General features: G+C 71.0%; 57 protein-coding genes, 2 pseudogenes and 1 riboswitch (3 of these 60 cut by a window edge). Of the genes and pseudogenes, 38 read left to right on the top strand and 21 right to left on the bottom strand.

The window, feature by feature from the left end; genetic code table 11:
• Positions 1-3, top strand: partial view of a carbamoyl-phosphate synthase large subunit gene (carB, locus tag AB1046_RS04090; RefSeq protein ID WP_369372593.1) — the end only. Its footprint begins 3441 nt before the window's first position; only the last 3 of its 3444 coding nucleotides appear in the window; the start codon falls outside the window, past its left edge; the stop codon is at positions 1-3.
• Positions 1-965, top strand: partial view of an orotidine-5'-phosphate decarboxylase gene (gene pyrF / locus AB1046_RS04095; RefSeq protein WP_369372595.1) — the 3' portion only. The gene continues 1 nt to the left of window position 1, outside the view; the window shows 965 of its 966 coding nt (coding positions 2-966); the start codon is cut by the window's left edge — 2 of its three bases fall inside, at positions 1-2; it ends in the stop codon at positions 963-965. Before carB ends, pyrF begins: the two co-directional genes overlap by 4 nt.
• 5 nt (positions 966-970) lie before the next feature.
• Here pyrF and AB1046_RS04100 read toward each other — a convergent pair whose 3' ends face one another.
• Entirely contained in the window at positions 971-2335 is a 1365-nt protein-coding gene (locus tag AB1046_RS04100) for an SGNH/GDSL hydrolase family protein (protein ID WP_369372597.1), read from the bottom strand.
• Positions 2336-2743: 408 nt separating this feature from the next.
• On the opposite strand from AB1046_RS04100, the gene mihF reads away from it, so the two are divergent.
• From mihF to AB1046_RS04135, 7 genes are all read left to right on the top strand, one after another.
• On the top strand, positions 2744-3055 hold the full coding sequence (gene mihF, locus AB1046_RS04105) for an integration host factor, actinobacterial type (RefSeq protein WP_116675126.1): 312 nt from the start codon (positions 2744-2746) through the stop codon (positions 3053-3055).
• Positions 3048-3656 (top strand): guanylate kinase, encoded by a 609-nt coding sequence (gene gmk, locus AB1046_RS04110; protein ID WP_369372599.1) that lies wholly within the window; start codon positions 3048-3050, stop codon positions 3654-3656. The genes mihF and gmk overlap by 8 nt, the downstream gene beginning before the upstream one ends.
• Before the next feature lie 111 nt (positions 3657-3767).
• Positions 3768-4103 (top strand): DNA-directed RNA polymerase subunit omega, encoded by a 336-nt coding sequence (rpoZ, locus tag AB1046_RS04115; RefSeq protein WP_369372601.1) that lies wholly within the window; start codon positions 3768-3770, stop codon positions 4101-4103.
• Positions 4104-4168: 65 nt separating this feature from the next.
• Positions 4169-5491 carry a bifunctional phosphopantothenoylcysteine decarboxylase/phosphopantothenate synthase gene (locus AB1046_RS04120; RefSeq protein WP_369372603.1) on the top strand — a complete coding sequence of 441 codons (1323 nt, stop codon included), beginning with the start codon at positions 4169-4171 and terminating at the stop codon, positions 5489-5491.
• Between the two features lie 87 nt (positions 5492-5578).
• Positions 5579-6769: a methionine adenosyltransferase gene (gene metK / locus AB1046_RS04125; protein ID WP_369372605.1), complete on the top strand. Its 1191-nt coding sequence runs from the start codon at positions 5579-5581 to the stop codon at positions 6767-6769.
• A gap of 51 nt (positions 6770-6820) precedes the next feature.
• On the top strand, positions 6821-9328 hold the full coding sequence (locus AB1046_RS04130; protein WP_369372607.1) for a primosomal protein N': 2508 nt from the start codon (positions 6821-6823) through the stop codon (positions 9326-9328).
• Positions 9325-10008, top strand: coding sequence for an HAD family hydrolase (locus AB1046_RS04135; RefSeq protein WP_369372609.1), 684 nt, complete (start codon positions 9325-9327; stop codon positions 10006-10008). Before AB1046_RS04130 ends, AB1046_RS04135 begins: the two co-directional genes overlap by 4 nt.
• A 54-nt stretch (positions 10009-10062) precedes the next feature.
• Here AB1046_RS04135 and AB1046_RS04140 read toward each other — a convergent pair whose 3' ends face one another.
• A complete protein-coding gene (locus AB1046_RS04140; protein WP_369372611.1) occupies positions 10063-10611 on the bottom strand; it encodes a hypothetical protein in 549 nt (182 codons plus the stop codon).
• A gap of 409 nt (positions 10612-11020) precedes the next feature.
• Here AB1046_RS04140 and fmt point away from each other — a divergent pair, with 409 nt between their 5' ends.
• Together fmt and AB1046_RS04150 are read left to right on the top strand one after the other, a co-directional pair.
• Positions 11021-12043: a methionyl-tRNA formyltransferase gene (fmt, locus tag AB1046_RS04145; RefSeq protein WP_369372613.1), complete on the top strand. Its 1023-nt coding sequence runs from the start codon at positions 11021-11023 to the stop codon at positions 12041-12043.
• Positions 12040-13761, top strand: a complete 1722-nt coding sequence (locus AB1046_RS04150; RefSeq protein ID WP_369372615.1) for an RsmB/NOP family class I SAM-dependent RNA methyltransferase — start codon at positions 12040-12042, stop codon at positions 13759-13761. The genes fmt and AB1046_RS04150 overlap by 4 nt, the downstream gene beginning before the upstream one ends.
• Before the next feature lie 13 nt (positions 13762-13774).
• On the opposite strand, the gene AB1046_RS04155 is transcribed toward AB1046_RS04150, so the two are convergent.
• Positions 13775-14203 carry a DUF1761 domain-containing protein gene (locus AB1046_RS04155; protein WP_369372617.1) on the bottom strand — a complete coding sequence of 143 codons (429 nt, stop codon included), beginning with the start codon at positions 14201-14203 and terminating at the stop codon, positions 13775-13777.
• 80 nt (positions 14204-14283) lie between these two features.
• On the opposite strand from AB1046_RS04155, the gene rpe reads away from it, so the two are divergent.
• From rpe to AB1046_RS04215, 12 genes are all read left to right on the top strand, one after another.
• Positions 14284-14946, top strand: coding sequence for a ribulose-phosphate 3-epimerase (gene rpe / locus AB1046_RS04160; RefSeq protein ID WP_369372619.1), 663 nt, complete (start codon positions 14284-14286; stop codon positions 14944-14946).
• Between the two features lie 166 nt (positions 14947-15112).
• Positions 15113-16558 (top strand): sensor histidine kinase, encoded by a 1446-nt coding sequence (locus AB1046_RS04165; protein WP_369372621.1) that lies wholly within the window; start codon positions 15113-15115, stop codon positions 16556-16558.
• Positions 16555-17265: a response regulator gene (locus AB1046_RS04170; protein WP_369372623.1), complete on the top strand. Its 711-nt coding sequence runs from the start codon at positions 16555-16557 to the stop codon at positions 17263-17265. The genes AB1046_RS04165 and AB1046_RS04170 overlap by 4 nt, the downstream gene beginning before the upstream one ends.
• A gap of 92 nt (positions 17266-17357) precedes the next feature.
• Positions 17358-17975, top strand: coding sequence for a DUF2306 domain-containing protein (locus AB1046_RS04175; protein ID WP_369372625.1), 618 nt, complete (start codon positions 17358-17360; stop codon positions 17973-17975).
• Between the two features lie 140 nt (positions 17976-18115).
• A riboswitch (FMN riboswitch) is annotated at positions 18116-18247 on the top strand.
• 210 nt (positions 18248-18457) lie between these two features.
• On the top strand, positions 18458-19570 hold the full coding sequence (gene ribD, locus AB1046_RS04180; RefSeq protein ID WP_369375564.1) for a bifunctional diaminohydroxyphosphoribosylaminopyrimidine deaminase/5-amino-6-(5-phosphoribosylamino)uracil reductase RibD: 1113 nt from the start codon (positions 18458-18460) through the stop codon (positions 19568-19570).
• Positions 19570-20289: a riboflavin synthase gene (locus AB1046_RS04185; RefSeq protein ID WP_369372627.1), complete on the top strand. Its 720-nt coding sequence runs from the start codon at positions 19570-19572 to the stop codon at positions 20287-20289. The genes ribD and AB1046_RS04185 overlap by 1 nt, the downstream gene beginning before the upstream one ends.
• 94 nt (positions 20290-20383) lie before the next feature.
• Positions 20384-21709 (top strand): GTP cyclohydrolase II RibA, encoded by a 1326-nt coding sequence (gene ribA, locus AB1046_RS04190; RefSeq protein ID WP_369372629.1) that lies wholly within the window; start codon positions 20384-20386, stop codon positions 21707-21709.
• Entirely contained in the window at positions 21706-22197 is a 492-nt protein-coding gene (gene ribH, locus AB1046_RS04195) for a 6,7-dimethyl-8-ribityllumazine synthase (protein WP_369372631.1), read from the top strand. The genes ribA and ribH overlap by 4 nt, the downstream gene beginning before the upstream one ends.
• Positions 22198-22322: 125 nt before the next feature.
• Complete coding sequence (locus AB1046_RS04200) at positions 22323-22976, top strand: hypothetical protein (RefSeq protein WP_369372633.1); 654 nt, start codon at positions 22323-22325, stop codon at positions 22974-22976.
• Between the two features lie 122 nt (positions 22977-23098).
• Positions 23099-23362 carry a phosphoribosyl-ATP diphosphatase gene (locus tag AB1046_RS04205; RefSeq protein WP_369372635.1) on the top strand — a complete coding sequence of 88 codons (264 nt, stop codon included), beginning with the start codon at positions 23099-23101 and terminating at the stop codon, positions 23360-23362.
• Positions 23363-23419: 57 nt separating this feature from the next.
• Positions 23420-24289, top strand: coding sequence for an ATP phosphoribosyltransferase (gene hisG / locus AB1046_RS04210; RefSeq protein WP_369372637.1), 870 nt, complete (start codon positions 23420-23422; stop codon positions 24287-24289).
• Positions 24290-24295: 6 nt separating this feature from the next.
• Entirely contained in the window at positions 24296-24868 is a 573-nt protein-coding gene (locus AB1046_RS04215; protein ID WP_369372639.1) for a PH domain-containing protein, read from the top strand.
• Between the two features lie 64 nt (positions 24869-24932).
• On the opposite strand, the gene AB1046_RS04220 is transcribed toward AB1046_RS04215, so the two are convergent.
• Complete coding sequence (locus tag AB1046_RS04220; protein WP_369372641.1) at positions 24933-26975, bottom strand: DEAD/DEAH box helicase; 2043 nt, start codon at positions 26973-26975, stop codon at positions 24933-24935.
• Between the two features lie 436 nt (positions 26976-27411).
• Between AB1046_RS04220 and AB1046_RS04225 the strand changes: the two genes are divergently transcribed.
• The 9 genes from AB1046_RS04225 (at position 27412) to AB1046_RS04265 (ending at position 33829) form a co-directional block, all read left to right on the top strand.
• Complete coding sequence (locus AB1046_RS04225) at positions 27412-27984, top strand: CDP-alcohol phosphatidyltransferase family protein (protein ID WP_369372643.1); 573 nt, start codon at positions 27412-27414, stop codon at positions 27982-27984.
• On the top strand, positions 27981-28946 hold the full coding sequence (locus AB1046_RS04230; RefSeq protein WP_369372645.1) for a DUF881 domain-containing protein: 966 nt from the start codon (positions 27981-27983) through the stop codon (positions 28944-28946). The genes AB1046_RS04225 and AB1046_RS04230 overlap by 4 nt, the downstream gene beginning before the upstream one ends.
• Complete coding sequence (locus AB1046_RS04235; protein ID WP_369372647.1) at positions 28943-29275, top strand: small basic family protein; 333 nt, start codon at positions 28943-28945, stop codon at positions 29273-29275. Before AB1046_RS04230 ends, AB1046_RS04235 begins: the two co-directional genes overlap by 4 nt.
• 2 nt (positions 29276-29277) lie before the next feature.
• On the top strand, positions 29278-30153 hold the full coding sequence (locus tag AB1046_RS04240; RefSeq protein ID WP_369372649.1) for a DUF881 domain-containing protein: 876 nt from the start codon (positions 29278-29280) through the stop codon (positions 30151-30153).
• A 188-nt stretch (positions 30154-30341) separates the two neighbouring features.
• On the top strand, positions 30342-30815 hold the full coding sequence (locus AB1046_RS04245; protein ID WP_369372651.1) for an FHA domain-containing protein: 474 nt from the start codon (positions 30342-30344) through the stop codon (positions 30813-30815).
• Positions 30812-31645, top strand: coding sequence for a MerR family transcriptional regulator (locus tag AB1046_RS04250; RefSeq protein ID WP_369372653.1), 834 nt, complete (start codon positions 30812-30814; stop codon positions 31643-31645). The genes AB1046_RS04245 and AB1046_RS04250 overlap by 4 nt, the downstream gene beginning before the upstream one ends.
• Before the next feature lie 201 nt (positions 31646-31846).
• Positions 31847-32353 (top strand): bifunctional nuclease family protein, encoded by a 507-nt coding sequence (locus AB1046_RS04255; protein WP_369375566.1) that lies wholly within the window; start codon positions 31847-31849, stop codon positions 32351-32353.
• A 112-nt stretch (positions 32354-32465) separates the two neighbouring features.
• Positions 32466-33053, top strand: coding sequence for a MerR family transcriptional regulator (locus AB1046_RS04260; protein ID WP_369372655.1), 588 nt, complete (start codon positions 32466-32468; stop codon positions 33051-33053).
• Positions 33054-33154: 101 nt separating this feature from the next.
• Positions 33155-33829: an MBL fold metallo-hydrolase gene (locus AB1046_RS04265; RefSeq protein WP_369372657.1), complete on the top strand. Its 675-nt coding sequence runs from the start codon at positions 33155-33157 to the stop codon at positions 33827-33829.
• Positions 33830-33881: 52 nt separating this feature from the next.
• Here AB1046_RS04265 and AB1046_RS04270 read toward each other — a convergent pair whose 3' ends face one another.
• The 6 genes from AB1046_RS04270 to AB1046_RS04295 all read right to left on the bottom strand — a co-directional run bounded on the left by AB1046_RS04270 (position 33882) and on the right by AB1046_RS04295 (position 40438).
• Positions 33882-34286 carry a hypothetical protein gene (locus AB1046_RS04270; RefSeq protein WP_369372659.1) on the bottom strand — a complete coding sequence of 135 codons (405 nt, stop codon included), beginning with the start codon at positions 34284-34286 and terminating at the stop codon, positions 33882-33884.
• Positions 34287-34559: 273 nt separating this feature from the next.
• Positions 34560-34907 carry a hypothetical protein gene (locus AB1046_RS04275; protein WP_369372661.1) on the bottom strand — a complete coding sequence of 116 codons (348 nt, stop codon included), beginning with the start codon at positions 34905-34907 and terminating at the stop codon, positions 34560-34562.
• Between the two features lie 12 nt (positions 34908-34919).
• A complete protein-coding gene (locus tag AB1046_RS04280; RefSeq protein ID WP_369372663.1) occupies positions 34920-35345 on the bottom strand; it encodes a hypothetical protein in 426 nt (141 codons plus the stop codon).
• Between the two features lie 5 nt (positions 35346-35350).
• On the bottom strand, positions 35351-37915 hold the full coding sequence (locus AB1046_RS04285; protein WP_369372665.1) for a hypothetical protein: 2565 nt from the start codon (positions 37913-37915) through the stop codon (positions 35351-35353).
• A 123-nt stretch (positions 37916-38038) separates the two neighbouring features.
• A complete protein-coding gene (locus AB1046_RS04290; protein ID WP_369372680.1) occupies positions 38039-39331 on the bottom strand; it encodes a phosphatidylserine/phosphatidylglycerophosphate/cardiolipin synthase family protein in 1293 nt (430 codons plus the stop codon).
• Positions 39332-39394: 63 nt separating this feature from the next.
• Positions 39395-40438, bottom strand: coding sequence for a tyrosine-type recombinase/integrase (locus AB1046_RS04295; RefSeq protein WP_369372683.1), 1044 nt, complete (start codon positions 40436-40438; stop codon positions 39395-39397).
• A 225-nt stretch (positions 40439-40663) separates the two neighbouring features.
• Between AB1046_RS04295 and AB1046_RS04300 the strand changes: the two genes are divergently transcribed.
• Positions 40664-41818: an alcohol dehydrogenase catalytic domain-containing protein gene (locus tag AB1046_RS04300; RefSeq protein ID WP_369372685.1), complete on the top strand. Its 1155-nt coding sequence runs from the start codon at positions 40664-40666 to the stop codon at positions 41816-41818.
• A 99-nt stretch (positions 41819-41917) separates the two neighbouring features.
• Here the strand turns inward: AB1046_RS04300 and AB1046_RS04305 are convergent, their stop codons facing one another.
• The 5 genes from AB1046_RS04305 to AB1046_RS04325 all read right to left on the bottom strand — a co-directional run bounded on the left by AB1046_RS04305 (position 41918) and on the right by AB1046_RS04325 (position 46678).
• The gene (locus AB1046_RS04305; RefSeq protein WP_369372687.1) at positions 41918-42571 is read right to left on the bottom strand and encodes a TOPRIM nucleotidyl transferase/hydrolase domain-containing protein; all 654 of its coding nucleotides are present in this window, start codon (positions 42569-42571) and stop codon (positions 41918-41920) included.
• A 615-nt stretch (positions 42572-43186) separates the two neighbouring features.
• The gene (locus AB1046_RS04310; RefSeq protein WP_369372689.1) at positions 43187-43588 is read right to left on the bottom strand and encodes a nuclear transport factor 2 family protein; all 402 of its coding nucleotides are present in this window, start codon (positions 43586-43588) and stop codon (positions 43187-43189) included.
• A gap of 43 nt (positions 43589-43631) precedes the next feature.
• Positions 43632-44027, bottom strand: a complete 396-nt coding sequence (locus AB1046_RS04315) for an MmcQ/YjbR family DNA-binding protein (RefSeq protein ID WP_369372691.1) — start codon at positions 44025-44027, stop codon at positions 43632-43634.
• Between the two features lie 201 nt (positions 44028-44228).
• The gene (locus AB1046_RS04320; protein WP_369372693.1) at positions 44229-45311 is read right to left on the bottom strand and encodes a fatty acid desaturase; all 1083 of its coding nucleotides are present in this window, start codon (positions 45309-45311) and stop codon (positions 44229-44231) included.
• A gap of 62 nt (positions 45312-45373) precedes the next feature.
• Positions 45374-46678, bottom strand: a complete 1305-nt coding sequence (locus AB1046_RS04325) for a histidine kinase (protein WP_369372695.1) — start codon at positions 46676-46678, stop codon at positions 45374-45376.
• Positions 46679-46780: 102 nt separating this feature from the next.
• Here AB1046_RS04325 and AB1046_RS04330 point away from each other — a divergent pair, with 102 nt between their 5' ends.
• On the top strand, positions 46781-47470 hold the full coding sequence (locus tag AB1046_RS04330; RefSeq protein ID WP_369372697.1) for a response regulator: 690 nt from the start codon (positions 46781-46783) through the stop codon (positions 47468-47470).
• Between the two features lie 28 nt (positions 47471-47498).
• Here the strand turns inward: AB1046_RS04330 and AB1046_RS04335 are convergent, their stop codons facing one another.
• Positions 47499-49907: an ATP-binding cassette domain-containing protein gene (locus AB1046_RS04335; RefSeq protein WP_369372699.1), complete on the bottom strand. Its 2409-nt coding sequence runs from the start codon at positions 49905-49907 to the stop codon at positions 47499-47501.
• A 194-nt stretch (positions 49908-50101) separates the two neighbouring features.
• On the opposite strand from AB1046_RS04335, the pseudogene AB1046_RS04340 reads away from it, so the two are divergent.
• Together AB1046_RS04340 and AB1046_RS04345 are read left to right on the top strand one after the other, a co-directional pair.
• Positions 50102-50614, top strand: a pseudogene (locus tag AB1046_RS04340) (PhzF family phenazine biosynthesis protein); the annotation flags it as partial.
• A gap of 125 nt (positions 50615-50739) precedes the next feature.
• Positions 50740-50880, top strand: a pseudogene (locus AB1046_RS04345) (PhzF family phenazine biosynthesis protein); the annotation flags it as partial.
• 172 nt (positions 50881-51052) lie between these two features.
• Here the strand turns inward: AB1046_RS04345 and AB1046_RS04350 are convergent.
• Entirely contained in the window at positions 51053-51472 is a 420-nt protein-coding gene (locus tag AB1046_RS04350; protein WP_369372701.1) for a VOC family protein, read from the bottom strand.
• A gap of 62 nt (positions 51473-51534) precedes the next feature.
• A complete protein-coding gene (locus AB1046_RS04355) occupies positions 51535-51981 on the bottom strand; it encodes a helix-turn-helix transcriptional regulator (RefSeq protein WP_369372703.1) in 447 nt (148 codons plus the stop codon).
• A 323-nt stretch (positions 51982-52304) separates the two neighbouring features.
• Here AB1046_RS04355 and AB1046_RS04360 point away from each other — a divergent pair, with 323 nt between their 5' ends.
• Positions 52305-52940 carry an AAA family ATPase gene (locus AB1046_RS04360; RefSeq protein ID WP_369372705.1) on the top strand — a complete coding sequence of 212 codons (636 nt, stop codon included), beginning with the start codon at positions 52305-52307 and terminating at the stop codon, positions 52938-52940.
• Positions 52941-52952: 12 nt separating this feature from the next.
• Here AB1046_RS04360 and AB1046_RS04365 read toward each other — a convergent pair whose 3' ends face one another.
• Together AB1046_RS04365 and AB1046_RS04370 are read right to left on the bottom strand one after the other, a co-directional pair.
• The gene (locus AB1046_RS04365; protein ID WP_369372707.1) at positions 52953-53537 is read right to left on the bottom strand and encodes a carboxymuconolactone decarboxylase family protein; all 585 of its coding nucleotides are present in this window, start codon (positions 53535-53537) and stop codon (positions 52953-52955) included.
• Between the two features lie 103 nt (positions 53538-53640).
• On the bottom strand, positions 53641-54663 hold the full coding sequence (locus AB1046_RS04370) for an LLM class flavin-dependent oxidoreductase (RefSeq protein WP_369372709.1): 1023 nt from the start codon (positions 54661-54663) through the stop codon (positions 53641-53643).
• Positions 54664-54813: 150 nt separating this feature from the next.
• Between AB1046_RS04370 and AB1046_RS04375 the strand changes: the two genes are divergently transcribed.
• Positions 54814-55008, top strand: coding sequence for a hypothetical protein (locus AB1046_RS04375; protein WP_369372711.1), 195 nt, complete (start codon positions 54814-54816; stop codon positions 55006-55008).
• 107 nt (positions 55009-55115) lie between these two features.
• On the opposite strand, the gene AB1046_RS04380 is transcribed toward AB1046_RS04375, so the two are convergent.
• Positions 55116-55807, bottom strand: the 3' portion of a protein-coding gene (locus AB1046_RS04380) for an NAD-dependent malic enzyme (RefSeq protein ID WP_369372713.1). The gene runs 685 nt beyond the window's last position; the window shows 692 of its 1377 coding nt (coding positions 686-1377); its start codon lies off the right edge, out of view — the gene reads right to left on this strand; it ends in the stop codon at positions 55116-55118.

The following is a 55807-nucleotide window of genomic DNA, read 5'->3' on the forward strand; positions in this document are numbered from 1 at the left end:
TGAGCGACGTCGTGCTCTCCGGCCGGGTGCCGTTCGGCGCGCGGCTCGCCGCGGCGATGGACACGCACGGCCCGCTCTGCGTGGGCATCGATCCGCACGCGTCGCTCCTGCGGGCCTGGGGACTGAACGACGACGTCGACGGCCTGCGCGAGTTCTCGCTGCGGGTGGTGGACGCGCTCGGGGGCAAGGTCGCGGCGTTCAAGCCGCAGTCGGCGTTCTTCGAGCGGCACGGGTCGCGGGGTCTCGCTGTGCTGGAGGAGGTCATCGCGGCGGCGCGGGCTGCCGGATCGGGCGGCTCTGGATCGGGCACTGCGGGCTCGGGCACGCTGACGATCGTGGACGCCAAGCGCGGCGACATCGGGTCCACGATGGGCGCCTACGCCGAGGCGTTCCTCGCGGACGGCTCGCCCCTGGCCGGGGACGCCCTGACGGTGTCGCCGTACCTCGGGTTCGGCTCGCTGGAGCCTGCCGTCGAGCTCGCCGCGGCGACCGGCCGCGGACTGTTCGTGCTGTGCCTGACCTCCAACAAGGAGGGCTTCGAGGTGCAGCACGCGCGCACCGCGGGCGCCGAGGGTGCTGGCGGCACCGCAGGAGCCGCAGGAGCTACCGGAGCTACCGGAGCTACCGGAGTCACGGTCGCCGCCCTCATGGCGGCGCGCGCCGCGGTGCTCAATGCTGGCGCGGAGCCCATGGGCTCCGTGGGGCTGGTCGTGGGCGCGACCATCGGCGACGCCGTCGGCGCGACGGGGACCGACCTCGTGGCCGTGAACGGCCCCCTGCTGGCCCCCGGCGTGGGCGCTCAGGGCGCGGGGGAGCGAGAGCTCGCCACGACGTTCGGGGCCGCTCGGCGCAACGTGCTCGCGTCGTCGTCCAGGGCCGTGCTCGCCGCCGGACCGGACCCGGACGCGCTGGTGCGCGCAGCGGCCGCGGCCGCGCTGGAGGCGCGGGCGGCGCTGCGCGGCTGACCCGGTCAACCGTTGGCGGACACCAGCTCGCTCTCCGACTCGGTGACCGCGCTCCCGGCTTCGTACGGGTCCGCGCCGAGCCAGGACAGGTCGACGGCCCCGGCCATCGCTGCCAGCCCGGCCTCGCCCGGATGGAGGTGGTCGCCGGTGTCGTAGGCCGGCAGCATGCGCTGGGGATCCTCGGGGTCGCGGATCGTCTCGTCGAAGTCGACCACCTCGTCGATCTCGCTGCTGGTGCGGATCCAGTCGTTGACCGCCTGCCGGGTGGCCTCCTGCTCGGGGCTGTAGCTGCGCCAGCCCTTGAACGGCGTGATGGTGCCGCCGATCACCGTCAGGCCCGCGGCCCGGGAGTCGCGTGCGATCTGCGTCAGGCCCGCGATGATCTGGTTGGCGTCGAGCTGGTGCGGGTCCTGCTGGATGTCGTTGATGCCCAGCAGGATGATCACGCTGGTGGCGCCGGCCCGCTGCAGGACGTCACGGTCGAGCCGTTCGGTGGCGCGCACGCCGGAGCCGTCGAGCAGCACGCGGTTCCCGCTGATGCCGGCGTTCATGACGCCGATCCGGCTGAGGCTGCCACCCTCCGCACGCAGCCGCGCGGCGAGCACGTCCGGGTAGCGGAGGTTCATGTCCTGACGCGACCCCACACCGTCGGTGATCGAGTCGCCGAGCGTGACCACCGCGCCGGGGCTCTTCCGGCTGGGTTGGACGTCCACCTCGGTCACGTAGTGCAGGGCGGTGGTGGTCGAGGTCAGGGCGCTCCCGTCCACGCTGGCGGCGTGGTCCGCACCGTCCGTTGCGTAGTACGACGTCGCGAGGCCCACGGCGTGGTAGGTGACCGGCCCGGAGGGCTCTGGCGTGAAGGTCGTGACGAAGAGGTCGGCGGCGGCTGCGAGGCGCAGCGGGATCGGATCGCTGTAGATCTCCGCACCGGCCGGGATGGTGACCGCTCTGCGGCCGTCGAAGGTGACGTGGCGCAGGGTGCCCTGCGCGACGGCGGCCGACCCGGGCGCCCGCTGGACGCCGACAGTGGTGTGCTCCACCAGGACCGGCGCGGTGCCGAACGCGTTGGACAGCTTCACCCGGACCCGATCGCCCCCGACGCTGGTGTGCACGAGGTTGCGGATCGTGTAGCCGGCGTACCCGTCGGTGCTGGTGCCGCCGTTGGCGGCCGCCGCCCAGGTACCGACCCAGGCTGAGCGTCCGGCGGGCTGCTGGGCCGACGCTTCCTCGGCCGCGGGCGGGGGTGCGGCCGAGGCGGCGGGCGGGTCGGCCAGCCCGCCGACGGCGAGCGCGGCAGAGACGGTGAGCACTGCGGTGAACGTTGCGGTGAGCGAGGCGAGACGGTTCGTGAGTCTGAAGCTTCGGGGCACCCTGCACTCCTCTGGCCGTGACATCGTTGTCAGTCGTTGGACGTTACGGTGAGGTCAGATCCGGCGTCAATGGTCTGGTCGTGCTGGTGAGCGGGACAGGAGCGGTGTCCCGTGAAGACGCGAAGACGGCTCGTGAGGATGAAACTTGCGCGGAGGACAAAGCGCCCTCGATCCATAGGGATCGAGGGCGCTTTCATGTGGAATGTGCTAAATGCGTTAAACCGCATGTGCATGAGTTTTCACGAAGTGGCGTTCTGCGATTGCCGACCACTGAGGCGGTGGCTACTTTCGATGCAGCAGTTCACACCAGACCGGTCGCGGACCTGGTCACGGACTTGGGCATCGGGCCCGAGCGAGGGCCGGCCGTCCGAGCCAGGAGGCCGGTCGAGACACGAGTAGGTGACTTGCGTGGCACTACCTCCCCTCACACCCGAGCAGCGTGCGGCAGCACTCGAGAAGGCCGCAGAGGCGCGACGCGCTCGGGCGGTGATCAAGAACAAGCTCAAGTACTCGCAGGGCTCCCTCAAGGAGGTCATCGAGCAGGGCCAGAAGGACGACGTGGTGGGCAAACTCAAGGTCGTCTCGTTGCTCGAGTCGCTGCCGGGGGTCGGTAAGGTTAAGGCCAGGGCGATCATGGAAGAGATCGGGATCGCCGAGACCCGTCGCGTCCGAGGCCTCGGACCGCATCAGTCCGCGGCGCTCATCGAGAGGTTTGGCTGAGATCAGTACGTCACAACTCGCACGGCTGACCGTGCTCGCAGGTCCCACTGCGGTGGGCAAGGGCACGGTCTCCGCCGATGTGCGAGACCGTTATCCGCAAGTCTGGCTCTCCGTGTCGGCGACCACCCGGTCGCCACGCCCGGGCGAGGTGGACGGAGTGCACTACCTGTTTGTGTCACCCGAGGAGTTCGACCGGATGGTTGCCGCCGGCGAGATGCTCGAGTGGGCAGTGGTGCACGGTCGCAACCGGTACGGGACGCCGCGGCGTCCCGTCGAGCAAAAGCTCGAAGCCGGGGTTCCCGTCCTCCTGGAGATAGACCTCCAGGGTGCACGCCAGGTGCGTGCGGCGGTAACGACCTCGGGCCTGGAGGCCCGGTTCGTCTTCCTCGCCCCGCCGAGCTTCGACGAGCTGGTCCGCCGGCTCGTCGGACGCGGTACCGAGGACTCCGAGGAGCGTGAGCGCCGGCTCACTACGGCGCGGGTAGAGCTCGCGGCCGAGGCTGAGTTCGACGTCACCATCGTGAACGACAACGTGCACCGCGCCACGGACGAGCTCGTCTCCGTGATGGGTGTGGCCTCGCACACACCCGTCGCCCGCTAGCACGGGCGTTTCGCCCGACGCCTCCTCTCGCCCGACGCAGCAGAGCGATCGAGCAGGTAGACTCTTCCTTCGGACTTTCCCCCGTCACCTTAAGACTTCTGGAGCTTCATCATGGCCGGAACCGTCGCCGCCCCCGAGGGCATCACCGACCCGCCGATCGACGAGCTGCTGGAGCGTATCGACTCGAAGTACGGCCTCGTGCTGTACGCGTCCATGCGTGCCCGGCAGATCAACGCCTACTACTCGCAGCTCAACGAGGGCCTGCTGGAGAACGTGGGTCCGCTCGTCGAGACCCGCAACCAGGAGAAGCCCCTCTCCATCGCGATGCGCGAGATCACGCAGGGCCTGCTGACGATCGAAGAGGTCGACCCGGCCGAGGTCCAGGCGCAGGCCGACGCCGCTGCTGCTGCCAAGGCCGAGCGGCCGCTGCCCGAGTTCCCGGCCTGACCGGCGCTCGTCAGACGACTGCTGATCAGACGACTGCACAGACGATTCGGTAGAGGTCACCACCGATGAGGATCCTCCTCGGCGTCTCCGGTGGGATCGCCGCGTACAAGGCGGTGCTCCTGCTGCGCCTGCTGCGCGAGCAGGGGCACGCCGTGCGCGTGATCCCCACCCGGGCCGCCCTGGAGTTCGTCGGTGCGCCCACCTTCGAGGCGCTCTCGGGTGAGCCGGTCAGCACCGAGGTGTTCGACGACGTCCCGGGTGTCCAGCACGTAGCGCTCGGCAAGGGCGCCGACCTCGTGATCGTCGCCCCGGCCACCGCCGACTTCATGGCGCGCGCCGTCGCCGGCCTCGCTGACGACCTGCTGACCACCACGCTCCTGGCCGCCCGCTGTCCGGTGGTGTTCGCCCCGGCGATGCACACCGAGATGTGGGACCACCCCGCGACGCGGGCCAACGTGGCCACCCTCCGCGAGCGTGGTGTGCACGTGATCGAGCCCGCCTCGGGTCGCCTGACCGGCGTCGACACCGGCCCTGGCCGGTTGCCCGAACCCGAGGACATCGCGCGTGAGGCGCTGGCTCTCGTCGAGCCCGGAGCGACCCGCGCGGCACCCCGCGCCGAGGCCCAGGCGCTGCGCCAGGAGCTGCCCGGTGAACCGGCCACAGACTTGGCTCAAGACCTGCCCCAGGACCTCGCCGGCCGCCGTGTCGTGGTCTCCGCGGGCGGTACCCGGGAGCCCATCGACCCGGTGCGGTTCATCGGCAACCGGTCCAGCGGCCGGCAGGGTGTCGCCCTGGCGCAGGCGGCCGCCGAGCGGGGCGCGGAGGTGACCCTGGTGGCGGCAAACCTGGCCCAGGACGTGACCGACCAGGTCGAGGCCGGGCGGGTCGCTGCCGGCTTGCGCGCGTGCGCCGTCGTCCGGGTCGAGTCGACTGCCGAGCTGCGCGAGGCGGTGCGGTCCGCCGGTGCGGACGCGGACGTCGTGGTGATGGCCGCGGCGGTGGCGGACTTCCGTCCCGTCTCCGCGCCCGACGCCAAGATCAAGAAGGTCCCAGGCCAGGGGCCCGCGCCGATCGTGCTCGCGGAGAACCCGGACATCCTCGCGGAGCTCGCCCATGAGCGGCTGCGCCCGGGCCAGGTGGTGGTCGGTTTCGCCGCCGAGACCGGAGACGCCGACGGCAGCGTCCTGGACCACGGCCGCACGAAGGCGCGGCGCAAGGGCGCCGACCTGATCGCGGTGAACGCCGTCGGAGGCGGGCGCGGTTTCGGTACCGACAGCAACGAGGTCACGCTCCTGGACGGGGCCGGCGACGTCGTCGGGCAGGCGACCGGCTCCAAGCGCGAGGTGGCGGACGCCGTCTGGGACGCCGTCGTCAAGCTGCTGCCGTGAGTCCGTCTGTGAGTACGACGCCGTCGTGATCGCTGTCTCACCTTTCAGGATCGACTGTTCGCTGTGCGAGACCGTAGGCTGGGAACCATGAGCGAGCTGCGTCTGTTCACGTCCGAGTCCGTGACCGAGGGTCATCCGGACAAGGTCTGTGATCAGATCAGCGACGCGATCCTCGACGCGCTGCTGGAACAGGACCCGACGTCGCGCGTGGCGGTGGAGACCATGGTCACCACCGGCCTCGTCCACGTTGCCGGCGAGGTCAGCACCGAGGCGTACGTCGAGATCCCGCAGATCGTGCGGGAGGTGGTGCGGGGGATCGGCTACACGTCCTCGGCCATCGGGTTCGACGCCGACTCGTGCGGTGTGTCCGTCTCGATCGGCCAGCAGTCGCCCGACATCGCGCAGGGCGTCGACAAGGCCCTGGAGATGCGCGACGACACGAGCGACCTCGACCCCCTGGACCACCAGGGCGCGGGCGACCAGGGGCTGATGTTCGGCTACGCGACGGACGAGACGCCCTCGCTCATGCCGGTGGCCGGCTGGCTGGCGCACCGCCTGGCGGAGCGGCTCGCGGCGGTGCGCAAGTCGGGCGAGCTGCTGGGCCTGCGCCCCGACGGCAAGACCCAGGTCACTGTCGGGTACGACGGCGACCGTCCCGTCGCCGTCGACACGGTGGTGCTCTCCACGCAGCACGACGCCGACGTCGAGCAGCACAAGCTGCACGTCGCGGTCGCCGAGACCGTGATCGCACCCGTGCTGGAGACCGCTGGCCTGGAGTGGTCCGGCGCGAAGCAGTACGTGAACCCGACGGGCAAGTTCGTCATCGGCGGACCGCAGGGTGACGCCGGCCTGACGGGCCGCAAGATCATCGTCGACACCTATGGCGGTATGGCCCGGCACGGCGGCGGGGCGTTCTCGGGCAAGGACCCGTCCAAGGTGGACCGGTCCGCGGCGTACGCGATGCGCTGGGTGGCCAAGAACGTGGTCGCAGCGGGGCTCGCGCGGCGCTGCGAGGCGCAGGTGGCCTACGCCATCGGCAAGGCGCACCCCGTGGGCCTCTACGTCGAGACGTTCGGCACCGAGACCGTGCCCGTGGAGCGGATCACCGCGGCCATCCGCGACGTGTTCGACCTGCGCCCGGCCGCCATCGTGCGTGACCTAGACCTGCTGCGACCCATCTACCGGGCCACGTCGACGTACGGGCACTTCGGCCGGGACCTGCCCAACTTCACGTGGGAGCGCACGGACCGCGTCGAGGACCTGCTGAGCCTGTTCTGAGTTTCTTCGCACGTGCCTCGGGATGTCGGTGGCGCGTGATGGGATAGGGACGTGAACGGGGACACGGAGCAGGACACGCTGCCGGACGGCGCGCTGCTCGGGCTGGACGAGGTGGGCGGCGCGCCCGTGCGTGGCCGCGGCAAGGCCCAGTCCGGGTCCCAGTCTCAGAAGGCTGGTCGGGACCCGCTCGACAAGGCCGAGACCAACGGCATTCCGATCGCCGAGACGCTGCCTGTGGCGCACGTGGTGCTCGACCTGCAGCCCGCGCACCTCGACCACCCGTACGACTACCTGGTGCCGGTCAGCATGGCCGACGACGCCCAGCCGGGCGTACGCATCAAGGCCCGGTTCGGGCGGCAGGAGGTCGCCGGTTACGTCGTCGCACGCCAGGAGACCTCGGACCACGACGGGCGGCTGGTGCCGCTGCGACGTGTGGTGTCCGGCGAGCAGGTGCTGACGCCGCAGGTCCTGGCTCTGTGCCGGGCTGTGGCCGACCGGTACGCCGGGACCCTCGCCGACGTCCTGCGCCTGGCGCTGCCGCCGCGGCACGCGCGCGTGGAGAAGGAAACAGAGAAGGGAGCGGGGCAGGAAGCGGGGCAGGAAGCGGGAAAGGAACCTGAGGAGGAGCCTTCAGCCGGGGCAGTGGTTGAGCCGCCGACGGAGCCGTCGGTCGCGTCCGTGGTGCCCGATTCGGTCGGGGCCCTGGGCCGAGCGCCGCACCTCGACGCTCCGGCTGCCGCTTCTGCCCCTCCTGCCGCTCCGGCCAATCAGCCGTCCGCGTGGGCGCCGTATCGCGGGGGCGAGGCGTACCTGCGGCGGATCCTGGCGGGCGAGGCGCCGCGGGCCGTGTGGTCGGCGCTGCCGGGCGTGGGCGTCGACTCCGGTAGTGCGCGGGCTGGTACTGCGCGGGCTGGTACTGCGCCGGCTGGCACCGTGCAGGCTGGCACCGCACGGGAAGGTGCCGCGTCAACTGGTGCCGGCACCCCGCACTGGGCCGCAGCCGTCGCGCAGGCCGTGCGGGCCTGCACGGCGGGCGGGCGGGGGGCGCTCGTCGTCCTGCCCGACGCCAGGGACGTCGCGCGGGTGACCGCCGCGCTGGAGGAGGCAGGGCTCGGGGCAGGGACTGGCGCCGGCGACGTCGTTCGGTTGCTCGCCGACGACGGTCCGGCGCCTCGGTACCGTGCCTTCCTGCGGGCGCTGCGCGGCGCCGCGCGCGTGGTGGTCGGGACGCGGGCCGCGATGTTCGCCCCGGTCGCGGACCTGGGGCTGGTGGTTCTGTGGGGTGACGGCGAGGAGACGCTGGCCGAGCCGCACGCGCCGTACCCGCACGCCCGGGACGTGCTCGCGCTGCGTGCGGAGCAGGAGGGCGCGGCGTTCCTGCTGGGCTCGCCGGGTCGCACCGTGCAGGCGCAGGCGCTGTTGGCTTCGGGCTGGGCGCGCGAGCTGGCTGCGCCCAGGGACGTTGTGCGTGCGCGCGCGCCGCGGGTCCGGGCGCTGACGTCCGTGGAGCTCGCGCGCGACGGCGCGGCGGCCGCGGCCCGGCTGCCGTCCGCCGCCTGGCGGGCCGCTCGGGAAGCCCTGGAGCGCGGGCCGGTGCTGGTCCAGGTGCCGCGGTCCGGCTACCTGCCCGTGGTGGCGTGCTCACGCTGCCGTGTGGCGGCCCGCTGCGGCCACTGCCACGGCCCGCTGGGGCTGCCGCACGCGGACGGCGCCCCGCAGTGCACGTGGTGCGGGCGGCTCGCGGGTGGGTGGCGGTGCGCGGAGTGCGGCTGGACCGGTCTGCGGTCGGTCCGCGTCGGCTCGGCCCGCACGGCGGAGGAGCTGGGCCGCGCGTTCACGGGTGTGCCGGTGCGGCTGTCGTCGGCGTCCGCCCCGGGTGGGGTGCTCGACTCTGTGCCAGGCACGCCCGCGCTCGTCGTCGCGACCCCCGGTGCGGAGCCGGTCGCCGAGTCTGGGTATGCGATCGCGCTCCTGCTCGACGCCGCCGTGATGACCGGCGGCACCGGCCTGGCCTCCGGCACGGAGGCGCTGCACCGTTGGCTGGCCGCCGCCTCGTTGGTCCGGCCCGGGCCGGAGGGCCAGGTGCTGCTTGTCGGCGACGGCGCCCCTGGGCCTACTCAGGCGCTGGTCCGCTGGGATCCGGCCGGGTTCGCGGGGCGCGAGCTCGACGAGCGGGCCGAGCTGCACCTGCCGCCCGCCGTACGGGTTGCCGCGGTGACGGGGGACCGGACGGCGGTCGAGGCCGTCGTCGGCCGGGTCGGGCTGGGTGACGACCCGGGAACGGGCTCGGGTGTGCTGGGGCCGGTCGAGGTCGACCCGGACGCCTCGGGGCCCGGATCCCGGGGTGCTGGGGCTCGGGCGGCTGCCGGGGCTGGCAGCAGGGGCGGTGGCGCCGGCGTAGTACTGGCGCTGGACCTGCCCGTGCGGACCGTGCTGCGGGTACCGCTCACCCAGGGCGACGAGCTCGCCCGTAGGCTCAAGGCGAGCCTTGCCGTGCGCTCCGCACGCCGCGAGGGCGGGACCGTCCGAGTGCAGCTCGACCCGAAGGAGATGCTTTGAGTGCCAGCCCTGTGACCAGGCCCGCGACCGCGTCCGAAGAGGCAGCGTCTGAAGAGACCGCCGTGACCAACCCGGGGATCGACACCGTCGTGTACGACTTCGGCAACGTGCTGATCGGCTGGGATCCGTTCGGCCCGTACCCGGACCGGCCGCGGGCCGACGTCGAGGCGTTCTACGAGGCCGTGGACTTCGACACGATCAACCACGCCGCCGACGCCGGGACCCCGTACTCCGTGCTGCTCGAACGTGTGGCCCGGACGCACCCGGACCTCGTCGACGACCTGCGCCACTACGTGGAGCACTTCGAGATGTCGCTGACGGGGCCGGTGGAGGGGTCGGCGGAGCTCGTGGCCGAGCTGAAGGGCCTCGGGCTGCGGCTGTACGGGCTGACGAACTGGCAGGCCGAGACGTTCTACGCCGCCGAGCCCGTGGCGCCCGCGATCGGGCTGATGGACGACATCATCGTGTCCGGCCGTGAAGGCATGGCCAAGCCGGACCGGCGCATGTTCGAGCTGGTCGTGGAGCGGTTCGGGGTCGACCCGGCCCGCGCGGTGTTCGTGGACGACAAGGCCGTCAACGTGGACGCGGCGCGCCACGTCGGCTTCCACGGCGTGGTGTTCACGAGCACCGCTGCGCTGCGCAAGGAGCTGCGCGGACTCGGGATACCGGTCACCGAGTAGAAGGCTCGGGTGCCTGGTGCACGTTGCGTGGTCGACGTTGCTTGATGGGCGCGGTCAGTCGGCGGGGATGTCGATCGTCCGTTCCTCCGTGGCCGCTGCCCGCAGCTCGTCGAGCGTGCTCGCGTCGATCTCCGGGTGGGCGTTGCCGAGGTTGTCCGCGACGATCGCTTCGACGACGGGCCAGGTGACCGCGCCGTCGTCGTGCACATCGCCCAGGAACGCACTGTCGAACACGATGACCCACTCGGGCGGCGGCCAGGGCTCGGGACCCACGTGGTTCAGGAACAGCGCGACGTCGTCCAGCGCGAGCAGCTCCTCGGCCACCCGGTCCGGGTCCGCCGACCAGTCGATACTGATGTGCACCAGGATCGTCGCGCCCTCGAGCATCGTCAGGTCGCCCTGCGAGTCGACGACCTCATCGACCTCGAACGTCAGGTCGATCATCTCCAGGCTCGGATCGTCCGGCTCGCCGGCCTCCCAGTCGATGAACCGCCCGACGGCGGCGAGCTCGGAGGCATGCATGCCACCGGTGTATGTCACCGACGGCAGGGCATCCGTGATCGTCTCCGGGTACCAGGCGTAGTCGGTAGTGGGCGCGGGCATCGCGAGCACCTCGGCAAAGCCACCGCCACCGCCACCGCCACCGCTACTGCTACTGCTACTGCTACTGCTACTGCTACCGCTACTGCTACCGCTACTGCTACTGCTACCGCTACTGCTACTGCTACTGCTACCGCCACTGCCACCTGGGTCGGCCGTACCTGGGCCGGCGCACGCCGTCAGCAGGACGGTGGAGAACACCGCGGAGAACAGGCCGACGATCGGCGGGGAGAACATGGTCCGGCGCATCTCGGTCCTCCGACCGGTAGAGAACTGCTACATCGTCGCTGCCACGCCTTCTGACACGGCCTCGATTGGATCTTCCCCCTTGCCTCCACTCTGTGCCGAGCGCCACTGCGCTTGCACACCACCCGACAACACGTCCTGGAGCCGCCGAACCTAGACTGACCAGGTGCGTCTTCTCTTCGCAGGAACCCCCGAACCCGCCGTCGCCTCCCTGGAGGCCCTGATCGCCTCGCGCCACGAGGTCGTCGCCGTCCTCACACGCGCAGACGCGCCGTCGGGCCGCGGCCGCAAGCTCACACCCAGCCCCGTGCGCGCCCGCGCAGAGGAAGCCGGGATACCGGTCATCACCGACGTCCCACGCGGCGACGAGTTCATCACCAGACTGCGCGAGCTCGAGATCGACGCCGCCCCCGTAGTCGCATACGGCCACATCCTGCGACCCGCCGTCCTCGCCGTACCCCGCCACGGCTGGATCAACCTGCACTTCTCCGTACTGCCCGCCTGGCGCGGCGCCGCACCCGTGCAACGCGCCGTCATCGCCGGCGACCAGGTCACCGGCGCCACCACCTTCCTCCTCGACGAAGGCATGGACACCGGCCCCGTGCTCGGCACCGCCACCGAGACCATCCGCCCCACCGACACCACCGGCGACCTCCTCGGCCGCCTCGCAATCTCCGGCGCCGAGCTCCTCGTCGCCACCCTCGACGCCCTCGAGGACGGCACCATCCAGCCCCAGCCCCAGCCCACCGACGGCATCTCGCTGGCCCCCAAGCTCACCACCGACGACGCCCGCGTGACCTGGACCGACCCGGCGCTCGCGGTCGACCGGCAGGTGCGGGGCTGCACGCCCGCGCCGGGGGCGTGGACCACGCTGCCGGGGTTCGACGCCGACAGCAGCGCCCGCCTCGGCCTCGGCCCGGTCTCGCCGCGGCCAGAGATCACCGACCTGACGGCAGGCGAGGTGCGTGCGCTCAAGCACGAGGTCCTGGTCGGGACGGCGACGCACGCCGTCGCGCTCGGGGAGGTGCGGCCCGTCGGCAAGAAGGCGATGCCCGCACCGGACTGGGCCCGCGGCGCCGGCCGCGCGCTTGTCGAGGCCGGCCTCGTGCTCGGGGCGAGCCCGGCGTCACCGCCCGCGACGGCGGCCCCGCCCGCGTCCTCGACGAGCACGGCGCAGGTGTCGGCATGAGCGGGTACGACGGCGACCGTGGTTCGGCAGGCGGTGACGGTTCGGTAGGCGGTGGCTCGGCGGGCGGCGGCGCGCGTGATGGTGGCGCGCGTGACGACAGCCGGGGCTTCGACCCCCGGCGCAACGACTCCGGCCGCCAGCGCTCGGCGTCCCGGTCTAGGGGCGACCGGTCCCGCACCTCGCAGGCTCCCTCGGAGCGGCGCAAACGCACCGACCCGGCGCGGATGGCTGCCTTCGACGTGCTGCGCGAGGTCGACGAGGCGGACGCATACGCGAACCTGGTGCTGCCCCCGCTCCTGCGTGAGCGGCACATCCGCGGTCGCGACGCCGGCTTTGCGACCGAGCTCGCCTACGGCACCCTGCGCCTGCGCGGCCGGTACGACGCGATCCTGGCGACGTGCGTGGACCGGCCCCTGCCCGGGCTGGACGCGGCGCTGCTGGACGTCCTGCGCCTCGGCGCCCACCAGCTCCTCGGGATGCGCGTGCCCGTGCACGCGGCGGTCTCCGAGACGGTCGGCCTCGCGCGCAACCGGGTCGGCGCCGGCCCTGCGCAGATGGTGAACGCTGTGCTGCGCCGCGTGTCGGAGCGGCCGCTGGAGGAGTGGCTGGCCGTGCTCGAGAAGGAGGCGCCGGACGCCCTGACGGGCCTCGCCGCCACGGAGTCGCACCCGCTGTGGATCGCCCGCGCGATGCGCGAGGCGCTGGCCGGCAACGGGCGGAGCGTGGACGAGATCGGCGAGCTGCTGGCCGCGGACAACGTCGCGCCACGCGTCACCCTGGTCGCGCGGCCGGGCTTGGTCGATGCGTCCGACGACGACGCCTGGGGCGACGTCGACCTCGTTGCCGGCCGGTGGGCGCCTACCGCACTGCGGCTGGAGGGTACGGACCCGGGGGCGATCCCCGCGGTGCGGGACGGCCTGGCGGGAGTGCAGGACGAGGGCTCGCAGCTCGTCACGCTTGCTCTGGCGGGCGCGCCGCTCGTGGGCGGGCTGGTCGGGGATGGTTCGGCCGCTGCGGACGAGACAGAACGTGCGGACGGTGCAGCGGATGCAGGCGGTGCCGCGGGTGCTGGCGGTGGGGCGGGTGCTGGCGGTGGGGCGGGCAGGGACGTGCGCTGGCTCGACCTGTGTGCGGGCCCCGGCGGCAAGGCAGCGCTGCTGGGAGCGCTGGCCGCCCAGCGTGGCGCGCGGCTGGTCGCCAACGAGGTGGCGCCGCACCGTGCCCGCCTCGTGGCCAACGCCCTGGCCGCACTGCCCGACTGCGCGGTCGAGGAGGTGCGCACCGGCGACGGCCGGGACATCGGCACCGAGGAGCCGGGGGCGTACGACCGGGTCCTCGTCGACGCGCCGTGCACCGGGCTGGGGGCACTCCGACGTCGGCCCGAGAGCCGGTGGCGGCGGACGCCGTCGGACCTCGCTGCCCTCACCTCGCTGCAGCGAGAGCTGCTCGCCTCGGCACTGGACGCCGTCCGGCCCGGGGGAGTGGTGGCCTACGTGACCTGCTCGCCGCACCTTGCCGAGACACAGCTAGTGGTCACCGACGTACTGAAGAAGCGCACGGACGTCGAGCGGCTCGACACGCCGGCCGTGGTGCGCTCGGTGGTGCGGGCCGGTGCAGGGGACGAGATCCCGCTGGCGGACCGTGACGACGTGCAGCTCTGGCCGCACGTCCACGGCACGGACGCGATGCACCTGACCCTGCTGCGCCGGACGGTCTGAGCCGGGGGCTTGGTCAGACGCCCGCCGGCGGCCACACCCCGATGATCACGGCCATGACCAGGATCGTGACCAGCTCGTGCGCCAGGTTCAGGGTGGTGAGCGCGGGCGGGCGGCCCTCGAAGGCGTCGTGCGTGATCATGCGCGCCGCCGTGAATCCGATCCAGAGCAGGACGGCCGTGACGACGGCAGCCGTGAAGAAGGCGCCCTGGTAGAACTCCCACGCGATGTAGACGGAGCCCGCCAGCACCCAGGACGTCAGGAAGCTGACGATGACCGTCGTGACGATGGGCCAGATCCCGGCCGCCTCGGCGGCCTTCGGGTCGACCTTCGCCAGGCGCATCCAGCGGGTGCCGAACACCTTGGGCGTGTACCAGATCGAGCCCACCACCAGCGTGGACAGGGTGGCCACGACCACTGCCCAGTAGTTCACCTCGGGGATCATCTTTGCTCCCGGTCCGTTGGGCGTGCGCGGTTCGGCGGTGCGAAGGAGTTTCAGCGGGAATCGCGCCCTAGGCTGGCATCATGGCAGCACTCATCGCCCCCAGCATCCTTTCGGCGGACTTCGCGAACCTCGAGCGGGACCTCGGCCGGATCGCCGACGCGGACTACGCGCACGTCGACGTCATGGACAACCACTTCGTGCCGAACCTGACGCTGGGGCTGCCGGTGTTCGAGCGCCTCGCCAAGGTGTCTCCGATTCCGCTGGACGCGCACCTGATGATCGAGAACCCCGACCTCTGGGCGCCCGCGTTCGCCGAGGCGGGGGCGGCGTCGGTCACGTTCCATGCGGAGGCCGCGCAAGCGCCCGTCCGCCTGGCTCGGGAGCTGCGGAAGCTCGGTTCGCGGGCGGGCATCGCGCTGCGGCCGGCCACCCCCGTGGAGCCCTACCTGGACCTGCTGACGGAGATCGACATGATCCTCGTGATGACCGTCGAGCCGGGGTTCGGCGGGCAGTCGTTCATCGAGGGCACGCTGCCCAAGATCCGGCGCGCCCGGGAGGCCGTGAGCGAGTCCGGCCTCGACGTCTGGATCCAGGTCGACGGGGGAGTGTCTCGCGAGACGATCGAGCGCGCGGCCGAAGCCGGGGCGAACGTCTTCGTCGCGGGCTCCGCGGTGTTCGGGGCCGAGGACATCCCGGCCGAGATCGCGGCGCTCCGCGAGCTGGCGGCCAAGCACATCCACTGACGGGGTGGGCCGACGCCGGCCTGGTGCTTGCACGGTGAATGTTGGCGGATAGCTGCTCGGTGTCAGGCGACGCTTTCCACAACGATTAATAGTGTGCCAAGCGCGGTTCGACAAACTCGTACCTTTGGCCGATACGGTCGCCAGACCAGCCCCATAGTCTGGGGCCGTGCCCTCAGACCGACCCGTTCCAAGCCGCCGGACGCCGCTCGCCCGAGCGCGCCACGCCTGGTCCGCGGCCTGGGACGAGCCGCCGCCCGCCGATCCGCCGGTGCGCGTATGGCGGGACTCGGCACTGGTTGGGGTGCTGGTCCCGGCCCTGGTGATCGAGGGTCTGCTGCGGCCTGAGCTGCCGTGGCGCTGGCTGCAGGTGGCCGCGGCACTGGTCCTGGTGCCGACGCTGCTCTGGCGTCGGACGCACCCGTTGTTTCCCGTGGTGGCCACGACGGTGGTGTCGACTGCCCTGATGCTGGTCATGGGCAACGACGGCGACCTGATCACGGCGGTTTACGGCGCCGTCCTGGTCTACGCGCTGTTCAGGTGGGGGAGTGGGCGGCAGGCCCTGATCGGGGCTGGGCTGCTCGTCGGGGGGCTTGGCTTGACGTGGGCACTGGGACACGCCACGAGTGCTGACACGATCGGTGGGGCGTCGGTCGTCGCGATGCTCGCCGCGACGGGGCTGGCGGTCCGCTTCCGGTCTACGGCCCGGGAGCGTGCGCTCACGCAGGCGCGGGCCCAGGAGCGGGAGCGCATCGCCAGAGACATGCACGACGTCGTGGGACACCACGTCTCGGGCATCGCCGTGCGGGCCCAGGCCGGCCTCGCCCAGGCCGAGGCGCTACGGCGCGGTCTTGGCGGCGAGCACGGCCGAGACGACGGCGGCACTGGGGACGACGGCGACGGCGGGGACCGCTTGGCGAGCCTCGACGACGACCCGTTGGTGGCGGCGCTCCGGGTCATCGAGGCCGAGGCAAGGAACACCCTCGTCGAGATGCGTGCCCTGGTCCGCACGCTGCGCGAGGACGAGCAGGGCCCGGACGGTGCGGCGCGAGTGCGCGTCTTTATCTCGCCCGCCAGCGCTGCTGCCAGAAACATAGCCAGCGGCGGCACCAGCGCCGATGACGGCATTGGCAATGGCACCGGCGAGCTCGGCCCGCGGGCCGCCGACGTCGTCCGGCTGGCCGCCGGGCCGCCCTCTCCCGTGATCGTCACGGTCCGAGGTGAGGTCGGGAGCGTCCGGGACGACGTCGGTGCGGCGGCCTACCGCATCGCGCAGGAGTCGGTCACCAACGCGCGCCGTCATGCACGCGGGCTGACGCGGATCGATGTCGGCCTCACGGTCGCCGGGGGAGCCCTCCGGCTGCGCGTCTGCGACGACGGGGAGCCGCTGACCGAGCCGTTCGTGCCGGGCAACGGGATCGCCGGGATGCGGGCCCGCGCCCAAGAGCTGGACGGTGACCTCACCGTCGGTCCAGAGCTGCCGGAGCAGCTAGGGCAGTCAGGGCGGCGGGGCCTTGCGGAGCAGCCCGTGCAGCCGGACCTGGTAGAGCGACCGGACGTCGCGGGCGGCTGGGTCGTCGAAGCAGCCCTCCCACTGGCGGGCAGGCGCCCATGACCGGTCCGACACCCAGTCCAAGGCAGGAAGACCCGGCGGCCCGCGCCCTGACGGTGCTGGTCGCCGACGACCAGGAGATCGTGCGCACCGGGCTCAGCATGATCCTCGGGGTCCAGGACGGGATCGAGGTTGTCGGCGAGGTGGCCGACGGCGCCGCCGCCGTCGAGCTCGCCCAGCGGCTGCGTCCCGACGTCTGCCTGTTCGACATCCGGATGCCCGTCATCGACGGTATCGAGGCGACCCGGATGCTGGCCGGCCCAGGGGTCGCCGACCCGCTCGCCGTCGTCGTCATCACGACGTTCGACCTGGACGAGTACGTCTATGCGGCGCTGCGCGCGGGCGCACGGGGGTTCCTGCTGAAGGACGCCGGGCCGGCACTCCTGGCCCAGGCTGTGCGCGCCGCCGCGAACGGCGATGCCCTCATCGCGCCGAGTGTGACGACACGTCTGCTCAGGGCCTTCGCTGACGTCGGACCGGCGGCGCCGCCCACACAGCCGCTCGACCCGTTGACGGCGCGCGAGGAAGAGGTGCTCCGGGCCGTCGCGCGCGGTCGGACCAACACCGAGATCGCGCACGAGCTGTTCGTCACCCTGAGCACGGTCAAGTCGCACGTCGCGAACCTGATGACGAAGGTCGGCGCGCGCAACCGCGTCGAGGTCGCGCTCTGGGCCTACGACACCGGGCGCGTGCGGACCGGGCCCTCCTGACCTGGCTCGGTCGCACAGCTCGTACTTTCGGCCGGACGATTCCCGTCCACGGGCCCATGACCAGCCCGCATGCCGCCGGGCACGCTCGACCCATGACAACTTCCCAGCTGATGACCAAGCCCGCCGGCCGCCGCGAGTGGCTCGTACCGGCGGGGCTCCTCCTCCTGGCGGCCGTCCCGGCCCTTGCCGGCTCCGTGCGGCTCACCGAGCTGGCCTCCGATCCCGTGGTCACCGCGGACAACGCGCGCTTCGTGACCCAGCCGCTGCCCGTTGTCGTGCACATCATCTGCGTGACGACGTACAGCATGCTCGGCGCGTTCCAGTTCGTACCGAGCCTGCGCCGACGGCGCTGGCACCGGCTGGCCGGACGTGTCCTCGCGCCGGCGGGCCTCGGTGTCGCACTGTCGGGCCTCTGGATGACGGCGTTCTACGACCTGCCGGCCCACGACAACATGGTCGTCAACGGGGCGCGCTACGTAGTCGGCACCGCCATGGCCGCGTCGATAGCCCTGGGTGTGCGGGCGGCGCTGCGCCGCGACTTCGTGAACCACCCGGCCTGGATGATGCGGGCCTACGCGCTGGCCATGGGCGCCGGGACACAGGCGCTGCTGCTCGGACCGTACACGGTGATCGTCGGCAGTATGGGCACCGTGGCCTACACGACCGGGATGGTGCGTGGGTCATCAACGTGGCCTTCGCCGAGTGGCTGATCCGACGGCGCAGGACGGGTCGCGGGACGGGTCGCGGGACGGGAGGAACGGCTCGGCGCACGGGGTGAGGCAGGGTGTGACGCAGGCCATGTCGGCGTCCCGCATGCCATATGGCATGCTGACGAGCAGCAGTACGCACACACGTGCTCCGGGGTCGGTGTAATTCCGAGCCGGCGGTTATAGTCCGCGACCCGTACGTCCGCAAGGACGGCCGGTTGACCTGGTGGAACTCCAGGACCGACGGTGAAAGTCCGGATGGGAGGAGCCACGTGCGGCGCCGTGCGTCCCCTGGACGTGCGGTGCCGTGACGTCGTATGCGCGGGCAGGGCCGGTGACGGTCACGTCCGTGCACCCGTCGTCCACCCCCGGAGCGCCGAAGCTCGGGGGAGGACCGCATGACCCAGGCATCGCACGACCGCGCTGCGGCGTACGCGGGACCACGCACCGGCACGCCCGCCGGACCGCGCGCGCTTGAGAGCGCCATGCGCCGCGCGCTGAGCCTCGCCGCGCATGGTCCCGCGTACGGGCCCAACCCCCGCGTCGGGTGCGTGCTCCTGGATTCCGACGGACGCACGGTCGCCGAGGGCTTCCATCGCGGTGCGGGCACGCCGCACGCGGAGGCGGCGGCCCTGGCCGACGCTCGTTCGCGCGACATCGACCTGCGAGGCACGACGGCGGTGGTGACGCTCGAACCGTGCGCCCACCACGGCCGTACTGGGCCGTGTGCCGACGCCCTGATCGAGGCTGGCATCGCCGTCGTGCACGTGGCCGTGCCCGACCCGAACCCGCTGGCGACGGGCGGCGCGGACCGGCTCCAGGCCGCCGGGATCGAGGTGACCACCGGCCTGCTCGCCGACGAGGGCGAAGACCTGCTGCGGCCGTGGCTGCACGCGATCCGCACCGGCCGCCCGTATGTGACCCTGAAGCTCGCGACCAGCCTCGACGGCCGGGTGGCGGCAGCCGACGGCACGAGCCGCTGGATCACCGGTCCTCAGGCCAGGGCCCACGCCCACACGATCCGCGCCCAGGTTGACGCCATCGCCGTCGGCTCGGGGACCGCCCTGATCGACGACCCGTCCCTGACCGCGCGCACGGCGGACGGCGGCCTCTTCGAGCACCAGCCGCTCCGGGTGGTGCTCGGCCGCCGCACGGTGCCCGACGACGCCCGCCTGCGCGGGCCCGGCGGACCCCTGTTGCACCTGCCGGAGCGTGACCTCGACGTCGTGCTGCGGGAGCTCGGCGAGCGAGAAGTGCGACACGTGCTCGTGGAGGGCGGCCCGACCCTGGCGACCGCACTGCTGGCCGCCGACGCCGTCGACGAGCTCCACGCGTACATCGCGCCGGTGCTGCTCGGCGCGGGCGCCACCGCCGTCGGCGACCTGGGCGTCACGACCATCGGCGAGGCGGCTCGGTTCGCCACCCAGGACGTGACCCGGCTGGGCGACGACGTGCTCCTGATCGCACGCCGCGCCGGGCTTGCCCGCGCGAGCACGGACCAGCCTGATGCGGGCCGGACCGGCGTCGACCGGCCCGTACCGCAGCAGCCCAGTAGCAGTTCGACCAGCACCAACCAGTCACACCAGAAGGAGATCTGATGTTCACCGGAATCGTTGAGGAGCTCGGCTCCGTCGTCGCGCTCGACCGGCCTGGCGGCACCGGCACCGGCCTTGAGGCGGGGACCGCGCCCGACGCGGTACTGACGGTCGCGGGCCCGCTCGCGACGTCGGACGCCCGCCCCGGCGACTCGATTGCCGTCGACGGCGTCTGCCTCACAGTCACGGCGGTGCTGCCCGGGGACGGGGACGGCGGCGCTGCGTTCGTGGCCGAGGTGATGCCCGAGACCCTGCGCCGCACCTCGCTCGGTGCCCTCGTGCCGGGCGCGGCGGTCAACCTGGAGCGCGCCCTTCCGGCGAACGGCCGGCTCGGCGGGCACGTGGTCCAGGGGCACGTCGACGGCGTCGCGACGCTGGTGGGCCGCACGCCTGGACCGCGCTGGGACGATCTCGAGTTCTCCGCGCCCGCCGCCCTGACCCGGTACGTCGCGGAGAAGGGCTCCATCGCGCTGGCGGGGGTCTCGCTCACCGTGACCTGGGTGTCGGACGACGGCTTTGGCGTGTCGCTCATCCCGACCACGCTCGCCGCGACGACGCTGGGCCGGCTGGTCCCGGGCGACGTCGTCAACGTCGAGGTGGACGTGCTCGCGAAGTACGTGGAGCGGCTCCTGGCGACGACCGGGACGAGCGGCAGGGACGCCGAGGGCGCTACGGCTGCGGCGGCTGCGGCGAGCGATCTGACGACGGGAGTTGCCCGATGAGTGCGGTGCGCATCGATAGCTCGGTAGACCCGGGGGCGATCAACACGGATCTGGTGGAGCGCGCGTTCGCCGAGCTCGCCGCCGGCCCGTCCTGGTGGCCGACGACGCCGGCCGGGAGAACGAGGTCGACGTTGTCCTGGCCGCGAGCACTGCTACGGCCGAGTGGGTGGCGTGGACGGTGCGGCACTCGTCGGGGTACCTGTGCGCGCCGATGCCCGCACACCGCGCGGACGCGCTGGAGCTGCCGCTGATGGTGGAGCGCAGCGAGGACTCGCGGAAGACGGCGTACACGGTGTCGGTGGATGCGGTCGGCGTGACGACGGGGATCTCGGCGGCCGAACGGGCACTGACGCTGCGGGTGCTGGGTGACCCGGCATCGGGCGCGCGGGACCTGATCCGGCCGGGGCACGTGCTGCCGTTGCGGGCCCGGCCCGGTGGGGTGCTGGAGCGTGCGGGGCACACCGAGGCGGCGGTGGATCTGGTCCGGCTCGCGGGCGGCGCGGGCCGGGGGACCGGTAGTGAGCTGGGCGAGGTGGGGGCGATCGCCGAGCTCGTCCGGGACGACGGTGCGGTGATGCGGCTGCCCGAGGCGCAGGCCCTGGCTGAGGAGGCGGGCCTCGTGGTGCTGACGGTTGCGGACCTGGTGGCCTGGCGGCAGGTGCACGACCCGGTGCTGTCGCATGGCGAGCCCGGCGTCGTTGCCGAGTCTCGAGCTCGGGTGCATCGGGTGGGGGAGGCGTCGCTCCCGACGAGGTACGGGGACTTCCGCGTGGTTGCGTATCGGGACCTGCGTTCGGGTGCGGAGCACCTGGCACTGACGCCGGTGCAGACCGGGCCGGTGCTGGCCGGTTCAGCGCGGGGTTCGCTGGTGCGGGTGCACTCGGAGTGCCTGACGGGCGACGGGCTGGGCTCGCTGCGGTGTGACTGCGGTCCGCAGCTGGAGGCGTCGTTGCGGGCAGTGGCTGCTGAGGGTGGCGCGGTGGTGTACCTGCGGGGCCACGAGGGCCGGGGGATCGGGCTGGCCGCCAAGGTCCAGGCATACGCCCTGCAGGACGCCGGCCTTGACACCGTGGAGGCGAACGTGGAGCTCGGGCTGCCGGTGGACGCGCGGGAGTACGGCGCGGCGTCGGCGATCCTGGCGGATCTTGGCCTCGACGGCGTGACCCTGCTGACGAACAACCCGGAGAAGGTGGCCGGCCTGCGGGAGGCGGGCACAGACGTCGTCGGGCAGCGGGGGCTCGCGGTGGGGCGTGGGGTGCACAACCACCGCTATCTGGAGACGAAGCGGCTGGTGCTGGGGCACCGGCTCGACCTGCTCGACATCGGCGAGCTGGACCAGGAGACAGGCCAAGAGATGAACCAAGACATGAACCAGGACATGAACCAGCAGCTGAACCAAGACGAAGGAGCGTGCGCATGAGCGGCGCCGGAGCACCGAGCGTGCTGGTGGACGGTACGGGCCTGCGGGTCGTCGTGATCGCGGCGAGCTGGCACGAGCAGGTGATGGACGGGCTGCTGGCCGGTGCGCGCCGGGCGCTGCGGGCGTCGGGTGCCCAGTGGACGGAGGTGCGGGTGCCGGGTTCGTTCGAGCTGCCGGTGGCCGCGGCTCGTGCGGCCGGGATCGGCGGGGGTGTGGCGGCGGACGCCGTCGTCGCGCTCGGGGTGGTGATCCGCGGCGGCACGCCGCACTTCGAGTACGTGTGCTCGGCGGCGACGCAGGGGCTGACGGACGTGAGCGTGCGGACCGGGGTCCCGGTCGGTTTCGGGGTGCTGACGTGCGACGACGAGGCGCAGGCGCTGGACCGGGCCGGGTTGGACGGGTCCAGCGAGGACAAGGGCGCGGAGGCGGTCGAGGCCGCGATCGCGACCGCGTTGACGCTGCGCGAGCTCGTGCCGACCGCCGTCTGACCGCTCTCCTGACCGACACCAACCAAGGATTAATAGTGTGCCAAGCGTCGAGAATCCACCCAAGCTCCGGCGATAGACCTACCAGCCAGCCGCAAGGGAAGGCCATCTCGGCACACTGACCGGGTATGAGAAGCTCACGCGCCCAGCGGGCGGTAGTCGCCGTAGTGCTGACCACGGCATTGTCGGGAGGGCTGGCGGGCTGCGCCAGCGAGGGTTCATCGGGGGGAGCGCCGACGAACCTGTCTGCCACAGCGCCGTCTGCCACTACGCCGGTGACGCCGGAGGCGGAGCAGGGGTCGCACTCGTGCGTCGACTGGGTCCGCTTCGATTCTCCGAGGGACGCGGCCGCCGATGCCGGCGCCGTCCTCCGTGGGACGGTCGTGGAGCGTGCCGGAACGGCGGACATGTTCGGCTTCGACGCGAACGTCTGGACGTTCGAGGTCGAGGAGGTGCTGGAGCGGCCGGAGCCCGGGCCGGGCGGCGCGGTGGCGCCCCCCGAGCTAGTGGTCGCCGCGCCGGGGGAGCGGATCTCTGTGATCTCGACACCCGAGACGTGCGTGCCGGGCAACGAGGAGTACGCCGGAGGCGACCCGCTGGATCCGGCGACGGGACTTGGCGGGGAGTCCGGGACGTTGATCGTCCTCGTACAGGCCGGGGATGGCACGGGCAGCGAGGAGCACCCGGACGGTGCCGACATCCTTCACCTGATCACACCCTGGCAGGGCGTGGTCACGCCGACGGCCGACGGCGGTCTGCCCGCGGAGTGGCCGAACCAGTGACGTCGTCGACCGCCTGAGACAGACACCCAGCGAACTGGCCCTGCGGGCTGGCCCGGCGAGACGATGGCCACAACGTGGGACGGCAGGGGGTAGCCCCGCCGTCCCACGACTAGGCTGGCGCCGTGAAGACCTTCGAGACCCTGTTCGCCGAGCTGACCGAGAAGGCCGCGACCCGCCCAGCGGGTTCGGGCACCGTGGCCCAGCTGGATGCCGGCGTTCATGCGATCGGCAAGAAGGTCGTTGAGGAGGCCGCCGAGGTCTGGATGGCTGCCGAGTACCAGTCGGACAGCGAGACCGCGGAGGAGATCTCGCAGCTCCTGTACCACCTGCAGGTTCTGATGGTCGCCAAGGGACTGACCCTCGAGGACGTGTACACGCATCTGTGACCCGGGAAAGACCCGGGTTCCCCGATCCGTCGTACGCCCAAGAGAGGAACCAACCACATGCTGCGCATCGCCGTCCCCAACAAGGGTGCCCTGTCGGGTCCCGCCTCCGAGATGTTGCGCGAGGCGGGCTACCGCCAGCGCCGTGACACCCGCGAGCTTGTGCTCGCCGACCCCGAGAACGACGTCGAGTTCTTCTTCCTGCGGCCGCGCGACGTCGCGGTCTACGTGGGTACCGGCACGGTCGACGTCGGCATCACCGGCCGCGACCTGATGCTCGACTCGGGCGCGGACGCCGTCGAGCACCTCGGCCTCGGGTTCGCCCGCTCCACGTTCCGGTTCGCGGCGCCCGCGGTGCCGACAGAGCCCGGCCAGGCGCCGATCAGCGAGGTGAGCGACATCGCCGGGCGCCGCGTGGCGTCGTCGTACACCACGCTGGTGGCGCAGCACCTGGCGAAGCAGGGCGTCGAGCCCGCCGCGATCGTGCACCTCGACGGTGCGGTGGAGTCGAGCGTGCGGCTCGGTGTCGCGGACGTGATCGCCGACGTCGTGGAGACCGGCACTACCCTGCGGGCCGCGGGCCTGGAGGTGTTCGGCGACCCGATCCTGCGTTCGGAGGCCGTGCTGATCCGGCAGTCGGACGTCGAGCCGCCCGCCGGCCTGGAGATCCTGACCCGGCGGCTGGAGGGTGTGATCACCGCCCGCGAGTACGTGCTCATGGACTACGTGGTCCCCGCGGCGCGGCTCGAGGAGGCGGTGGCGATCACGCCGGGCAAGGAGTCGCCGACGGTATCGGCGCAGCACCACAGCGATGCCTGCGCGGTGCGCGTCATGGTCCCGCGCAGCGAGACGAACCGGATCATGGACGCGCTGTACGACGTCGGGGCGCGCGCCATCATCGTGACCTCCATCCACGCGTCGCGGCTGTAGGCCCGCATGGGCGGGAGCGCTGGTGCGGGGGCCGGTAGCAGCCGCACCGGCCGCGGCCGGGCCGACGACCGGTTCCGCACCTTCCGCGGCCGCTACGGCACGCCGATGGCGTACGGGCTGGCGCTGCTGTGGGGTGGCGGGTGCACGTTCGTGGCACTGTCCGCGAGCAATCCCGCAGCGGACGCCGCGAACCGGATAGGGATCATCGTGCTCGGGCTGCTCGGCGCCACCGTGGCCTGGCGGTTCGGCGCCGTGCGTGCGATCCCAGACCCGTACGGCCTCACCGTGGTGAACTACGCGACCAAGCGGCACCTGGTGTGGGCCGAGATCGTGGCCGTCCGGTTCGGGCTGAGCGACCCCTGGGTGCACCTCGATCTGGCGAACGGCGACGTGCTCGCCGTCATGGGCATCCAGCGCGCCGACGGCGAGCACGGCATGGCCGAGGCCCGTCGCCTCGTGGCCCTGGTCGCCGAGCTGGGCGAGGCCGAGGAACCGGGCCGGCCGGGCCCCCCGGACCGGCCCGACCCGCCCGACCCGCCCGACCGGCCCGACCGGCCCGACCGGCCCGAACAGCAGTAGCGACGCGCGACAAAAGCCCCCTTGGTTGCGAGCAACCAAGGGGGCTTCGGTCAGCTAGGCAGCGTCAGCGGGCGCTGCGGGCTTCCCAGTGGGCCGGGGCGCGGCCACGGGGGCCACGGTCGCTCTCCGGGCGGCGGTGGTCGCCACCGGAGCGCGGGGCCCGGTCACGGTCTCCGCCGGCACGCGGCGCCGGGCCGCGGTCGAGCGTGATGCGCAGCGGCTTGCCGGCCACGCGCGCCCGGGCCAGCCGGTCGAGCGCGTCGTTGTCGAGCGGCGCGATGATGTCGACGAGCGAGAAGCTGCCGAAGATGTCGATCTTGCCGACGTCGGAGCCGGTGATGCCGCCCTCGCCCGTCAGCGCACCGACGATCCCGCCCGGCTGCACACCGTGCGTGTGCCCGACGGCGATGCGGTACCGCGTGCCCCGGGCCGGACGGCGGATGCCGCGCTCGCCCTCGCTACGGCTGCCCTCGAACCGGCCGCGCGGCGAACGGTCGCCCGTGCGGTCGTGGCGGTCGTCGTCGCGAGTGTTGCGACGGGCGGCCGCTGCCTTGGCCTCGGCCTGCTCGCGCTCGTACTCTTCCTGCTCCGCACGGGCACGGGGGCCGTCGTCGCCGACCGCGAGCGCCGCCATGGCGGCGGCGATCTCGATGGGGTCGACGCCGGTCTCGTCGGCGTAGGTGCGGATCAGGTCGGTGTACATCTCGAGGCGGCCGGCTTCGCGGCGGGCTGCGACCTTGCCGAGGGCGCGCTTGACCTGGTGGGCGGAGACGTCCTTGGGGGAGGGGATGCCGACCTCTTCGAGCGTGGCGCGGATGGTGCGCTCGATGCTGCGGAGCTTGCCGCGCTCGTGGGGGGTGACGAAGGTGAGTGCTTCGCCGGTGCGGCCTGCGCGGCCGGTGCGGCCGATGCGGTGCACGTAGGCTTCGGGCTCGCCGGGGACGTCGAAGTTGACGACGAGGCCGATGCGGTCGACGTCGAGGCCGCGGGCGGCGACGTCGGTGGCGACCAGGACGTCGAGGGCGCCGGAGCGGAGTCGCTCGACGATCTTCTCGCGTTCCTTCTGGGCGACGTCGCCGGAGATGGTGGCGGCGGAGATGCCCTTTTCGATGAGGGCGGAGCCCACGTCTTCGGCTGCGCCGCGGGTGCGGGTGAAGACGATCGCGGCGTCGGCGTCGGAGGTCGACAGGACGCGGGCGAGGGAGCCGATCTTGTGGCGGAACGGCACGACGGCGTAGGTCTGGTGGACCGCGGTGACGGTGGAGGCTTGCCGGGTGACGGCGATCTGCACCGGGTCGGTCATGTGGTGGTCCGCGACCTTGCGGATCGCGGGGGGCATGGTGGCGGAGAAGAGGGCGACCTGGCGCTTGGTGGGTGCCTGGCCGAAGATCTCTTCGACGTCTTCTGCGAAGCCCATGCGGAGCATCTCGTCGGCCTCGTCGAGGACGAGGAAGCGGATGTCGTCGAGCTTGAGCGCGCCGCGGTCGAGGTGGTCCTTGATGCGGCCGGGGGTGCCGACGACGACGTGGACGCCTTCGCGCAGGGCGCGCTGCTGGGGGATGTAGGGGGCGCCGCCGTAGACGGGGAGCACGCGGACGTCGTCGAGCTCGGTCGCGAAGGACTCGATGGCGTCGGCGACCTGCATGGCGAGCTCGCGGGTGGGGGCCAGGACGAGGGCCTGGACCTTGCGGAGCTTGGGGTCGATGGCGGCGAGCAGTGGTAGGCCGAACGCGGCGGTCTTGCCGGTGCCGGTCTGGGCGACGCCGGTGATGTCGCGGCCGGCGAGCAGCTCGGGGATGGCGCGGGCCTGGATGGCGGAGGGCGTGACGAAGCCGAGCTTGTCGACGGCTGCCATCAGCTGCGCGGGGAGGCCGAGGCTTGCGAAGGTCGGGCCGGTGGGCTCGGTGACCTCGGGTTCGGTGACCTCGGGCTCAGTGGCGGGCTCGGGAGTCGCGGGCTCAACCGCGGCGTCGGAGGCGGTTGCCTCCGGGGCGGTGGCCTCGGGGATGGTGACGGCCTCGGGGGCCGTCTGGTCGCCGGTGTCGGCGACAACCTGCTCGGTGTCCTGCTCAGCAGGCGCGATCAGGTCATGGGTGTCGATAGACATGCAGTGCTGCACCGTTCGTCGTCGCGGGCGGAGTCAGGGCCGAGGTGAGGGCCCTTACGTCGCTCGCTCCCGAAACACCTTCCCCGCAGCCAGGGCTGCGGGCCTGTCTCGCACATTGCGTGCACACACGGGAAGACGACGAACTCCAAGGGGATGTGGCACCACCCTATCGGTTGCCGGGGTGTTCGGCACAGAGGCGGGGAGCGTGACGTGCAGCACGCGGGTGATGTTGTCCGTGGTGAGAGGCGTGCGACGGCCCTCGGCGTGGGGGCTGACGACGGTGGGTCTCGCCGGTTTGGTGAGTGGTAGGGCGAGTGGTGTGCTGGGTGGCGGAGGCGCGACGCACCGACTGCCGCACGGCGTGCCGTGCGTATACGCAACGGCCGCCCCGTAGTATGGCGGCCGAGACGAACCGGCGTGAGCAAGGGCGGTGTGCGTGTCCACTGGGGCGGAGATGAGCTCCCGGGTGCTGACCGTGCCCAACATCATCAGCCTGGTGCGACTGGCGCTGGTGCCGGTCTTCGCCGTGCTGATCGTCGTTGGCGAGGACGGCTGGGCGCTCCTGGTGCTCGCCGTCTCCGGCGTCTCGGACTGGCTGGACGGTGTGCTGGCCCGTCGCCTGAACCAGGTCACGCGCCTGGGGCAGATGTTGGACCCGTTCGCGGACCGCCTGTTCATCTTTGTCACGTTGATCGGTCTGGCGTGGCGCGAGGTGGTGCCGCTCTGGCTTGTGATCGCGATCATTGCGCGGGACGTGCTGCTGGCGCTGACGGTCCCGGTGCTGGCCCGTCTGGGGTACGGCACGCTGAACGTGACGCTGGTCGGCAAGGTCGCGACGTTCGCCCTGCTCTACGCCTTCCCCCTGCTGCTGCTCGCGGAGGTGCCCGGCTGGGTCGGCGCCGGCGCGCACGTCGTGGGCTGGGCCTTCACCTGGTGGGGTGTCGGCCTGTACTGGCTGGCCGGGCTGCAGTACGTGGTGCAGGTGCGGCGGCTGGCGGCCGGGGAATGACCCCGCCCGACGTAGCGCCGGACGCGCCACCCGAGGTCGGCCCGGCCGCCAGGCGCCGGCGCCTGGACGAGTCGATGACGCTCCTGCGCGAGGTGATCGAGCGCCCGCTGGACCCGGGGTACGCGCAGATGGCTCAGCGGCGGGCTGCGGCGGGGGAGGAGCGGTCCCGGCGCGGCGTGCCGAGCCTGGTGATGCTCCTGCTGGTGGCGGTGCTGCTCGGCGCGGCGACGACCGTGGCGGTCCGTGACCTGCGAGCGCCGCAGCCAGTGGTGGCGCGGGGGCGCACGGTGCTCATCGAGCAGATCCAGGAGCGTAGTGCCGAGGTTGAGGCGTTGTCGCAGCGCTCGACGTCGCTCAGCGCTGAGGTGGACGGTCTGCAGGGCGACGGGTTGCTGCCGCAGGCTCTGCTGGAGGTCAACGAGCTGGACCGGTTGGTCAGCGGTGCGGTGCCGGTGCGGGGCCCTGGCATGGTGGTGCGGCTGACCGACGGTGAGGGTGGTGGCCTGGTGGAGCCGGGTGACGCGCCGGCGGAGTCGCGGGTGCGGGACGCGGACGTGCAGTTCGTCGTCAACGAGCTGTGGGCGGCGGGTGCGGAGGCGGTGGCGGTGAACGACGAGCGGTTGACGTCGTTGTCGGCGATCCGGAACGCGGGTGACGCGATCCTGGTGGACCTGCAGCCGTTGAACGGTCCGACGTACACGATCGAGGCCGTGGGGGACCCGGACGACATGCAGGTCGAGTTCGCGCGGTCGGCGGGTCTGGGGTTCCTGCAGCTGCTGAGCGCGGAGTACGGCATCACGAACGAGGTGACCACGGGCGAGGGGATGTACCTGCCGGGTGCGGGTTCCCCGACGCTGCGTTCGGCGGACGCCCAGCCGTCCGCGGCCCCGGACGTGACCACAGACAACACAGACACAGACACGAACACAACTGAGGACTCTTCCGAGGAGGACAACGGATGATCGCGATCGTCGGGCTCGTGATCGGGGTGGTCGCCGGGCTGCTGCTGCAGCCGACCGTCCCGTTGATGCTGCAGCCGTACCTGCCGATCGCGGTGGTGGCCGCGCTGGACGCCCTGTTCGGGGGGTTGCGCGCGATGCTCGACGGGCTGTTCGACGACAAGGTGTTCCTGGTGTCGTTCCTGTCGAACGTCCTGGTGGCCGCGTTCATCGTGTTCCTCGGTGACCAGCTCGGTGTGGGCGGGCAGCTCTCGACGGCGGTCGTGGTGGTGCTCGGCATCCGGATCTTCTCGAACGCGGCGTCGATCCGTCGGCACATCTTCAAGGCGTGAGCATGCGGCACGAGGACAGCAACGCTGACAGCGGAGCCGACAGCACGGACAGCGCCGACAGCAACACCAGCAACGATGACGCCGCGCAGGGCAGCCCCGAGGACCACACCGAGACCACCCTCGAGGACGACCTCGAGGAAGCGGCCCCGCCGGTGCCACCGGCGTCGGGCTGGAGGCGGGTGCTGCAGCTGTTGCGCCCGCGCGGCACCCGTTCGGAGCTGCTGACGGGCCTGCTGTGCCTGGCCCTGGGGTTCGCCCTGGCGGTACAGGTGGGGCAGTCGACGGGGGACCAGCTCAGCTCCCTGCGTCAGGACGAGCTGGTGCGGCTCCTGGACGAGGTGACGCAGCGCGCGGACCAGCTCGATGCGGAGGTCTCCGACCTGGAGGAGATCCGGGACGACCTGCAGTCCGAGGACGGGCAGGACCAGGCGGCGCGGGATCTTGCGCTGCAGCGTGCCGAGCAGGAGGGCATCCTCTCGGGCAGGCTGCCGGCCTACGGCCCGGGTGTGCAGATCCACGTGGCCGACGGCAGCCGGCCGCTCGAGGCGCAGGTGCTGTTCAACCTGCTGGAGGAGCTACGCAACGCCGGCGCAGAGGCGATCCAGGTCAACGGGGTGCGGCTGGTCACGACGAGCTACTTCGTGGATTCCGGCGGCGGCGTGGTGCTCGACGGCGCCGCGATCGCCTCCCCGTACGAGTGGACGGCGATCGGCGACCCCGAGACGATCGACCGGGCGCTGGAGATCCCCGGCGGTGCGCTGCCCCGGATCCGGGAGGAAGGCGGCGAGGCGACCACCACTATGGCCGATCAGGTCAGCGTCGATTCCGTTCGTATTCCGGGCGAACCGGAGCACGCGGAGCCCGCCGACGAAGAGTGACTCCCGCCACGTCGGCAAAACTGGCATGCGGAACCGCCGTGGCGTGGGTAGTTTTATCCGGGTTGGTTCCCCGCTATGGTTCCCGCTTCCATCCCGATCGGGGTAGGTTGAGAGGAACCCGGACGGCGTCTCATCCGTTGTCCGAACGTAATGATCTCGCACGTCACCACAGCACCCGAGGAGACCTGATGACGGACCCCAGCGCCCATCCGGTCGGGCCCGATACCACGGCCAACCTGGGTCGCATCGCGTTCCCGACCCCCGACGAGCAGGCGCCCCGCACGGCGCTCAGCCCCGAGGAAGCCGCCGCCGTGGCCGCCCTCCCGCGCCACTCCGCGCTGCTCATCGTGCAACGCGGGCCGGGATTCGGCGCACGGTTCCTCCTGGACACCGGCCGTTCGGTCGCCGGACGCAGCGAGCAGGCGGACATCTTCCTCGACGACGTCACGGTGTCGCGCAAGCACGCCGAGTTCGTGCGCGAGGGTGACTCGTTCGTCGTCCGCGACATCGGGTCCCTGAACGGCACCTACGTCAACCGCGGCCGCATCGACGGCGCCACGCTGGTCACGGGCGACGAGGTGCAGATCGGCAAGTTCCGCCTGACGTTCCACGCCAGCCCGCAGTCGCCGGCGCAGTGGGTCGCGGGGACGCCCGCCCCGTGACCGCCGGCGCCGCACGCGACCATCGTGGGGTCGACCGCGGCACCGCACCGCGCCATGACCGGGCACACGACTCAGCACCCGGGCTCGCCCCGGACGAGCAGGCCCGGGCACACGACCAGGGCGAGGACGACGAAGACTTTGACGTGCCCTGGCCCCGGGGCATCTCGCGCCAGGCCGCGATGCGCATCAGCGACGTCCTGCGCGCCCTGGGCCAGGAGTTTCCTTCCGTCTCGCACTCCAAGCTGCGCTTCCTGGAGGAACAGGGCCTGATCGACCCGGTACGCACCCCGTCGGGCTACCGGCAGTACAGCCAGGCCGACGTCGAACGCCTCCGGTTCGTCCTCACCGAGCAGCGCGACAGCTACATGCCGCTGAAGGTGATCAAGGAACGACTCGCCGCGATGGACTCCGACCCGGACTCGGCCGAGCACCCCGCACCGCGCCTGGCCGGCACCGGGACACCCGCCCGACGCCGCTGGACCGCTGCAGCCGTGGCCGACGCCGCCGGAGTCACCGAGGAGCTCGTCGAGAGCCTGGCGCAGTCTGGCCTCCTGCCGTCGACCGGCGGGACATACGGCCAGAGCGCCGTCGAGATCGCCCGCATGGTCGGCGCCCTGGCCGAGTTCGGCATCGAACCGCGCCACCTGCGGTCCTTCCGCACCGCCGCCGACCGGCAGGTCGCGCTCGTCGACCAGGTAGTGGCACCGCTGCGCAGCCAGCAGGCCAGCGCCGCCCGCGGCCGCGCCGCGAGCATGGCCGGCGACATGGGCGAGCTCTTCACGCGCCTGCACGCCGCCTGGGTACGGCAGGGCATCGAAGACCTCGGCTGAGCCGACCCACCGAGCCCGGGCACAGGCCCGGGCATATGTCCGGGCCCATGTCCGGCACCGCACACGCTCGGCCGACCGGCAACTGGAAACCAGCAATTTTGCCACCAGGCGGCCGGTTCATGACCAGGAAATTAACTCGAGCGCGCGACGAGGGGCCGCTGGAAGCCGTACGGTAAAACCGTGAGGCCGGACGACGTGCCAATGGTCCCCGTGGAGGTCCTCGGGGTTCGACAGCAGCAGCGCGATCAGGAGATCGTCGTGCTGCTGCTGGACAGTGCCGCCGACCTGGCCATACCGATCGTCATCGGCGCGCGCGAGGCCAGCGCCATCGCCATGGCACAGGCCGGCCTGGCCACACCGCGACCCATGACACACGACCTGCTGCGCGACGTGCTGGGCGCCGTCGGCGTCGCGCTCGAACGAGTGGAGATCGTCGCCCTCGAAGGCGGCATCTACTTCGCCGAGCTCGTCCTGAGCAACGGGGTGCACCTCGACTCCCGGGCCTCGGACGCGATAGCCCTGGCCGTACGCACCGGCAGCCCCGTGCTGTGCTCCGCCGAGATCGTGGCACTGGCCGGAGTGGAGATCGTCGACGTCGACCAGCAGGCCGAGGTCGAGCGCTTCCGGGACTTCCTGGACCACGTCACACCCGAGGACTTCCTCGGACCACCGGGCGGGGGTGGTCAGGGCGGCGGCCGAACCGGGTGAAATAACCGGGTGAAAGCGGACCATCTCGCGACACGCCGGGCTCTTTACGGCGCGCATCTTTGAAATCGCCATCGACGCGCCATAACGTGGCCACGACACCCCAGGAGGCACAGTGAACACCAGCGGTGAGAGAGCCACACGCGCTACGGTCCCGCACGGCGCGCAGGGTCTCCTCTTCGGTGAGGACCTGACGGAGCAGGACGCCACGACCGGCTATCGCGGTACAACGGCGTGCCACATCGCCGGCATCACCTACCGTCAGCTCGACTACTGGGCGCGCACCGGCCTCGTCGAGCCCAGCATCAAGCCCGCCACCGGGTCCGGTACGCACCGGCTCTACAGCTTCCGGGACATCCTGGTGCTCAAGGTGGTCAAGCGACTCCTGGACACCGGGGTATCCCTGCAGCAGATCCGCACCGCCGTCACCGCGCTGCGCGAACGCGGCGTGGACGACCTGGCGCAGATCACCCTCATGTCCGACGGCGCGAGCGTGTACGAGTGCACCTCGCCCGACGAGGTCGTCGACCTGGTCGCCGGCGGCCAGGGCGTGTTCGGCATCGCCGTCGGACGGGTATGGCGCGAGATCGAGGGCACCCTCGCGCAGATGCCCACCGAGACACTCGACCAGGGCGAGGCCGACCTGCCCGTCGTCGAGGGCGACGAGCTCGCGCAACGCCGGGCCGCCAGGTCCGCCGTCTGACCACCCTTACCCAACCGTCCTACTCAGCCGTCTGGAACGGGCTGCTCAGCAGCCCGACCAGGCGGTCTGCTGTTTCCAGCAGGCAGGCGTAACCTGCCAGCATGCAGCTCACCTTCCACGGTCACGCGTGCGTCTCCCTCGGCCTGCCCGACGGCGGAGCGATCGTCATCGACCCCGGCACCCTCAGCGACGCCGCAGGCGCACTCACCGGAGCCGTGGCCGTGCTGATCACGCACGACCACCCCGACCACGTGAACGTACCCGCCGTCGTGGAACACCTGACCTCGGCCCCGGACGTCCAGGTATGGGCCTCCGGCCCTGCCGCGGAAGCCCTGCGGGCGGGCGGCGCCCCGGCTGACCAGGTGCACGAGGCGACGCCCGGCCAGGTGCTGGAGATCAGCGGCGCGCGCGTCACCGTGGGCGGCGGCGACCACGCGGTGATCCACCCCGAGATCCCGCGCGCCGTGAACGTCACCTACCTCGTCGAGATCGGCGGGGAGAGCGTGTTCCACCCGGGCGACTCCTACGAGCCGCCCGCGGCCCTGCCCGACGGCGGCCTCGACGTGCTCCTGGTGCCAGTCTCCGGGCCGTGGATGAAGACGGCCTACGCGATCGACTTCGCACGCGCGGTCCCGGCCGGCGTCGTCGTGCCGATCCACGACGGGCTGCTCTCCGAGTTCGGACACGGCCTGACCGGGCGACTGCTGGACACGGCGCGCCTCGGCGGGGACTACACGTACTCACGGCTCACCGCGGGGGAGTCGCTGGCGGTCTGAGCCGGCCGGCGTGCCGCTCATAGGGCGAATCGAGCGGAGCTGAACGCTCAGATCACGCGAGGGGTGCTTCGGCGTTACGCACATTCCGGAGAAACTCGACCCGCAGGCCGTCCGCGAGCGGTGTCTTGAATTCGGGTTCGGTGAAGTTGTCCAATGCTGACTCGACCGGAACGAAATCGACACCACGCGAGAGCCACGGGCCGTTCGGGCGTTGGGTCATGACGATGGCGATATCCCAGGACCGTTCGGCCCACACCGACCACAGGCCCGTGCTTCCAACTATTGCCACGACGTTGGCGGTAAACGTCAGCGCGCCCGTCGGATCGTCCTGCGGCTCGTAGGAAACCGCGTCCCAGTACGCTTCGCCGATCCTGTTTCCGGGGACGCGGAACGATCCATACGTGCCGTAGTTGTCGCGATAGTAGGCAGGGGTTGGGTCGAGCGTGACACTGACCACGCTCTCGTCTCCGTGTTCATCGACAAGAGCTTCTAGGACGGGGCCGAAGGGGCCCTCGATCGCGTGACTGTACTGACAGAAGTCGAGACTTACGGGCCTGGTGTGTACGGGCAACTCAGGCAGTCGGCGTTGAATGTCCAAACAAGCGCTGACCACGTCGAGAAGTTGCCCATGTTGGTGACCGCCTCGTGGATACACTATGACATTTCTCGCCATGGATACCTACTTCGGTGCGCGCATCTGTCCCTGGAGGGCCTACTGCGGACCTGCTATTTACATTCGCAGGAGCGTGTCCCTCACGCTGACGTTCTGGCCGATTTCCACCACGAGTTCTCCGCCAAGTCCGTCTGTGCGAAGCCAGACATGAAACTCGACGCTCTCTCCTATATCGCGGACCGACACCTTTGAGAGCGCTTCACGAGTGGTTTCCAGGCGCACAATCTTATCCGACTGCCAACGAACCTGTACGGAAGCGGCCCGCTCGTCCCAAGTCACAGTTGCTTCGTCGCCGTCGCCTGCCCAGGCGGTCACAGAACAGACGCCGGGCTCATCACCTGGAACAACTTCGACGGGAAATCCTGCAAGGTCGTCCCGTCGAGGAACTTCAACCGAATTGCGCACGACGGGTCTCCGTCACGGGGAAACGCCATCTCGGCCTCGAAGAATCGTGTCAGCATCGTGACCTCGCGCAGTGAGATCCGTTGCCACCCGGTCAATGAAGTCGCGGATACAGCTCTGAACGTCCAGTTGGTCAACTTCGGCGCTCACCACTTCCGGTGTAGATGCCGAGGAGAAGCGCCAGCCCGAATTCTCGCGGGTAATCGCAACTAGGCCTGGTTCGTCGGACGAGAGGGATTCGAACACGAAGTCAGCGTGGAAGTCAGCTTCCAGCCAGGCGATGAGGGCGCGCGCTAGTTCCACGACCGGAAATTTCGGCTCGTTGTAGACCGTCCGATCTTGGTCACGAATCTCGAAGTCAGCGTCGATCGCTATCAGATAATCTGCCAGCGTCCTTCCCCGAAGGTCGCTGTCGTCGAAGTTCGCGTATACGAGTTGCACTCTGTTCACCTCGGATTGAAGGGGAAAGCATTGATGACGCGGCCATCGTCTGTGACGATGGCTCGGATGCCGGTCTCGCCCTTGGTCCCGACGACGCGCCCCATGTCGATCTCAACCTTAAATGTGCCCGGCAGATTATTTGCTCTGAATACTGCGCCATCGGACCTCAATCCGGCAGCAACCCATCGTTGAATCTTGCTGATATCCGTCGAGTCAAATTTTGCCCACCGTCCCACGCTCGTCGACAGGTGCTTGTCCTTGACGAAGATGGTCCCCAGATCATCTGCTGCTGCAAAGGCTGCTTCCGATGAGACACGAAGGACGCTGCCGGATCCCACCTCGGTAGTCACAAGATGTATACCGCTCGTACTAGCGTCGGTCGCGTTGATTTGCGGGCTTGCGAGTCTCTGCCGTCGGGCTGCCCACCACGCCGAAGGATTCGCTATCAGGTCGTCGGCGGTGTTGCGGAGGATGCGACCCGTGGCGGCGCCCGCGAAGTTGCCCGGGGCGAAGGTCAGGGCGACGCCGAGGGTGTCGGCGGCGAGCTGGCCGGGTGTGGCTGTGGCGAAGTAGTCGCGGGTGGCCTGGTTGGGATCGCGGACGAAGGTGGCGATGCCGGCAGACTTGTCCAGTCCCCAGGTCAGGACGCCGGAGATGCCCAGGGCCAGGCCGAGGGATCCGCCCGAGAGGACGACCAGGGCGGCGATGCCCGCGCCGATGGCGAGCTGGGTCAGTAGGGGTTGGTCGTGCCACCAGTTCGCCAGGGCGTCGAGGACGCCCGCCAGCCACTGATCGGCCCCAGAGCTGGGGCCGCTACTGGGCATCGTGGGGAACTCGAAGTCCGGGTCCAGGGACGGGAAGTCCTCGGGGTCGAACGTCGGCAGGTCGCTCGGCAGGCCGGTCGGGAAGCCGCTCGGCAGGCTCGTCGGTAGATCTGTGGGCAGGTCGAGCGGCGGGAGCGTCGGAAGCGAGGGAAAGCCCGAGGGGAGCCCGGTCGGCAGATCCGTCGGGGCGCCGGAAGGCAGGTCGGGGATGGGGCCCAGCTCGAACATGTCGTTCGTGGAGGTGCCGATCTCGCGGGCCGTGGCGGGTGCGACGGCGAACACGAGCCAGCCCAGCGTGGCCAGGACCGCCACAGCGGCCAGTCGCCGGGCCCAGGGGTGGACGCGCGCCGAGGCGTTGTCATAGGCCAGCTCGCGCAACGCCCGCTGCCCGGAGATCAGCGCTGCGCCACGGGCCGCGGCAACCCGGCGGGGCTCGGGCACGCCGCCAGGTTCTGACCGACGTCGGGCATACCCAGCGATCGTTTGGGCGAGGTCACGCGGGACCACCCACACCAGGCTCGTGACCGCGCCCAGGACGGCCCGCACGACGGCGGGCGCTCCGGGCGCAGGCCGGGTGACCCAGGCGGGTGCGGCCTGTTCGGTGAGGTTGGCTGCGGGCCGGACGGCCAGGCGTGCGGCGTCGACCAGCAAGCACGCGACGACCAGGACCAGGAAGGCGGCGCTCCGGCCGTGCCCGTTGCCGAGCAAGGACCACGGGACCCGTAGCCACCACGGGATCGTCGTGGAGTCGGGGTCGAGATAGGCGGGGGTGTCGCCGTCGCCGGGCAGGGCGCTGAACAGCTCCAGGCCCGCGTTGTACATCGCGTGGTCGGCGACCGCCGACCACAGCACCACCACCGACAGGGCCGCCAGGGCGAGCCCGGTCGGCCGGCGGCGGGCCTGCCAGGCGGCGACCGCAAGCCCGACCACGGCGGTGACCAGCGCCGTCATGATGGCGTGCCCGCCGAACTGCGCGGCGGTGGTCGGCGCCAGCAGCATGTCGTCAGTGCTCATCGGTGCGGGAAGGGGGTACAGGCCGAAGTGAACGTACTCGGGCGGCAGGCTGCCGTCGGGAACCATCCCGAACATGGAGCCCAACCCTGCGTTACCGGTGGACAGGGCTGTCCGCCGTACCGCCTCCTCGACGGCGAGGAACGCGGTACCGGAGGCCACGCCGAGCAGGAGCCAGTCGATCGCCGCGAACCTGGCGACCCGCCGTGGCGCGAGCAGGGCCAGGACCACGACGGGCACGAGCTTGCCCGACTCCTCCACGATCCCGGCAATCGCCACCTGGGCGCCCGTCTCGTTGGCGGCGAGCAAGTCGATCTGCGCCACCTGCGCCGCCAGGGCGGTCGCCAGCACACCGATACCGACCGACCAGAGCACGCAGAGCGAGAAGAAGCGCAGGTACCCGGACCAGGTCAGGGTCTTGGTTCGCGCCAGCAAGAACCAGGCGATCACCACCCACAGGCAGCCGAGATACGCGCGCATTCCCAGACGCAGCTCGGGCAGGAACAACCACAGGCCCGCCAGCCACAGCAACGACACGACCAGCACCACGGTCCGGGCCACGGCCAGCACGCGGGCCAGACGAGGACGTTTCGCCAGCCACCGCGAGCGCCGCTCGGCGAGGTGCTGCCACCACTCCCGGCGTGAGGTGGAGGAGTTCGGGTCCGTGGTGGTGGTCGACGCCGGTGGGGGCGGTGGCGCAGCGTCGGGGGAGGTGTGCTCCACCAGTGACCCCATGCCGCACCCCTCGCCGCCCTGCCCCGTCCACGTGTGTGAGCACGTTATCGGGAGGTTCCCTGGTGAGCCAGGGGGCGGGCTCGTTCGGGGAGTGTTGCTGGCCGTCGTCGACGGACGCCGTGGTTACAGCAGCGGCCGGAGCGGGATGAGGAGGTATTCGCCGATCTTGGCGACGGCGCCGCGTTCTTCCCATTGCGCGAGGGTGAGCTCCTGCGCGTTGGAGAGGTCCATGTCGAAGATGTCTTCCATGCGGCCGGCGAGGCCTGGGTCGACGATCTCGAGGTTGACCTCGTAGTTGCCGGTGAGGCTGAGGCGGTCGATGTTGGCGGTGCCGATGGTGGTCCAGCGGCGGTCGATGGTCGCGGTCTTGGCGTGGACCATGGCGCCCTGGTACAGGAAGATCTTTACGCCGCCGCGTAGCAGGGAGGCGTACTGGCCGCGGGCGAGCCAGTCGGCGACGACGTGGTTGGAGCGGTGCGGGACCAGGACGCGGACGTCGACGCCGCGTGCTGCGGCGGCGAGCAGTGCGCTGTGGATGTCGTGGTCGGGGATGAAGTACGCCTGGGTGATGTAGATGTGGTGGGTGGCGCGGTCGATCGCGTCGAGGTAGAGGCCGCGGATCGGGAACACGAGCTGGGATGGTGCGTTGCGTGCTGCTTTGAGGTGGGGGAGCCAGGCCTCGGAGCCGATGTCGGGCAGGATCGGGTGGCGGGGCTTGCGGTGGCGGTTCCAGAAGTCGACGAACGCGTTGCGCAGCTCCCACACGGACGGCCCTTCGAGGCGTACGTGGGTGTCGCGCCACTGGGTGGCGTACAGGGCGCCGATGTTGTAGCCGCCGACGTAGCCGATCTGATCGTCGACGACGAGGATCTTGCGGTGGTCGCGGCCGGAGGTGCGGACGTTGAAGTAGGCCATGCCGGGGCGGAGCACGGGGAACCGCAGCACGTGCACGCTGGGCGGGTAGTCGAAGAAGGAGTACGGGACGACGAGGTTGGCGAAGCCGTCGACGACGACGTAGACGTCGACGCCGCGTGCGGCCGCGTCGATCAGCGCCTGCTTGAACTGCAGGCCGACCTCGTCCTTCTTCCAGATGTAGGACTCGAGCATGACGGTCCTGCGTGCGCCGCGGATCGACTCGAGCATCGCCTCGTAGAGGTCGGCGCCGTAGGTGTAGACCGTGGTGGCGGTCTCGTCGATGTGCTCGGTGAGCGGCTTCTCGGTCGGGAACTTCGCCGTCAGCGGGTGGCGGCGTCGTCGGACCATGTCGGTCACGGTGAGGGCGACCGCTGCCGCTACGGGTACGGCGGCCGCGACGATCGCTGCGCGGGTCGCGATGGTGCGTGCGCGCTGCATGAAGTCGATCGGGACGTCGAGCGTGAGCTTGGGGAAGTTACGGGGGATCTTGCGAGTTGCCACGAGCCCACGGTACCCGGTATCGAGGTTCTGGCCTGGGATATTTACGGGGTCTCAACGGCTGCGTCACTCGATGGCGGCCGCCAGGGGGTGGGCTCGGATGGCGGCGGCCAGCTCGCCCTCGATGCGGTCGAGGTAGACCCCGGTGGTGGCTATCGAGGCGTGGCCGAGGAGCTCGGCGACGACCTTGACGTCCCAGCCGTCGGCGACCAGGAGGGTCGCGGTGGTGTGCCGCAGGGCGTGCGGGGTGGCCTCGCGCTGGTAGGGCGCGGGCATGCGGGCCACGGCGCGGGTGAGCAGGGCGCGGATGGCCTGGGTGTCGATGCGGCGGCCGCGCCAGGACAGCAGGAGGGCGCGCTGGGCGTCGGTGTCCTGGGGGCGTCTGGCCGCCAGGACGGGGCGCAGGTGGGTGAGGTAGCCGTCCATGGCGCGGGCCAGGGGCGGGGAGAGGGTCACGGTGCGGGTGTTGCCGCCCTTGCCGCGGATGCGCCAGGTGGTGCGTTCGGGTTCGCGGGCGACGTCGTCGACGTCGGTGCGGGCGAGCTCCGAGACCCGGGGGCCCAGGACCAGCAGCAGCGCGACCACCAGGCGGTCGCGCAGGGCGAGGTCCTGGTCGGTGCGGGCCGGGGTGTCCGACGCGTCAGTGCTGAGCCCGGTGGTGAGCAGGCTGCGGGCCGCCCCCGCGGACAGGGCGGTGCGGGCGGTGCGCAGGGTGCCGCGCACCTTGGCCGGCGGGGCCGCCCACTGCATCGGGTCGGCCTGGACCCAGCACTCGCGGGCGGCATGGGCGAAGAACCTGGTGACCGACTGGCGGAACCGGTTGACGGTGGCGGTGCTGCGCCCGGGACCGGGTTTGCGGTCCGGGTCGGTGTAACGGGCATCCGGGGCGCGTTGGTAGCGCACCAGGACGCTGTCGACGTCGGGCCCCGTGACGTCGTCGAGGATGCGGTCGGGGCCGGTGAGCCGGCCGAACTCCGTGACGTCGCGGGTATAGCTGCGTGCCGTGGCAGGGGACAGGACCCCGCGGATGGTCTCGACCTCGACCGCCGCGAGATAACGACGGGTGGCTTCGGCGACGGTGATGCGCTCGAGGCGCGGAGGGGCGACCATGACCGTCACCCTAGGCGGCACCACTGACACTCCCGATTTGCCGGAATGCACCGCTGACCTGCGACGGAACCGGGACGGGTCGGACGTGCGGGTCACCGGGGCGACCCGCACGTCCGACCCGCCAAGCGGTCGGGCGCCAAGCTGTCGGCGAGCCAGGCGTTCACGAGCGGGCCCGGCTGCGCTCCGCGCTGAGGTCGAGTGAGGGACGCGTGGTTGAATCCGGTCGTGCGCGCGATCCTCTTCGACAAGTTCCAGGGCCCCGTCTCCGTCCGGGAGGTCCCCGACCCGAAGGCCCCCGACGGCGGGGTGGTCGTGCGGGTGCACGCCACGGGCCTGTGCCTCAGCGACTGGCACGCCTGGTCCGGGCACGACGCCGACATCACCGACCTGCCCCATGTCCCCGGCCACGAGCTCGCCGGCACGATCGCGGAGGTCGGCGCGGGCGTGACGGGATGGCGCGTGGGGGACCGGGTCACCGTGCCGTTCGTGAGCGGCTGCGGCACCTGCGAGTGGTGCCGCAGAGGTCAGGCGCAGGTCTGCCCGGACCAGACCCAGCCGGGCTTCACGCACTGGGGCTCGTACGCAGAGCTCGTCGCGCTGTACGCCGCGGACGCCAACCTCGTGGCGGTGCCCGACGACGTCTCCTTCGAAACTGCCGCGAGCCTGGGCTGCCGCTTTGCCACCGCGTACCGGGCCGTAGCCGGACGGGCAAAGGTGCAGGCAGGGGAGTGGGTCGCCGTCGTCGGGGCGGGCGGCGTCGGGCTCAGCGCGATTATGATCGCGGTCGCGCGTGGGGCACGTGTGGTCGCCGTCGACCGGTCCGCGGGTGCGCTGGAGGCGGCGGTTCGGGCTGGTGCCGAGCACACGGTGCTTACGGACGGCGGGCTTACGGACGGCGGGCTTACGGACGGCGGGCTTACGGACGGCGGGCTTGCGGACGGCGGGCTTGCGGGTGGTGGGCTTGTCGACGGCGGAGCGCACACGGGTGGCATCGACGTCCCCGCCGTCGTGCAGCAGCTGACCGACGGCGGCGCGCACGTCGCGGTGGACGCCGTCGGGAGCGAGCGGACCTGCGCCGACGCGATCGGGAGCCTGCGCCGCCAGGGGCGGCACGTACAGGTGGGTCTGTTCCCGCCCGTCGACGGCGGGCCGCGCGTGCCGATGGGACGCGTGATCGCCTGGGAGCTCGAGGTGCTCGGCAGCCACGGCATGGCGGCGGCCGACTACCCCGAGATGCTCGAGCTTGTCGCCTCCGGAGCGCTGCGGCCCCAGGACCTGCTCGACCGGGTGGTCGGCCTGGAAGAGGCGGCCCGGCTGGTGCCAACGATGGACTCCGCGCCGCGGGCCGGCATGGTGGTGCTCGACCCGCGCAGGGCGTGACCGTCTCGGACATGCCAGGCGTGCCGGTCGCCCGAGTGGCCGGTACGCCCGACGTCAGGAGCCTCGGGAAGCTCAGGTGGCCAAGGAGGTCCGGGGGCTTCAGGTGGCCCAGCGCAGCAGCGCGTCGAGCGGCGCCGGCACCCGGTCCAGCGGGAGCACCTCGGCGAGGCGGCGCCCGTATCGTTCCTTGCGGCCGCCCTTGGAGCCGATGAAGCGGTGCAGGTGCTGGGTAGTTGTGCGGTCCCGCTGAGCCGGCTGGCCCTGCAGCCGTTCGAAGCTGCGCAGCTCGCCCTCAGCGTCGATCAGGGCGAGGAACCCGTCGATACCGACGGCACGGATCAGCTCGTCCTCCAGGTCCCGGTCGCAGCGGAAGAAACCGAGCTCCGTCAGGGGAGTGGTGGCGTCGAAGGGGCGCAGACCGACCCGGTCGAGGCCCTTGATGACGTAGCGCTCCTCGGCGGCGTCGTACAGGCCGCCCAGCCGGACGCTGCGGTCGCCGGGCGGGGGATCGGCCGGTGCCTGGTCGGCCTGTGCCTGGTCAACCAGGGAGTGATCAACCGGTGGTCGATCGACGAGCGCGAGGAGGTGGTGGCCGATGTTGGTGATGCCGCCCATCGCCACGACCTGCACGCCGAGGTCGGGGAGGGGGAGACCCCGCCGGGCGGCGAGCGTCTCGACCGCTGCCCGGTCGCTCTCGCCCTCAACGAGCACCACGCTGCGGGTCGAGGCGGCGAGGATTCCGACGAGATTCATGGTTCCCGGATCGTAAGCCTCAGGCAAAGGCACGGACCGCATGGTTTTCGGGGCTGCTACCGTGTTGATCCCATTTGATACTGGAAGACAGTGTGTTGTGCTATACACAGTGCTTTAGACGAGTGGGGCTCTGTGGTCGGGGTAGGGGCGCAGCCTGAGCGGCGTGCACGCGGGATATCAAGAGGCGTGCGCAATGAGGCCGTGAGTTCGGTCGAATGCACGGCACGGCTCGTGACTTCGGTCGGTTGCTCTGAGATCGGTCAATCAAACGACCGATCTCAGAGCAACCGACCGAAGTCAGGCGGCATTGGATGCAAGTGACCGAACTCGACCGCCGATTGAAGCTCAGTGAGCGCGAGTGCCCAGCGAGCATTCCTAGAAGCTTTGGCGGCCTCAGGGCCTGCCGTTTTTAGGGCCCGGCGTCGCAACGTGGACTATGCCGCAACAAATATGCCGCAATGAAGTGGCCTGGATGCTCTTGTCCATACCGTCTGTCGACAACCCGGGAGCGGGCCCCAGGCCAACTTCCTCGCTGTAATGACATAATGTGCATTATCGGTTGAATGGGGAGTCGGCGGGATTCTGCGGGAGATTGCCCAAGTGCGAACCTGTGGGTCAGCTGGCGTGCGGTTCGTGTCCGTCTCGCTGACGTGGTGCGAACGGCCATTCCTCGAAGGCGGCGCAGCGTTCGTCGTCGTCGAACGTCAGGACCCACAGGTCACGCCAGCGACCGTTGGACCCGTCGTCGCCGCTGTACTCGACGTTCACCCGGACGATCGCCGTCGAACCATCCACAGCGATTACCTCGCTGGACATCGTGAACGACTCGTCCGGGCCGTCACGCTCGGCCTCCCAGAACTCCGTCAGCGCAGGCAGTCCCACGATCGGCGATGCCCAGGGCGACGGCAGGTACGACGCGTCAGCCGTGAACAGGTCCGACAGGCCGGCCGTTCCTGCCGTCCGCCAGAGCCGTTCGTAGTCGCTGACCCAGGTCTCGACCGTCGTGCGGTTCGTCATGTCACGACACTACTCAGCCTGCCTCAGCCCAGTCCGGCCCGCCTCAGCCCGGACGCTCTGTCGCGTCGGCTGCGTCCGGCCGGCTCACCTGGTCAGTGAGATTCTGCGGCGCCTGGATGCAGTACGAGTCGGTGAGCAGCTCGGTCAGCTCCTCCCAGTCGGTGCCCTCGTCCAGCACCATCCCGACGACGTTGCTCCCCCAGTCCGCCTTGAAGTACTGCGGACCGAGGTGCTGGAACGCCTCCACCTCGTCGGGCTCGGCGCGGAAGGTGACCCGGATCAGGCCGTCCTCTCCCCCGAACACGTGTGCGATCGTGGCCTGCCGCACCTGCCAGGCCACGCCGGTCCAGGCGTCCTTCTCGATGCACTCCGGCAGAGGCTCGAGCACGGCGGCCAGCCGCAGGACGACGTCGACAGGGACGGTTGCACGTTCGCTCACGGCAGGAGTCTCGCACCCGCCACTGACACGACCATCGCCACCGACCAGTCCAGCCCGAGCTCCCGCGCCCGCACCCTCACGCTGACGCTGATCACCGGACATCAGCGCGCACGGCGCAGGGGACGACAGAAGGGGCCTGACCGACGACGACGTCGGTCAGGCCCCTCCCCCGCCACTTGGCGCAGAGCTACAGGTGCAGAACTACCGGTACCGCGCCGCGATCGGGCAGTCCATCGGGTCCGCATAACCGAGCCCGACCCGGTTCAGGTAGCTGACGATGATCCCGTACGACTCGAACAGGCCGGTCTCGGTGTACGGGATGTCCCGCTCGGCGCAGAACTGCTGCACGATCGGGCGCACCTGGACCAGGTTGACGCTGGGCATCCGCGGGAACACGTGGTGCTCCACCTGGTAGTTCAGTCCGCCCATGGCCCACGCCACGAAGCGCCCGCCGCGGATGTTGCGCGACGTGAGCACCTGGCGGCGCAGGAAGTCGATCTTGAGGTCCTTCGGGAGCAGCGGCATGCCCTTGTGGTTCGGGGCGAACGTCGCACCCATGTAGACGCCGAAGGTGGCGAGCTGCACCACTAGGAACGCGGTACCAAGGGCCGGGCCCAGTGTGAGGAACACCAGCGTCGGGAACCCGATGATCCGGATGGCCAGGAGCACGCTCTCCACGGCCCGGTGCTTGACCCCCGGCACCGTGAGGAGGGTCTCGGCGGACTTGAAGTGGAGCACGGGGCCGAACAGCGCGAGCATCGGGAAGAACAGCCAGCCCTGGCGGCGGGTCACCCAGCCCATGAACCCGGTGCGCCCGATCTGGTCGCCGGGCACGAACACGAGCGCACCGGTCTCGATGTCGCCGTCCTTGCCGATCACGTTGGGGTTGCCGTGGTGCTTGTTGTGCTTGCGGGTCCACCAGCCGATGCTGAGCCCGACCACGAGGTTGCCGATGATCCGCGAGAACCAGTCGTTGCGGCTGCCAGAGGCGAAGATCTGGTGGTGCCCGCCGTCGTGGGCGAGGAACGCGCCCTGGGTGAACACGACACCGAACAGCACGGCCACCGCAAGCTGCCACCAGGTGTCCCCGAGGGTGAGCAGCAGCGTGAACGCGACCGCCAGGCCCGCCGCGACGGCGATGGTGCGGCCGACGTACCAGCCGATGCGACGACCCATCAGGCCCGCGGCAGTGGCACGTTCGACCAGCTCGAAGTAGTCGTTGGTCTGCGGGTTGCGGGCCGTGCGGCGTTGGCCGGCCGGGCGTGGCGGGGCTTCGGTCGTCATAGGTGTCAACCTAGGAACCGGGCCGCGACCTGCGCGTCCCCCGCGGGAGCCAACCTGACCCCCTACGTGAGTAGTGGGTCGGTGTCCTCGACGACGGGGAGGGTGGCGGTGAGCTCGAATCCGCCGTCGGGGGTGGGGCCGGCGGTGACCCTTCCGCCGACGGCGGCGACGCGTTCGCTGATGCCCGCCAGGCCGAGGCGCGCGCCCGGTGTGGGTTCCTCGTCGCGTGCGGGTGGTGTGTTGGTGACGCGGACCCGCAGGTCGTGCGGGTCGTCGGAGATGGTGACGGTCACGGCGGATCCTGGGGCGTGGCGCAGGGCGTTGCTCAGGGCTTCCTGGACGACGCGGAACCCGGTGAGGCCGATGGCGTCGGGCACGTGTGTGTCGGTGCCGGTGTAGGTGATCTCGACGCCGGAGGCGCGGGTGGACTCGATGAGCCCGGCGACGTCGGACAGGGTGGGCAGCGGGGCGGTGGGTGCGGTGTCGTGGCCGCGCAGGACGCCCAGCAGGCCGCGCATCTCGCCCAGGGCGCGCCGGGAGGAGGCTGCGATCTCCTCGAACTCCTGCTGTACGGCCTCGTCGAGGCCGGGCTGGCGGTAGCGCGCGGTGGTGGCCTGGACGGTGATGACGGACATGCTGTGCGCGACGACGTCGTGCAGCTCGCGGGCTATCCGGTTGCGTTCCTCGAGCTCTCGGCGGCGGCCGGCTTCGGCGACGCTGAGCCGCTCGGCCTGTTCCATGCGGACGACGCTGAGGATCCAGAGGCGCATGAGGACGCCGACCAGGGCGATGCCGCCGCTGAGCGAGACGAGCACTACGCCGTTGGCGACGGCGGACTCTCCGGCGTCGTCCACGATCAAGGCCGGGGCGAGGACGGTGAGCATCGCCCCGGCCGACCACAGCGACGCGGCCCAGTACCAGGAGTGGCGCAGGGCGAGCACAAGCACGGTCAGGCAGTGTGCGAGGAGCACGGTGACGGGCCAGGGCCACGGCCATTCGGGGCCGGCGTCTGCCGTCACGACCATCAGGGCCAGGGCCGCCGGGATGGATGCGCCGAGCCCGGCCCACGGCCAGCGCACGGCCAGGATCACGGCGGCGCAGTGCACGAGGGTCCAGGCCATCGCGGGGGCGGGATGGGTGTCGTACCCGGATGCCGTGACGGGCCAGCCGACGGCGACGAGCGCGACGGCGGCGATCGAGACGACCGTCCACATCCAGATGACCTCGCGGCGGGCGATCGAGAAGGTGGTGAGGTCGAGGCGGGTCAGAGAGCGCAGCCGCCAGTGCCGCGGCCCGCGGCCGCGTGCGGCCGCGCCGCGTGACAGTGCCGCCTCGTGCAGCGGTGCCGCGTTGCTTGGGTGGTTCATCCTCTGCAGGTTATGCGGTATAGGACGCCTTGCGCGTCCCCCGGGAGAGCGAACCGCCGTCATACTTTCGGCTTCCTTCTCGGTGTCGGCTACTTTGGTCCCATGCCGCCAGGACCCGACGTTGCCGAGGGTTCGATCCGGGTACTGATCGTCGACGACCAGTCGATGATCCGTGCCGGCTTCGCGGCGCTCCTGGACGCGCACGAGGGGATAACGGTCGTGGGCACGGCCGACGACGGCGCCGGGATCACCGAGGTCGTGCGCCATACGCAGCCCGACGTCGTGCTGATGGACATCCGGATGCCGAAGGTCAACGGGCTCGACGCGGCCCGCGCGATCCTGGGTATGCCCGGGATCCCGCCGAAGGTGATCATGCTGACCACGTTCGACGCCGATGAGTACGTGTTCTCGGCGCTACGGGCGGGGGCGAGCGGGTTCCTGCTGAAGGACTCCCCGCCCGAGGAGCTCACCCACGCGGTCCGGATGGTCGCGGCGGGCGAGGCGCTGCTGTCCCCGAAGATCACGCGGGCGCTGATCGCCGACTATGCGACGCGCCCCACCCTGCCGTCCTCGCCCGACGCGACGCTCTCCACGCTGACCGAGCGGGAGCTCGACGTGATGAAGCTCGTCGCCGCCGGGCAGTCGAACGCCGAGATCGCCGCCGATCTGGTCCTGGCCGAGCAGACGGTCAAGACGCACGTCTCGCGCATCCTGAACAAGCTCGACCTGCGCGACCGGACACAGATGGTGGTCTGCGCCTACGAGTCGGGGCTGGTGCGCGCGGGGCGCTGATCGTCGTCCGGCCCGACGCCGCGCAGGGTCACGCGCCGACGTAGTCCGCGAGGTGCTCCCCCGTCACCGTCGGCTGCCCCGCCCTTGCCTGCGCCACGAGATCGGCGGGTGTGCCCTCGAAGACCACGCGGCCGCCGTCGTGCCCCGCGCCAGGACCGAGGTCGATGATCCAGTCCGCGTGCGCCATGACCGCCTGGTGGTGCTCGATCACGATGACCGACTTGCCCGACTCGACGAGCCGGTCGAGCAGGCCGAGCAGGTTCGCGACGTCGGCCAGGTGCAGGCCGGTGGTGGGCTCGTCGAGCACGTAGACGCCACCCTCACGAGCCATCTCGACGGCGAGCTTGAGCCGCTGCCGCTCTCCCCCGGACAACGTGGTCAGCGGCTGACCGATGCCGAGGTAACCGAGGCCGACGTCGGTCAGGCGCTCCAGGATCTTGTGCGCGGCCGGAACGGGCGCGGGACCATCCTTGGCGAAGAATGCCGTGGCCTCGGCCACCGGCATCGCGAGCACCTCGCTGATGTCCTTGCCGGTCTCGCCGGCGCTGCCGGCCTGGCCGCCGCCGAGCGTGTAGACCAGGGCCGAGGCGTCGAACCGCTTGCCGCCGCAGTCCTCGCAGGTGGTGGCCACGGTGTCCATGAAGCCGAGCTCCGTGTAGATCACGCCTGCGCCCTTGCAGGTGGGGCAGGCGCCCTCGGAGTTCGCGCTGAACAGGGCCGGCTTGACGCCGTTGGCCTTGGCGAACGCCTTGCGGATCGGGTCCAGCAGGCCCGTGTAGGTCGCGGGGTTGGACCGGCGTGATCCCTTGATCGCACCCTGGTCGACGGTGACGACGCCGCCGTCGTCCGGGAGCGAGCGATGGATCAGCGAGCTCTTGCCGGACCCGGCCACGCCGGTCACTACGGTGAGCACACCGAGCGGCACGTCGACGTCGACGTCGCGCAGGTTGTGCGTGCTGGCCCCGCGGATCTCCAGCGCCCCGGACGCCGTACGCACCGAGTCCTTGAGCTTGGAGCGGTATCCGAGGTGCCGGCCGGTGAGGGTGTCGCTCTTGCGAAGCTCCTCGACCGTGCCCTCGAACTGGATGGTGCCGCCCGCCGACCCGGCGCCAGGCCCGAGGTCGACCACGTGGTCGGCGATCGCGATGGCCTCCGGCTTGTGCTCGACGACGAGCACGGTGTTGCCCTTGTCCCGCAGCTCGACCAGCAGGCGGTTCATGCGCTGGATGTCGTGCGGGTGCAGGCCGATGGTCGGCTCGTCGAAGACGTACGTGACGTCGGTCAGCGCCGAGCCGAGGTGCCGGATCAGCTTGGTGCGCTGCGCCTCTCCCCCGGACAGCGTGCCCGAGGGCCGGTCGAGCGAGAGATATCCGAGGCCGATCTCGTCGAACTTCTCCAGCTGCAGCTGCAGCCCCGCCAGGAGCGGGCCGGTGGCCGCGCCGTCGTCGGTGGTGGCGAGCTTGCGCACCCAGGCGGCCAGGTCGCTGATCTGCATGGCGCACGCGTCGGCGATGTTGATGCCGTCGATCTTCGACGAGCGCGCCGCCTCCGCCAGACGGGTCCCGTCACACTCCGGGCAGGTCACGAACGTGACCGCCTGCTCCACGAACGCCCGGACGTGGGGCTGGAGGGACTCGACGTCCTTGCTGAGCACCGACTTACGGATCTTCGAGACAAGGCCCTCATAGGTGATGTTGATGCCCTTGGCCTTGATCTTGGTGGGCTCCTTGTGCAGGAAGTCGTGCAGCTCGGTCTCGCTGTAGTCGCGGATCGGCTTGTTCGGGTCCAGGAAGCCCGACTCGGTGTAGCTGGCCACCATCCAGCCGTCGGCGTTGTAGCCGGGGATCTTGATCGCGCCGTCGGCCAGCGACAGCGAGTCGTCGAAGAACTTGGTCAGGTCCAGGTCGGAGACCTGGCCGCGGCCCTCGCACTTCGGGCACATGCCGCCGTGGTAGACCTGCTCGCGCACGATCGTCTTCTCGCCCGTGGACGAGGTCATGACCCCGCTCGCCTTGCGCGCCGGGACGTTGAACGAGAACGCGATCGGCGGCCCGACCTGCGGCTGCCCCAGCCTGCTGAACAGGATGCGCAACAGCGCGTTCGTGTCCGTGACGGTGCCGAGCGTGGACCGCGGGTTGGCCCCCAGCCGCTCCTGGTCGACGACGATCGCCGTGGTCAGCCCGTCGAGCTGATCCACCTCCGGCCGGTCCAGGGACGGCATGAAACCCTGCACGAACGCGCTGTAGGTCTCGTTGATCATCCGCTGCGACTCCGCGGCGACGGTCGCGAACACCAGCGAGCTCTTGCCCGAACCGGAGACGCCCGTGAACACGGTCAGCCGGCGCTTCGGGATATCAAGGCTGATGTCCTTGAGGTTGTTCTCGCGAGCGCCCTGGACACGGATGAGGTCGTGGCCGTCGGCGGGGTGGATGTCCATGACAGCCACACTAGGCGGCCACCGGCGAGCGCCGCTTCTCGATATCTGATCGGTTGCGGGTGATCTGAGTTGTGGGTGTTCTGTCCGGTTGTCGGTGCCCCTAGAGTTGCGCCGTGAATGATGCGAGCAGCATTGCGTTCGTTGTGGTCGACGTCTTCGCGGAGCGGCCTCTGGCGGGTAACCCGGTTGCCGTGGTGCCGGATGCCGACACTCTTCCGGTGGCGACGATGCGGGCGATCGCGCGGGAGTTCAACCAGTCGGAGACGACGTTTGTGCTTGCGCCGTTGGACGATCGGGCGGACTTCCGGTTCCGGTCGTTCACGCCTTCCGGCGAGGAGGTCGGCGGGGCCGGGCACAACATCGTGGGTGCGTGGATCTGGCTGGCGGGGGCTGGTCGGCTGCCGGCGGGGCGTAAGGACTTCGTCCAGGAGATCGGTGACGATCTGCTCCGGGTGCGTGTCATTCCGGGGGCTGACGGCGCGGCAGGGGCCGACGACGGGGTCTCGGTGACGATGACGCAGCTGGCGCCGGTCGCGGGCGAGGTGCTGCGCGCCGGTGGCCGGGGTGGGCTGGCGGGTGCGCTCGGGATCAAGGCGGCGGACCTGGCCGGGAGCTCTCCGCGGGTGATCTCGACGGGTGCCGGTCATCTGCTGACCGAGGTGCGTTCGCGGGAGGTCGTGGACCGGGTGGTGCCCGAGCCCCGGCGTCTGGCTGACGCGCTGCGGGCCGTGGGCGCGGAGGGGTGCTACGTGTATGCGCTGGAGGGCTCCGGGTCGGAAGGTTCCGCGTCGGGGCCGGCGTGGCGCCGTATGCGCGCTTCTTCAACCCGATCATGGGTATCCCGGAGGATCCGGCGACGGGCACCGCGGCGGGGCCGCTGGCCGCGCGGCTGGTCGAGGACGGCGTCCTTGGCGAGGGTGTGGCGGTGGAGATCGAGCAGGGCACGGCACTGGGTCGGCGGAGTCTGATCCGGGTGCGCGCGCTGGCGGACGGCGTGGAGCTGACCGGCAGCGGCGTCGTCTCGGCAGAGGGTGTGCTGTACCTGCGGGCGGACCAGGTATAGCCCGCCACGCAGGAGAGTCCGAGAGCTGCTTGATTCAGGACTGATTTCGTTCAGGACTGATTTCGTTCAGGACTGAGTTGGTTCAGAGCTGCTTGATGCGCACGGTGTTGCCCGCGGGATCGCGGAAGGCGCAGTCGCGGAAGCCGTACGGCTGGTCGATCGGCTCCTGCATGACCTCGGCGCCGGTGGCCTGCACCCGGTCGAACGTGCCGTCCAGGTCCTTGCTGCCCAGGATGACGGCGGCGTAGGTGCCCTTGGCCATCATCTCGGCGATGGTCTGGCGCTCGGTGTCGGTCACGCCGGGGTCGGCGGCGGGCGGCGTCAGCACGATGGACGTGCCGGACTGGCCTTCGGGGCCCACGGTGATCCATCGCATGGTGCCCTGGCCGACGTCGAGGAGGACCTCGAAGCCGAGGGCGTCCCGGTAGAAGGCCAGCGAGGCCTCGGGGTCGGTGTGCGGGAGGAACGTCTGCTGGATGGTGATGCTGGTGTCTGCGCTCATGACAGTCACGCTAGATCCCGGTTCGGGGTGTTCGCTTCTCGATTCCTGATCAGGTTCTCGTATCAGGTTCTCGTGGGCCGGGTTCGCACCGGCCTGGTCACCTGCTTGGCGATGCACGCCGGGATACCTGTGGTGTCGACCGACTGGCCCGCCAGCGTCGGGTCGCTCCGGTAGACGCTCGGCGGCACCCCGACCAGCTCGGTGAACCGGGTGCTGAACGTGCCCAACGACGAGCAGCCGACGGCGAAGCAGACTTCGGTGACGCTCAGGTCGCCGCGGCGCAGCAGCATCATCGCGCGTTCGATGCGCCGCGTCATGAGGTAGCTGTACGGGGACTCCCCGTAGGCGGCCTTGAACTGGCGTGACAGGTGCCCGGCCGACATGTGCACCCCGGCCGCGAGCGCCTCGACGTCCAGGGGCTGGGTGTAGTCGCGGTCGATGCGGTCGCGTACGCGGCGCAGCAGGGCGAGGTCGCGCAGTCGTTCTGCGTCGGCGGGTCTGCTGTTCACGTGCTTGATCGTGCCATGTCTGTCGGGTCGGTGCCTCGAGTGAACCAGGGCTACCGGAGTGGGAACAAAACGGACCGTTTGTGGCGTTGTAAGGCTCGTAACGAGCAACTGTTCGATGTCTGCGCCCTAGGGCCTCCCGACACCCGGTTCAGCGCCTTTTCAGGGTGCTCCCGGCGATCCTGGATCGGCTCGCGCGATGCTGCTCACCCGGCCCCCTACCAATGGAGGACCACGTGACAACACCCGCCCAACTCTCTCGACCGCGCCCGGTCCCCGACTCCCCCGGTTTCCTCGCTGATGCGTCTGATAGGTCGCGCGATGGAGTGCCCGATCCGCTGATGATCGTCGTGGGTGGTGTGCCGGGCGCCGGCAAGAGCACCCTCCTGGCTCGGATCGCCGACGACGTCCCCCGCAGCGTCGTGCTGGATCCCGACCGTTACCGGCGCGCGATCGCCAGGCGGCTGCCCTCCTGGGCGCCGTACGGCACCTATCGCTGGGCGGGGCACACGCTGCACGCGGTGATGACGGTGGCGCGGGTCGTGCGCGGTCCGCGTTCGACCGCCCCGCTGCTGGTGCACGACACCGCCACCCGCGGCCGCCGTCGGCTGGCCCTGGGTCTGCTGGCGCGGCTGCGTGGCTGGGATCCCGTGCTGGTGGCGGTCGACGTGTCGCTGGCGGACGCGCTGGATGGTCAGCTGGACCGGTGCCGCGTGGTGCGGCCGCACGAGTTCGTGCGGCACTGGGAGCGGTGGACGGCGCAGCGGTCGGTGTTCGCGGCGGCCGGCGGCGGTCCCCTGGGTCCGTGGTCGCACGTGTACCTGCTGGCACGTCCCGATGCGCTGCGCCGGGTTCGCGAGCTGGCCCGGCAGCGCTTGGTCGTCCTGGCGGAAATGCCCGAGACAGGTCTTGAGACAGGTTTTGGCGGGTCCCGGGACGTGGCCAGGCCCTGCGCCGCCTAGGGGTGTCGCCGCCTACGCGTGCTGATCGGGGAGCCCGCCTGCCAGCGCCTCCCGGAGAGGTTCCGGCAGGTCGGGCGGCACGTCCGGCGGGACGGCCAGGGCGTGCAGGGCCCGGCTGTAGTAGTTGCGGGCCGCGGCCGCCAGGACGACGTCGACGATCTGCCGGTCGGTGAGCCCGAGCTCGCGCAGCCGCAGCGTGTCCGCCTCGGTCATCGCCGCGGAGTCCCCGCTGACCCGCTCGGCGACCTCCATCGCCGCGACCTCAAGCTGAGTGAGACCAGCGGTGCGGAAGTCCCGGGCGATCAGCTCGAGCTGGGCGTCGTCGAACAGGGTGCGCGACTTGCGCCCGTGCGCCAGGCGGCACGCCTGGGACCCGATCGCCCCGGCGGCCGCGAGGGTCACCAGCTCGTAGAGCCGCAGGCCGATGCTCGGGACGACGGCGCCCACCAGTGCCTCGAACGCGCGCTGCGCCTCGGGGTTGGTCGCCATCACCCGGGTGTGGCTGGGCACGTAGCCGAGCGTGTCGAGGTCGCCCGCGTACAGCTGCGCCCAGGTCCCGTCGGCGTCCGGCGGCTCGGGTGTCCGGATGATCGTCATTCCCGCAGGGTCCCACCGCCGCGGCCGCACGGCTGCCTGACGACGGGCGACATCGCGGGTGACGTTCCGGTTGCCGTACTGGACGGCGCGCCGGCCCAGCGCGTCACCGCCAGCCGAGTCCTGGCGCGACGTGCTTGATGATGTTCTCGATGACGTGCGCGTTGTAGTCGACGCCGAGCTGGTTGGGCACCGTCAGCAGCAGCGTGTCGGCCGCCGCGACCGCCTCGTCCTCGCGCAGGTCCTCGATCAGCGCATCGGGCTCGCCCGCGTACGTCTTGCCGAACCGGGCGGGACCGGTGTCGAGGTGACCCACCTGGTCCTCGCTGTAGACCTCCATGCCGAAGTACTGCCGGTCGCGCTGGTCGGTGATCGGGAAGATGCTGCGGCTGACGGAGACCCGCGGCTCGTGCTCGTGGCCCGCCTGCGCCCACGCGTCCCGGAACCGCTGGATCTGCTCGGCCTGCAACCGGTGGAACGGCACCCCGGTGTCCTCCGTCAGCAGCGTGGACGACATCAGGTTCATCCCCTGCGCCGCCGTCCACTCCGCCGTCGCACGGGAGCCTGCACCCCACCAGATACGCCGGCGCAGCCCCTCGGAGTACGGCTCGACCCGCAGCAGGCCCGGCGGGTTGGGGAACATCGGGTGCGGGCTCGGCTCGGCGAACCCCTCGCCGTCGAGCACCTCCAGGAACCGGGCGGTGTGCTCCCGGGCCAGGTCGGCCGCGCCGCCGTCGTCGGGCGCTGGCTCGTACCCGAAGTGCCGGTACCCCTCGACAACCTGCTCGGGTGACCCACGGCTGATACCGAGCTGCAGCCGGCCGCCCGAGATCAGGTCCGCGGCACCGGCGTCCTCCGCCATGTACAGCGGGTTCTCGTAACGCATGTCGACCACGCCCGTGCCGATCTCGATGCGGCTCGTCCGCGCCCCGATGGCCGCGAGCAGCGGGAACGGCGACGCGAGCTGGCGCGCGAAGTGGTGCACCCGGAAGTACGCGCCGTCGGCGCCCAGCTCCTCGGCGGCCACGGCCAGGTCGATCGACTGCAGCAGCGCGTCCGACGCCGAGCGGGTGCCCGACTGCGGATGCGGCGTCCAGTGACCGAAGGACAGGAACCCGATGTTCTTCACGCTGGCCTCAACTCCCCCGGGACCCGTGCCCCGTCCCGAGACGCAGTAACGTTCCCGAACTGTTATCGGCAAGGGGGCATCGTTTCCCGCTCCCCAAGCGTCTCAATCAGTGTGAGCAACAGTGCCAGCAAGAAGCGCGCAAGCAGCCGCGTGAACACCAGCATCAACACCAACGACACCATTCTCGATCGCACCGGCGCCCGGCGCCTGGGCTACACCCAGCCCGAGCCCGTCCGCTGGTGGATCCCCCTGGTCGCCTCCACCGGCGCGCTCCTCGTCCTCGTGCTCGGCGCCGCCGCGATGGTCAGCGGCATCGTCAACACGACGATCAGCAGCATCGGCTGACCGTCCGGCTGATCCAGCCGAACGGCCCCCGAGCCACACAGCAGTGTGCCCCGATGCGGTCTCCGCACCGGGGCACACTGCTGTCAGGACTGCTGTCAGGGCGAGCCCTACGCCTGCCTGCGCACCGCGTCCGCCACGGCCTCGGCGACCCTGTGGTCGAACACCCCCGGGATGATGTACGCGCTGTTCAGCTCGTCCGGCCCGACGACGTCCGCGATCGCCACCGCCGAGACCCGCAGCAGCTCCGTCGTGATGTCCTTGGCGCCCGTGTCGAGCAGGCCACGGAACAGCCCCGGGAACGCCAGCACGTTGTTGATCTGGTTCGGGTAGTCGCTGCGCCCCGTGGCCACCACGGCCGCCGTCTCGGACGCCTCGATCGGGTCCACCTCCGGCGTCGGGTTGGCCAGGGCAAACACGATCGCGCCGTCGGCCATCTGCGCCACGTCCGCACCCGACAGGATGCCCGCGGCCGAGACCCCGATGAACACGTCGGCTCCCTTCAGGCCCTCCTGCAGCGTGCCGGCGAACCCACCGGTGTTCGTGTTCTCCACGATCCAGCGCCGGTGCGGGTCGTCGGTCACCACCCCGGGGTGCAGCGCACCGCCGCGCCCGAACGCCACGATGTGTCGTGCACCCTGCGCCTTGAGCAGCCGGATGATCGCGTTGCCCGCCGCACCCACACCGGACACGACGATCCGCACGTCCTCGAGCTTCTTGTCGACCACCTTCAGCGAGTTGATCATGGCCGCCAGCACCACGATCGCCGTGCCGTGCTGGTCGTCGTGGAAGACCGGGATAT

The sequence above is a fragment of the Promicromonospora sp. Populi genome (genome assembly GCF_041081105.1).
Lineage (GTDB): Bacteria > Actinomycetota > Actinomycetes > Actinomycetales > Cellulomonadaceae > Promicromonospora.

Excerpts from the sequence above, each read along its gene's own strand:
- ribD (WP_369375564.1), top strand. The coding sequence starts at position 18,458 with ATGCGCCGCGCGCTGAGCCTCGCCGCGCATGGTCCCGCGTACGGGCCC.
- AB1046_RS04335 (WP_369372699.1), bottom strand. The coding sequence starts at position 49,907 with ATGGACATCCACCCCGCCGACGGCCACGACCTCATCCGTGTCCAGGGC.
- metK (WP_369372605.1), top strand. The coding sequence starts at position 5,579 with ATGAGCGAGCTGCGTCTGTTCACGTCCGAGTCCGTGACCGAGGGTCAT.
- AB1046_RS04170 (WP_369372623.1), top strand. The coding sequence starts at position 16,555 with ATGACCGGTCCGACACCCAGTCCAAGGCAGGAAGACCCGGCGGCCCGC.
- AB1046_RS04255 (WP_369375566.1), top strand. The coding sequence starts at position 31,847 with ATGGTCCCCGTGGAGGTCCTCGGGGTTCGACAGCAGCAGCGCGATCAG.
- AB1046_RS04325 (WP_369372695.1), bottom strand. The coding sequence starts at position 46,678 with ATGAACCACCCAAGCAACGCGGCACCGCTGCACGAGGCGGCACTGTCA.
- rpe (WP_369372619.1), top strand. The coding sequence starts at position 14,284 with ATGGCAGCACTCATCGCCCCCAGCATCCTTTCGGCGGACTTCGCGAAC.
- hisG (WP_369372637.1), top strand. The coding sequence starts at position 23,420 with ATGCTGCGCATCGCCGTCCCCAACAAGGGTGCCCTGTCGGGTCCCGCC.
- AB1046_RS04265 (WP_369372657.1), top strand. The coding sequence starts at position 33,155 with ATGCAGCTCACCTTCCACGGTCACGCGTGCGTCTCCCTCGGCCTGCCC.
- AB1046_RS04150 (WP_369372615.1), top strand. The coding sequence starts at position 12,040 with ATGAGCGGGTACGACGGCGACCGTGGTTCGGCAGGCGGTGACGGTTCG.
- AB1046_RS04365 (WP_369372707.1), bottom strand. The coding sequence starts at position 53,537 with ATGACGATCATCCGGACACCCGAGCCGCCGGACGCCGACGGGACCTGG.
- AB1046_RS04120 (WP_369372603.1), top strand. The coding sequence starts at position 4,169 with ATGAGGATCCTCCTCGGCGTCTCCGGTGGGATCGCCGCGTACAAGGCG.
- AB1046_RS04305 (WP_369372687.1), bottom strand. The coding sequence starts at position 42,571 with ATGAATCTCGTCGGAATCCTCGCCGCCTCGACCCGCAGCGTGGTGCTC.
- AB1046_RS04215 (WP_369372639.1), top strand. The coding sequence starts at position 24,296 with ATGGGCGGGAGCGCTGGTGCGGGGGCCGGTAGCAGCCGCACCGGCCGC.
- AB1046_RS04245 (WP_369372651.1), top strand. The coding sequence starts at position 30,342 with ATGACGGACCCCAGCGCCCATCCGGTCGGGCCCGATACCACGGCCAAC.
- AB1046_RS04235 (WP_369372647.1), top strand. The coding sequence starts at position 28,943 with ATGATCGCGATCGTCGGGCTCGTGATCGGGGTGGTCGCCGGGCTGCTG.
- AB1046_RS04185 (WP_369372627.1), top strand. The coding sequence starts at position 19,570 with ATGTTCACCGGAATCGTTGAGGAGCTCGGCTCCGTCGTCGCGCTCGAC.
- AB1046_RS04220 (WP_369372641.1), bottom strand. The coding sequence starts at position 26,975 with ATGTCTATCGACACCCATGACCTGATCGCGCCTGCTGAGCAGGACACC.
- rpoZ (WP_369372601.1), top strand. The coding sequence starts at position 3,768 with ATGGCCGGAACCGTCGCCGCCCCCGAGGGCATCACCGACCCGCCGATC.
- AB1046_RS04350 (WP_369372701.1), bottom strand. The coding sequence starts at position 51,472 with ATGAGCGCAGACACCAGCATCACCATCCAGCAGACGTTCCTCCCGCAC.
- AB1046_RS04310 (WP_369372689.1), bottom strand. The coding sequence starts at position 43,588 with ATGACGAACCGCACGACGGTCGAGACCTGGGTCAGCGACTACGAACGG.
- AB1046_RS04200 (WP_369372633.1), top strand. The coding sequence starts at position 22,323 with ATGAGAAGCTCACGCGCCCAGCGGGCGGTAGTCGCCGTAGTGCTGACC.
- AB1046_RS04155 (WP_369372617.1), bottom strand. The coding sequence starts at position 14,203 with ATGATCCCCGAGGTGAACTACTGGGCAGTGGTCGTGGCCACCCTGTCC.
- AB1046_RS04240 (WP_369372649.1), top strand. The coding sequence starts at position 29,278 with ATGCGGCACGAGGACAGCAACGCTGACAGCGGAGCCGACAGCACGGAC.
- AB1046_RS04140 (WP_369372611.1), bottom strand. The coding sequence starts at position 10,611 with ATGCCCGCGCCCACTACCGACTACGCCTGGTACCCGGAGACGATCACG.
- AB1046_RS04175 (WP_369372625.1), top strand. The coding sequence starts at position 17,358 with ATGACAACTTCCCAGCTGATGACCAAGCCCGCCGGCCGCCGCGAGTGG.
- AB1046_RS04320 (WP_369372693.1), bottom strand. The coding sequence starts at position 45,311 with ATGACGACCGAAGCCCCGCCACGCCCGGCCGGCCAACGCCGCACGGCC.
- ribH (WP_369372631.1), top strand. The coding sequence starts at position 21,706 with ATGAGCGGCGCCGGAGCACCGAGCGTGCTGGTGGACGGTACGGGCCTG.
- AB1046_RS04330 (WP_369372697.1), top strand. The coding sequence starts at position 46,781 with ATGCCGCCAGGACCCGACGTTGCCGAGGGTTCGATCCGGGTACTGATC.
- AB1046_RS04295 (WP_369372683.1), bottom strand. The coding sequence starts at position 40,438 with ATGGTCGCCCCTCCGCGCCTCGAGCGCATCACCGTCGCCGAAGCCACC.
- AB1046_RS04285 (WP_369372665.1), bottom strand. The coding sequence starts at position 37,915 with ATGGGGTCACTGGTGGAGCACACCTCCCCCGACGCTGCGCCACCGCCC.
- AB1046_RS04230 (WP_369372645.1), top strand. The coding sequence starts at position 27,981 with ATGACCCCGCCCGACGTAGCGCCGGACGCGCCACCCGAGGTCGGCCCG.